Origin of the sequence: Mycolicibacterium brisbanense (assembly GCF_001570425.1) — a bacterium.
In the GTDB taxonomy this organism is placed as follows: domain Bacteria; phylum Actinomycetota; class Actinomycetes; order Mycobacteriales; family Mycobacteriaceae; genus Mycobacterium; species Mycobacterium brisbanense.
The window spans coordinates 1-57,671 of the sequence record NZ_BCSX01000064.1; the positions used below are offsets into that span (position 1 = coordinate 1).

General features: G+C 66.4%; 50 protein-coding genes and 1 pseudogene (1 of these 51 running past the window's edge). 26 read left to right on the forward strand and 25 right to left on the reverse strand.

The genetic code is table 11. The features are described 5' to 3' along the window. The first annotated feature begins 179 nt into the window (after positions 1-179). The 3 genes from RMCB_RS34270 to RMCB_RS34280 all read left to right on the forward strand — a co-directional run bounded on the left by RMCB_RS34270 (position 180) and on the right by RMCB_RS34280 (position 3,220). A complete protein-coding gene (locus RMCB_RS34270) occupies positions 180-767 on the forward strand; it encodes a TetR/AcrR family transcriptional regulator (RefSeq protein WP_029371143.1) in 588 nt (195 codons plus the stop codon). Positions 768-1,044: 277 nt separating this feature from the next. Further along, on the forward strand, positions 1,045-1,455 hold the full coding sequence (locus RMCB_RS34275; RefSeq protein WP_234792354.1) for a cupin domain-containing protein: 411 nt from the start codon (positions 1,045-1,047) through the stop codon (positions 1,453-1,455). 274 nt (positions 1,456-1,729) lie between these two features. Continuing rightward, on the forward strand, positions 1,730-3,220 hold the full coding sequence (locus tag RMCB_RS34280; RefSeq protein WP_062832309.1) for an APC family permease: 1,491 nt from the start codon (positions 1,730-1,732) through the stop codon (positions 3,218-3,220). A 102-nt stretch (positions 3,221-3,322) separates the two neighbouring features. Here RMCB_RS34280 and RMCB_RS34285 read toward each other — a convergent pair whose 3' ends face one another. Then, positions 3,323-3,985 (reverse strand): TetR/AcrR family transcriptional regulator, encoded by a 663-nt coding sequence (locus RMCB_RS34285; RefSeq protein ID WP_062832310.1) that lies wholly within the window; start codon positions 3,983-3,985, stop codon positions 3,323-3,325. Between the two features lie 22 nt (positions 3,986-4,007). After that, positions 4,008-4,145, reverse strand: a complete 138-nt coding sequence (locus RMCB_RS36210; RefSeq protein WP_165606367.1) for a hypothetical protein — start codon at positions 4,143-4,145, stop codon at positions 4,008-4,010. 192 nt (positions 4,146-4,337) lie between these two features. Here RMCB_RS36210 and RMCB_RS34290 point away from each other — a divergent pair, with 192 nt between their 5' ends. Continuing rightward, the gene (locus RMCB_RS34290; protein ID WP_062832311.1) at positions 4,338-5,141 is read left to right on the forward strand and encodes a crotonase/enoyl-CoA hydratase family protein; all 804 of its coding nucleotides are present in this window, start codon (positions 4,338-4,340) and stop codon (positions 5,139-5,141) included. Positions 5,142-5,227: 86 nt separating this feature from the next. Here RMCB_RS34290 and RMCB_RS34295 read toward each other — a convergent pair whose 3' ends face one another. The 3 genes from RMCB_RS34295 to RMCB_RS34305 all read right to left on the reverse strand — a co-directional run bounded on the left by RMCB_RS34295 (position 5,228) and on the right by RMCB_RS34305 (position 7,863). After that, entirely contained in the window at positions 5,228-5,449 is a 222-nt protein-coding gene (locus tag RMCB_RS34295) for a hypothetical protein (RefSeq protein WP_062832312.1), read from the reverse strand. A 110-nt stretch (positions 5,450-5,559) separates the two neighbouring features. Further along, a complete protein-coding gene (locus RMCB_RS34300; RefSeq protein ID WP_029371699.1) occupies positions 5,560-7,044 on the reverse strand; it encodes an aldehyde dehydrogenase in 1,485 nt (494 codons plus the stop codon). Positions 7,045-7,101: 57 nt separating this feature from the next. Beyond that, a complete protein-coding gene (locus tag RMCB_RS34305) occupies positions 7,102-7,863 on the reverse strand; it encodes a class I SAM-dependent methyltransferase (RefSeq protein WP_062832313.1) in 762 nt (253 codons plus the stop codon). 33 nt (positions 7,864-7,896) lie between these two features. Here RMCB_RS34305 and RMCB_RS34310 point away from each other — a divergent pair, with 33 nt between their 5' ends. Continuing rightward, the gene (locus tag RMCB_RS34310; protein WP_062832314.1) at positions 7,897-9,084 is read left to right on the forward strand and encodes a glycosyltransferase family 4 protein; all 1,188 of its coding nucleotides are present in this window, start codon (positions 7,897-7,899) and stop codon (positions 9,082-9,084) included. Positions 9,085-9,289: 205 nt separating this feature from the next. On the opposite strand, the gene RMCB_RS34315 is transcribed toward RMCB_RS34310, so the two are convergent. The 3 genes from RMCB_RS34315 to RMCB_RS34325 all read right to left on the reverse strand — a co-directional run bounded on the left by RMCB_RS34315 (position 9,290) and on the right by RMCB_RS34325 (position 13,063). Continuing rightward, entirely contained in the window at positions 9,290-9,631 is a 342-nt protein-coding gene (locus RMCB_RS34315; RefSeq protein ID WP_062832315.1) for a hypothetical protein, read from the reverse strand. 556 nt (positions 9,632-10,187) lie between these two features. After that, a complete protein-coding gene (locus RMCB_RS34320) occupies positions 10,188-11,819 on the reverse strand; it encodes an MmpA family trehalose lipid delivery protein (RefSeq protein ID WP_109784530.1) in 1,632 nt (543 codons plus the stop codon). A 47-nt stretch (positions 11,820-11,866) separates the two neighbouring features. After that, positions 11,867-13,063 (reverse strand): cell envelope lipid trafficking protein PgfA, encoded by a 1,197-nt coding sequence (locus RMCB_RS34325; protein WP_029371693.1) that lies wholly within the window; start codon positions 13,061-13,063, stop codon positions 11,867-11,869. 226 nt (positions 13,064-13,289) lie between these two features. Between RMCB_RS34325 and RMCB_RS34330 the strand changes: the two genes are divergently transcribed. After that, complete coding sequence (locus tag RMCB_RS34330) at positions 13,290-14,417, forward strand: acyltransferase family protein (RefSeq protein WP_062832459.1); 1,128 nt, start codon at positions 13,290-13,292, stop codon at positions 14,415-14,417. Positions 14,418-14,438: 21 nt separating this feature from the next. Here the strand turns inward: RMCB_RS34330 and RMCB_RS36880 are convergent, their stop codons facing one another. Beyond that, positions 14,439-15,161, reverse strand: coding sequence for a FadR/GntR family transcriptional regulator (locus RMCB_RS36880; RefSeq protein ID WP_305802560.1), 723 nt, complete (start codon positions 15,159-15,161; stop codon positions 14,439-14,441). 165 nt (positions 15,162-15,326) lie between these two features. On the opposite strand from RMCB_RS36880, the gene tcuA reads away from it, so the two are divergent. The 5 genes from tcuA to RMCB_RS34360 all read left to right on the forward strand — a co-directional run bounded on the left by tcuA (position 15,327) and on the right by RMCB_RS34360 (position 22,129). Continuing rightward, a complete protein-coding gene (gene tcuA / locus RMCB_RS34340) occupies positions 15,327-16,823 on the forward strand; it encodes an FAD-dependent tricarballylate dehydrogenase TcuA (protein WP_062832318.1) in 1,497 nt (498 codons plus the stop codon). A 250-nt stretch (positions 16,824-17,073) separates the two neighbouring features. Next, the gene (locus RMCB_RS34345; protein WP_029371689.1) at positions 17,074-18,411 is read left to right on the forward strand and encodes an MFS transporter; all 1,338 of its coding nucleotides are present in this window, start codon (positions 17,074-17,076) and stop codon (positions 18,409-18,411) included. Positions 18,412-18,636: 225 nt separating this feature from the next. Then, positions 18,637-18,960: a hypothetical protein gene (locus RMCB_RS34350; protein ID WP_062832319.1), complete on the forward strand. Its 324-nt coding sequence runs from the start codon at positions 18,637-18,639 to the stop codon at positions 18,958-18,960. After that, positions 18,957-20,630, forward strand: coding sequence for a GMC family oxidoreductase (locus RMCB_RS34355; protein WP_201028393.1), 1,674 nt, complete (start codon positions 18,957-18,959; stop codon positions 20,628-20,630). The genes RMCB_RS34350 and RMCB_RS34355 overlap by 4 nt, the downstream gene beginning before the upstream one ends. Next, positions 20,627-22,129: an aldehyde dehydrogenase gene (locus RMCB_RS34360; RefSeq protein ID WP_062832320.1), complete on the forward strand. Its 1,503-nt coding sequence runs from the start codon at positions 20,627-20,629 to the stop codon at positions 22,127-22,129. Before RMCB_RS34355 ends, RMCB_RS34360 begins: the two co-directional genes overlap by 4 nt. 108 nt (positions 22,130-22,237) lie before the next feature. Here the strand turns inward: RMCB_RS34360 and RMCB_RS34365 are convergent, their stop codons facing one another. Next, entirely contained in the window at positions 22,238-22,558 is a 321-nt protein-coding gene (locus tag RMCB_RS34365) for a GNAT family N-acetyltransferase (protein ID WP_062832461.1), read from the reverse strand. Between the two features lie 40 nt (positions 22,559-22,598). Between RMCB_RS34365 and RMCB_RS34370 the strand changes: the two genes are divergently transcribed. The 3 genes and pseudogenes from RMCB_RS34370 to RMCB_RS34380 all read left to right on the forward strand — a co-directional run bounded on the left by RMCB_RS34370 (position 22,599) and on the right by RMCB_RS34380 (position 25,853). Next, a complete protein-coding gene (locus RMCB_RS34370; RefSeq protein ID WP_062832321.1) occupies positions 22,599-24,185 on the forward strand; it encodes an MFS transporter in 1,587 nt (528 codons plus the stop codon). A gap of 54 nt (positions 24,186-24,239) precedes the next feature. Next, positions 24,240-24,942 (forward strand): annotated as a pseudogene (locus RMCB_RS34375) (TetR/AcrR family transcriptional regulator). Beyond that, complete coding sequence (locus RMCB_RS34380) at positions 24,915-25,853, forward strand: R2-like ligand-binding oxidase (RefSeq protein WP_029371679.1); 939 nt, start codon at positions 24,915-24,917, stop codon at positions 25,851-25,853. Before RMCB_RS34375 ends, RMCB_RS34380 begins: the two are co-directional and overlap by 28 nt. Here RMCB_RS34380 and RMCB_RS34385 read toward each other — a convergent pair. Genes RMCB_RS34385 through RMCB_RS34400 form a run of 4 tightly spaced genes read right to left on the reverse strand, consistent with a single transcriptional unit; the run spans position 25,787 to position 33,163 of the window. Then, positions 25,787-30,103, reverse strand: a complete 4,317-nt coding sequence (locus RMCB_RS34385; protein WP_407662178.1) for an alpha-(1->3)-arabinofuranosyltransferase domain-containing protein — start codon at positions 30,101-30,103, stop codon at positions 25,787-25,789. The two genes, RMCB_RS34380 and RMCB_RS34385, sit on opposite strands and share 67 nt — an antisense overlap. An 18-nt stretch (positions 30,104-30,121) precedes the next feature. Continuing rightward, positions 30,122-30,295, reverse strand: coding sequence for a DUF2613 domain-containing protein (locus RMCB_RS34390; protein ID WP_064941712.1), 174 nt, complete (start codon positions 30,293-30,295; stop codon positions 30,122-30,124). Positions 30,296-30,341: 46 nt separating this feature from the next. Beyond that, positions 30,342-32,111, reverse strand: a complete 1,770-nt coding sequence (locus RMCB_RS34395) for a SulP family inorganic anion transporter (RefSeq protein ID WP_062832324.1) — start codon at positions 32,109-32,111, stop codon at positions 30,342-30,344. After that, a complete protein-coding gene (locus tag RMCB_RS34400; protein WP_062832325.1) occupies positions 32,111-33,163 on the reverse strand; it encodes a sulfate ABC transporter substrate-binding protein in 1,053 nt (350 codons plus the stop codon). The genes RMCB_RS34395 and RMCB_RS34400 overlap by 1 nt, the downstream gene beginning before the upstream one ends. Before the next feature lie 179 nt (positions 33,164-33,342). On the opposite strand from RMCB_RS34400, the gene RMCB_RS34405 reads away from it, so the two are divergent. Then, on the forward strand, positions 33,343-34,479 hold the full coding sequence (locus RMCB_RS34405) for a glycoside hydrolase family 3 N-terminal domain-containing protein (RefSeq protein WP_062832326.1): 1,137 nt from the start codon (positions 33,343-33,345) through the stop codon (positions 34,477-34,479). Between the two features lie 2 nt (positions 34,480-34,481). On the opposite strand, the gene RMCB_RS34410 is transcribed toward RMCB_RS34405, so the two are convergent. The 5 genes from RMCB_RS34410 to RMCB_RS34430 are packed head-to-tail and all read right to left on the reverse strand — an operon-like array spanning position 34,482 to position 41,235. Beyond that, positions 34,482-35,933, reverse strand: coding sequence for an aminotransferase class I/II-fold pyridoxal phosphate-dependent enzyme (locus RMCB_RS34410; RefSeq protein ID WP_062832327.1), 1,452 nt, complete (start codon positions 35,931-35,933; stop codon positions 34,482-34,484). Beyond that, a complete protein-coding gene (locus tag RMCB_RS34415; protein WP_062832328.1) occupies positions 35,930-37,114 on the reverse strand; it encodes an amidohydrolase family protein in 1,185 nt (394 codons plus the stop codon). The genes RMCB_RS34410 and RMCB_RS34415 overlap by 4 nt, the downstream gene beginning before the upstream one ends. Next, the gene (locus RMCB_RS34420) at positions 37,101-38,396 is read right to left on the reverse strand and encodes an aspartate aminotransferase family protein (RefSeq protein WP_062832329.1); all 1,296 of its coding nucleotides are present in this window, start codon (positions 38,394-38,396) and stop codon (positions 37,101-37,103) included. The genes RMCB_RS34415 and RMCB_RS34420 overlap by 14 nt, the downstream gene beginning before the upstream one ends. Next, a complete protein-coding gene (locus RMCB_RS34425) occupies positions 38,393-39,889 on the reverse strand; it encodes an APC family permease (RefSeq protein ID WP_029371669.1) in 1,497 nt (498 codons plus the stop codon). The genes RMCB_RS34420 and RMCB_RS34425 overlap by 4 nt, the downstream gene beginning before the upstream one ends. Positions 39,890-39,927: 38 nt before the next feature. Then, positions 39,928-41,235: a type I glutamate--ammonia ligase gene (locus RMCB_RS34430; protein WP_062832330.1), complete on the reverse strand. Its 1,308-nt coding sequence runs from the start codon at positions 41,233-41,235 to the stop codon at positions 39,928-39,930. 117 nt (positions 41,236-41,352) lie between these two features. On the opposite strand from RMCB_RS34430, the gene RMCB_RS34435 reads away from it, so the two are divergent. Genes RMCB_RS34435 through RMCB_RS34445 form a run of 3 tightly spaced genes read left to right on the forward strand, consistent with a single transcriptional unit; the run spans position 41,353 to position 43,677 of the window. Beyond that, positions 41,353-42,150, forward strand: coding sequence for a class II glutamine amidotransferase (locus tag RMCB_RS34435; protein WP_062832331.1), 798 nt, complete (start codon positions 41,353-41,355; stop codon positions 42,148-42,150). 5 nt (positions 42,151-42,155) lie between these two features. Continuing rightward, entirely contained in the window at positions 42,156-43,040 is an 885-nt protein-coding gene (locus RMCB_RS34440) for a MurR/RpiR family transcriptional regulator (protein ID WP_029371663.1), read from the forward strand. Between the two features lie 16 nt (positions 43,041-43,056). Beyond that, positions 43,057-43,677, forward strand: a complete 621-nt coding sequence (locus RMCB_RS34445) for a TetR/AcrR family transcriptional regulator (RefSeq protein ID WP_062832332.1) — start codon at positions 43,057-43,059, stop codon at positions 43,675-43,677. Positions 43,678-44,244: 567 nt separating this feature from the next. Here the strand turns inward: RMCB_RS34445 and RMCB_RS34450 are convergent. Next, positions 44,245-45,333 carry a methyltransferase gene (locus RMCB_RS34450; protein ID WP_062832333.1) on the reverse strand — a complete coding sequence of 363 codons (1,089 nt, stop codon included), beginning with the start codon at positions 45,331-45,333 and terminating at the stop codon, positions 44,245-44,247. A 62-nt stretch (positions 45,334-45,395) separates the two neighbouring features. Between RMCB_RS34450 and RMCB_RS34455 the strand changes: the two genes are divergently transcribed. The 4 genes from RMCB_RS34455 to RMCB_RS34470 all read left to right on the forward strand — a co-directional run bounded on the left by RMCB_RS34455 (position 45,396) and on the right by RMCB_RS34470 (position 48,515). Next, the gene (locus RMCB_RS34455) at positions 45,396-45,833 is read left to right on the forward strand and encodes a hypothetical protein (RefSeq protein ID WP_029371660.1); all 438 of its coding nucleotides are present in this window, start codon (positions 45,396-45,398) and stop codon (positions 45,831-45,833) included. A 205-nt stretch (positions 45,834-46,038) separates the two neighbouring features. Further along, a complete protein-coding gene (locus RMCB_RS34460; protein WP_062832334.1) occupies positions 46,039-46,902 on the forward strand; it encodes a type VII secretion target in 864 nt (287 codons plus the stop codon). Between the two features lie 381 nt (positions 46,903-47,283). Then, the gene (locus RMCB_RS34465) at positions 47,284-48,297 is read left to right on the forward strand and encodes an ESX-1 system-associated protein (RefSeq protein ID WP_234792356.1); all 1,014 of its coding nucleotides are present in this window, start codon (positions 47,284-47,286) and stop codon (positions 48,295-48,297) included. Between the two features lie 2 nt (positions 48,298-48,299). Then, a complete protein-coding gene (locus tag RMCB_RS34470) occupies positions 48,300-48,515 on the forward strand; it encodes a hypothetical protein (protein WP_072278600.1) in 216 nt (71 codons plus the stop codon). 44 nt (positions 48,516-48,559) lie between these two features. On the opposite strand, the gene RMCB_RS34475 is transcribed toward RMCB_RS34470, so the two are convergent. Beyond that, positions 48,560-49,384, reverse strand: coding sequence for a MaoC/PaaZ C-terminal domain-containing protein (locus RMCB_RS34475; protein ID WP_062832336.1), 825 nt, complete (start codon positions 49,382-49,384; stop codon positions 48,560-48,562). Positions 49,385-49,388: 4 nt separating this feature from the next. Continuing rightward, a complete protein-coding gene (locus RMCB_RS34480; protein WP_062832337.1) occupies positions 49,389-50,768 on the reverse strand; it encodes a 3-oxoacyl-ACP reductase in 1,380 nt (459 codons plus the stop codon). A gap of 38 nt (positions 50,769-50,806) precedes the next feature. Here RMCB_RS34480 and RMCB_RS34485 point away from each other — a divergent pair, with 38 nt between their 5' ends. The 4 genes from RMCB_RS34485 (at position 50,807) to RMCB_RS34500 (ending at position 55,418) form a co-directional block, all read left to right on the forward strand. Beyond that, positions 50,807-52,144 (forward strand): acetyl-CoA C-acetyltransferase, encoded by a 1,338-nt coding sequence (locus RMCB_RS34485; RefSeq protein ID WP_407662177.1) that lies wholly within the window; start codon positions 50,807-50,809, stop codon positions 52,142-52,144. A gap of 356 nt (positions 52,145-52,500) precedes the next feature. Further along, complete coding sequence (locus tag RMCB_RS34490) at positions 52,501-53,412, forward strand: TIGR03564 family F420-dependent LLM class oxidoreductase (protein WP_062832338.1); 912 nt, start codon at positions 52,501-52,503, stop codon at positions 53,410-53,412. Between the two features lie 84 nt (positions 53,413-53,496). Continuing rightward, entirely contained in the window at positions 53,497-54,774 is a 1,278-nt protein-coding gene (locus RMCB_RS34495) for a sensor histidine kinase (RefSeq protein WP_062832339.1), read from the forward strand. Further along, entirely contained in the window at positions 54,771-55,418 is a 648-nt protein-coding gene (locus tag RMCB_RS34500) for a LuxR C-terminal-related transcriptional regulator (protein ID WP_062832340.1), read from the forward strand. The genes RMCB_RS34495 and RMCB_RS34500 overlap by 4 nt, the downstream gene beginning before the upstream one ends. A gap of 24 nt (positions 55,419-55,442) precedes the next feature. Here RMCB_RS34500 and RMCB_RS34505 read toward each other — a convergent pair whose 3' ends face one another. From RMCB_RS34505 to RMCB_RS34515, 3 genes are all read right to left on the reverse strand, one after another. Beyond that, on the reverse strand, positions 55,443-56,903 hold the full coding sequence (locus RMCB_RS34505) for an APC family permease (protein WP_062832341.1): 1,461 nt from the start codon (positions 56,901-56,903) through the stop codon (positions 55,443-55,445). A gap of 85 nt (positions 56,904-56,988) precedes the next feature. After that, positions 56,989-57,375 (reverse strand): hypothetical protein, encoded by a 387-nt coding sequence (locus RMCB_RS34510; RefSeq protein WP_062832342.1) that lies wholly within the window; start codon positions 57,373-57,375, stop codon positions 56,989-56,991. 21 nt (positions 57,376-57,396) lie between these two features. Continuing rightward, positions 57,397-57,671, reverse strand: partial view of an aldehyde dehydrogenase family protein gene (locus tag RMCB_RS34515; protein ID WP_062832343.1) — the 3' end only. It continues 1,090 nt past the right edge of the window; only the last 275 of its 1,365 coding nucleotides appear in the window; the start codon falls outside the window, past its right edge; it ends in the stop codon at positions 57,397-57,399.

A 57,671-nucleotide genomic window follows, 5' to 3' on the forward strand; every position in this document is an offset into this window, starting at 1 on the left:
CCGGCGCCGGACCCTCCCTGATCCACCACACCGAAGTCCTACACACCCAACCCCAACCCACCCACAGCTGACCGATGCCCCAGTCTCCTGCAATCGCAAGATGGGAACTTCTCAGCCCAAGCAATAATCTTGGGGAGGCTTCTCAGATGGACCGAAACCAGGAGACTGGAGGGTTGGCTATGCGGGTGTCCGCAGACGAACGACGAGGACAGCTGATTTCAGCGACCCTGGAACTAATGAGGCGTAAAGGCGTTCAGTCAGTAACCATGCGGGCTATCGCCAAGGAGGCCAACGCTCCGTTGGCCACCGCCCATTATTGCTTCGACGACAAGAGCGAACTCATGGACGCGGCCGCCGAAGCATGGTTGAAGAACTTGAACCTATTCTCCCACGAGATTTCGGTTCACCTGGGACTTCGTAAGGCCGTGGAACAAGTGGCCGAAGAGTACTGGCGTTCATTGACCGAAGAACCCGCAAGCCTCCTCGCTGAGATCGAACTCATTCTGTGGGCAACCCGTAACGCAGCGGTAAGTCCGCTGGCGGCGAAGATTTACCCCGCCTATGTGGTGGAGTTGGGGAATATCTTCTCTGCCGCGGCCAAGAACAACGGTGATCAGTGCCAGATGGACATGACCACGCTTGTCCGGTCATTCCTGATGATCTACGACGGAGCGGCCATCCAGTACATGACCGATCCGACGGCAACTGATTTCCGGTCCATGTTTTTCACGATGGTGGATGCGCTTTTGATCAAGGCCGGCGTCTAAACACAACGGCCACAACGGCATCCACCCGACAGGGTGACTTGAACACTTTGCACTGACCACAGTGCGAGGGATGAGTTGGTGATGGGCGTGGTTCTTCGTTGACCTTGCCCGCCCCGTCAATCTCGAGCCTCATTCGCGGTTGGCAAGAAGTGGATCGGTGTGTCCCACCACGGGCTCGACTTTTGAACAGCCGGAAATCCGGTATGAGAAGTGTTCTCCTCGAGAATTCACGAATAAGTGTCCGCATTGCGGATTGCGCTGAAGAAACGGTTATGAAATGACGAAATTCAGTCCCCAGCCGTCGACGCTGACGACGGGGAATGCCATCGATTCCTGGCCCGCCAAACCCATGGAAGCCTTGAAGGTCGAATGGCCCCGCATGCGCTGCAGGTTCATCAACGCCGACCCGGTCGGCGCCTGGAACGATTTCATCCTCTCCGAGTGGGAACTGGAGAGCTGCGGCTGGGAAGACTTCCACCCCCACACCGAGACCGCGTTCGTCATCGAAGGTGAGCTCCACATCGAATGCGATGGCGAGTCGGTCATCCTGGGGCCCGGCGATTCGGCTCGCGTGAACGCCGGACGCACCGGCCGGTATTCGGCGCCCGTGTACGCCCGGATGCTCGCCACCTACGGGCCCAACCCGGACGGTATGGAATCCCACTCCTTCCGGTACTTCGAAATCTGAGTTCGGTGTCCCCGCATAGCCGCGCCAGCCCAGGCTCCTGACGATCTCAACAGGCGCCGGCGTGAGCTGGCACAGGGAGAGACATCAGGAATGTCCTCCCGCCTCCAACTGAAAATGGCCAACCCGATATCCGCCCGTCTCGTGCACCTCTACGGCGGTCATGGGTGCCGCGAAGCAAGCATCCGCTGCCGGCCCGATTCATCCTGCTGCAGGTCAGCCCTTCCACCAGCCAGCAGAACTGTTCGAAGTTTCACCGCTACCAAAGGAAAATCTCATGAGTCAAGATACTTTGGATGGAGTTGATCACCTGAAAAGGTCGATCGACTGGAAGCAGGGCCTGGCCATCGCGCTGGGTGTGCCCCTGCTGATCCTGCCGTCCTTGGGCTACCTGCCCAGCTACGTCGCGGCAGCCGCAATCCTCATCTGGGGTCTGTCGATCCTTCAGACCTTCTTTCAGAACACCGCCTACGCCGAACTGGCCACCACATTCCCCGAAGCCTCCGGCCTGCCCGGCTTCGTGCAGCACGTGTTCCGCACCGAGAACTACAAGGGCAAATACGACAAGGGCAAACTGCTCGGCGGCTCGTGCGCGTGGTTTTACGCCCTCGCCTGGAGCTCCGTACTGTCGATCTTCTCCATCCTGGTCGGCGGCTACCTCGAGGCGCTGTTCCCGTCGCTGGCCAACCACCTCACCTCATATCAGCTGGGCCTGCTCTCGGGCGTTGTCATCTTCACCCTGCTGTCCGTGGTGAACTGGTTCGGCCTCAGGGACGGCGCCATCCTCGGCTACATCCTCGCCGCAGTTTCCCTGATCCCTCTGGCCGTCCTGACCATCGCACCCTTCGCCACCGGCCACGTCGACATGGCCAACATCACCGGCAGCTGGGCACCGGCCGACTGGTCGTGGAACTCACATCACATCCTGATCCTGTTCGGCCTCTTCGCTATCGCGCTGTGGAGCACCGGCGGGTGGGAAACGGCCGCCATCTACGCCCCCGAATACAAGAACCCCGGCAGGGACGTCCCCAAGGCGCTGTACACCTGCGGCGTCATCTGCTTCTTCTCGTTCGTCCTGGTTCAAGCCGTGGTCATCGGCGTCCTCGGCGTCGATGGTGTTCAGGCCGAACCGATCTCACCCCTCGTCCCCGTCGCCCATGCCGTTTTCGGTGACGCCGGCACCACCATCACCATCATCATGCTGATCGCGGCGATGATCCTCATCATCCAAACCGCGTACCTGGGTTCCGCTCGCGCCCTGCACTCCATGGCAGAGGAGGGCAACCTGCCCCGAGTGCTCGGCCACACGAATCGGCGGGGAACCCCGTTCATCGCCATGTTCGCCGCCGCGGCATTCAACCTGGCGCTGCTCTTCATCGGATCTATCCCGGCAATCCTGGCGGCGTCCGCCATCGGCTACACCGCCGCCAACGGCATCGGCCTGTTCGCCTACGTCAAGGCCAAGACCAATCCCGCCTTCGCCAACCTGGAACGGCCCTTCAAGGCGCCCAAGGGCTGGAAGTGGGTCGCCCTCGCCTTCGGTCTGTTCAACCTGCCGCTGTGTGTGATCGGTGTGGTCTACCTCAACAGTCTCGAAATCGGCTGGACCTCAACGCTACTCGGCTTCGTGGTGCTGGCGTCCTTCATCCCGATCTGGCTGTACACGCAGCACGAGGTGAGGTCTCGCGCCGAGAAAGAACGGAGATCTGCCACGAACGCAGCAGACGATGTCATCGCCACCCAACAGGTGGACCGAAGCGTGATCTGAGTGGCGCGGTAACCGGAGAAGCGAAGACCCTGCAGTTCATCAACTGCAGGGTCTTTGCGTGGATCTTTTGCGGCCCAGAGGGTTTCGCGTACCCGCGGCAGTTCAGCTGGGCGGGGCCACCTTTGGTGCCTTGGCTGTCGGCAAGCCGTTACGCCGGACGAATTCACGTGACTTGATGAGGAATTCGAGTTGCTCAGCCACATCGCGCAGCGGCTCGGCGGTGCGCGACGAGCGGCACAGCACCACGGCGCCTTCGAGTGCGGCGATACACATGACTGCCAGCGATGCGGCGTCGGGTCGGTCGAAGCCGTCGGCGGCAAAGGCTCGGGTCAGCGCGGCGCGCCAGCGGCCGAAGATCTCGCCTGCTGCTTCGGTGAGTTGCGGTTCGTCGTCGAGCGGGCCGATCGCCGCGGCGACCACCGGGCAGCCCGCCGTGAAGTCGCTGTCGGCGAGCAGTCGCTCCCAGAACTCCACGAACGTGCGGACCAGCGGCAGGCCCCCGCCCTCGGCGTCCCGGTCGATGACGGTTCCGATGGTGTTGCCCGCCAGTTGCAACGCCTCGGCGAGGATCTGGTTCCGGCCATCGGGGAAATGGTGATACACCGAACCGCGCGGAGCGCCGCTGCGGGACAACACCTCGTCGATGGTCACGCCTGCCGCGCCGCGTTCCCGAAGCACCTCGACGGCGCTGACAAGCATGCGGGTGCGGGTGGAGCCGCGCTTGGTGCGGGGCACCTGGGCGAGCGGAGCGACGGGATCGGGCATCTCGGCGAGCGAAGTTACGGGATCAGGCAACACGTTCCTGGACAAGTTGTGTCGGCCGCCGCAGCAGGCCGCGTGGGCTGACGTGCAGCGTCGGGGCGTGCGGTGTGCGGATCTGGTGGGTGAACCGGTGACCGGCGATGTTGACTTCTACGACCCACATCGTGCACCACCCTTCTATGTTGTCGAGCATATTCAGACATAACCGGCGCTGAGTAACGATCGGCTAACCAGTGTGCTGGTACCTAGCAGAATAGCAGGTTAACAGCTTCCCAATGTGTTTGCTGGCTTGATTGTGATCATTCTGAAATTATGATGCCTTGCATAATTGGACGTTGTGGAGTTGACTCCGTCCATGACCGGTACCAGTGCGTTGACCCTCGAGACGGTGACCTTGGAGCGGGACGGGCATGTCCTGCTGATGGGGCTGAACCGGCCGGAGAAGCGCAATGCCTTCAACGTCACGATGCTCACGGATTTATCCCGGGCCTACGGACTGCTCGAGGCCGACGACGAGCTGAGGGCCGGGGTCTTGTTTGCCCACGGCGATCACTTCACGGCGGGTCTCGACCTCGTCAACGTCGCACCGCACATCGCGGGCGGCAGTCTGCCTGCTCCGGACGACGGACGTGACCCGTGGCGGCTCGACGGCGACTGGACGAAGCCGGTCGTGGCCGCGGCTCAGGGGCGGTGTCTGACACTCGGCATCGAACTGCTGCTGGCGGCCGACATTCGGATCGCCGCTGCGGACACCCGGTTCGCCCAGATCGAGGTGCTGCGCGGCATCTACCCGTTCGGCGGCGCCACCTTGCGATTGCCGCGCCAGACGGGCTGGGGCAACGCGATGCGGTGGTTGCTGACCGGTGACGAGTTCGACGCTGCCGAGGCCTATCGGATCGGGCTGGTGCAGGAGGTCGGAGAGAACGCCGCGGCGGCGATCGCGCGGGCTCGCGAGATTGCCCATACCATCGCCGACCGGGCCGCGCCGCTGGGTGTGCGAGCCACTCTGGCCTCGGCCCATACCGCCGCCAATGAGGGCGATGCCGCGGCCATCGCGCGGTTGCGCCCGGATGTCGCGAAACTGTTCGGCACCGCCGACGCCGCGGAGGGTGTGCAGTCGTTCATCGAGCGCCGCGCGGCGTCATTCACGGGTCGCTAGGTTTGCCGAACAGACGTGAAGGTCCCCTTTTTCGGCAAAAAAGGGGACCTTCACGTCTGCTCGCGCGGGAACTCGCGCGGGGGAAATCAGCCGGCGTTCTCCAGCGCCACCAGAGCGGCCGCGACGGCGAAGAACTTGTTGGCGCCCAGCTGGCGCACGGTCTTGATGTTGAATGCTTCCTCGAGGTGCTTGGCGTCGGCGTCGGTCACGCCGGCCAGCGCCGCGGGCGACGCATCCAGGATTTCCTTGAGGCTCTTCTCCTCGTAAGCCTTGTCGAGCGATTTGGCCAGATCAACCGAGACTGCCATCGGGCTTCTCCCTAGGGTCGTTTGCTACGGGTGGTCGAACGGGCGCCACCGTAACTGGACAACCTGGGCATCGCCTGCCAGTTTCCTGGCAGGGTCACCGCTGCGGAGACCTACTCGGGTGTGTAACCGAACGGCAGCAGCACGCTCTTGGCCTGGCAGTAGGCCTCGATACCCTCCGGGCCGTTCTCCCGGCCGATGCCCGAGTTCTTGTATCCGCCGAACGGCGCGCCCGGGTCGAACGCGTACATGTTCACGCCGTAGGTGCCGGTGCGGATCTTGCTCGCGATCTCCATCGCCTTCGGGATGTTGGTGGTGTACACGCTGCCGGCCAGCCCGTAGACCGAGTCGTTGGCGATGCGGATGGCGTCTTCCTCGGTGTCGAACGGGATCACCACCAGCACCGGACCGAAAATCTCCTCTTGCGCGATGGTCATCGCGTTGTCGACGTCGGCGAACACCGTCGGCTGCACGAACCAGCCCGAATCCAGACCTTCGGGGCGGCCGCCGCCCGTCACGATGCGCGCGCCTTCCTCCACGCCCTTGCGGATGTAGCCCTCGACCCGGTCGCGTTGCTTCTCGCTGATCAGCGGGCCGATCATGGCTGCCGGATCGTCGGGGAGGCCGACCTTCATGGCCGCGACGCCTGCGGACACCTTCTCGACGACCTCGTCGTAGCGGGACCGCGGCGCCAGGATGCGGGTCTGTCCGACGCAGGCCTGGCCGCAGTTCATCAGGCCGGAGAAGATCAGCATCGGCAGCGTGGAATCGAGGTCGGCGTCTTCCAGGATGATCGCCGCGGATTTGCCACCGAGCTCCAGCGTGCACGGCTTGAGCCGTTCGGCGGCGACCTTGCCGATCTCCTTGCCGACCGCACTCGATCCGGTGAACGTGAACTTGTCGATCTCGGGGTTGGCGATCAGCGCACGCCCGGTGTCCGGACCGCCCGGGACGACCGACAGCACGCCTTCGGGTAGTCCGGCCTCGGCGAACGCTCGGACCATCGCGAACACCGACAGCGGCGTCTCGGCAGCCGGCTTGAGGACGACCGTGCAACCGGCCAGCAGCGCCGGGCCGAGCTTGTTCGCGGCCAGGAAGAACGGCACGTTCCAGGCCGCGACCGCAGCGACGACGCCGATGGGCTCGCGTGTCACCAAGGTCTGGCCATAGATGCCGTCGCGGATCTCGCTCCAGCTGAACTTGTCGACGGCGGAGGTGGCGTAGTAGTTGAACGACGACATCGCCGCGCCGTACTGCATCATGTCGACGATGCTGGCGGGCTGACCGGTTTCGGCGGCCAGCAGGAACTTCAGTTCGTCGGCGCGCTCTTCCATGATCTTGACCGCGCGTGCCAGGACAGCGGCCCGCTCGGCAGGTTTCATGCCGGGCCACGGGCCGTCGTCGAACGCGGCGCGGGCAGCGGCACACGCGGCGTCCACATCGGCCTGGGTGGCCAGCGGCACCTTGCCGACCAGCTCACCGGTGGCGGGGGAGTGCACCTCGATCACCTCGGCCGTGGCCGGCTCGACCCACTGGCCGCCGATGAACAGCTTGTCCCACTCGGTCTGAAACGCGGTCGCGGATGAGCTCTGTGTCATGGAGGTCACATTACCCAGTTTCGGGAAAAACGAGAACCTGTTCCAATCGGTGGATTTTCACGGCTGCAGGACGAGCACCAGATTGCTCACCAGAAACTCGCGCAACCGCGGCACCGACGTCATCCACCAAGCCCATCGCGGGTGGTAGCGGGGAAATGCGGCCACCAGCGCTCCTGTGCTGGCCGCCCACTGCAGCCCGTCGGCGGCGGACACCGCGAACAACGACGACCCGTAGTCGTTCTTGGGTCGATGGCCGTGTTTGCGGGTGTACCTCTCCGCGGCACGCGCCCCGCCGAGATAGTGCGTCAGCCCCATTTCGTGCCCACCGAACGGACCCAGCCACACCGTGTAGGACAGCACCACCAGCCCGCCCGGCCGGGTGATCCTCAGCATTTCGTTGCCCAACAGCCACGGGTGCGGCACGTGCTCGGCCACATTGGAGGACAGGCAGATGTCCACGCTGCCGTCGGCGAAGGGCAGTGCCATCCCGGACGCCCGCACGAACATCCCGCCGTCGGCGTCCCCCGCGGGGCCGGCATGCATTTCGCGGGGATCGGGTTCGACCCCGACGTAGCGCATGCCCGCGCTGTCGAACGCGGAGGCGAAGTAACCGGGCCCACCGCCCACGTCGACCACGGTCCGTCCCGCCGCGAGCTCACCGGTGCAACCGGTCCACAGGTCAGTGACCATCGCGACGGTGTCCTCGGCCAGTGCGCCGTAGAACCGGGCGGGGTCGCTCTGCTCGAAGCGGAATTCGCTCAGCAGTTGCACCGAGCGGCGCAGTCTGGCTCGGCGGGCAAAGAGTGCGGTGGGCTGCACCCGCCCAAACTACTCACCGGTACGCTCGACACGATGTCTGACCGTCCCGTCCAGCCGAAGGTTGGTGCTCCTCGCGTACGCGCTGTCCTGCTGCTGTGCTGGCGGGATACCGGGCATCCGCAGGGCGGCGGCAGCGAGGCTTACGTGCAGCGCATCGGCGCATATCTGGCCGCCCGCGGCGTCGACGTCACCTTGCGTACGGCCCGCTATCCGGGAGCGCCGCGCGACGAGATGGTCGACGGCGTGCGGATCAACCGCGCCGGCGGCCCCTACACGGTGTACATCTGGGCGGGTCTGGCGATGGTGCTGGCCCGTATCGGTCTCGGTCCGCTGCGGCGGGTCCGGCCCGATGTCGTCGTCGACACCCAGAACGGCCTGCCGTTCCTGGCCCGCCTGGCGTTCGGCCGCCGGGTGGCGGTGCTGGTGCACCACTGCCACCGCGAGCTGTGGCCGGTCGCGGGGCCGGTGATGGGCCGGATCGGGTGGTTCGTCGAATCGCGGCTGTCGCCGCGGCTGCACCGCCGCAATCAGTACGTCACGGTGTCGCTGCCCTCGGCGCGCGACCTCAACGAACTCGGTGTGGATTCCGGCCGAATTGCCGTGGTACGCAACGGTCTTGACGAGGCGCCTGCGCAGAGTCTGGAATTGCCGCGGTCGGCCACCCCGCGCGTGGTGGTGTTGTCGCGGCTGGTGCCGCACAAGCAGATCGAGGATGCGCTGGAGGCTGTCGCGACCCTGCGGGCCGATATCCCCGGCCTGCACCTGGACATCCTGGGTGGCGGCTGGTGGCAGCAGCGACTGGTCGAGCATGCCGAGTTGCTGGGCATCACCGACGCCGTGACATTCCACGGCCATGTCGACGACATGACCAAACACCGTGTGCTGCAACAGAGTTGGGTGCACGTATTGCCGTCCCGCAAGGAAGGCTGGGGGCTCGCGGTGACCGAAGCCGCCCAGCACGGCGTGCCGACCATCGGCTACCGCGCCTCGGGTGGGCTGACCGACTCGATCGTCGACGGAGTGACCGGATTGCTGGTCGAGGATCGGGACGGCCTGGTCGCCGGGCTCGGCCAACTGCTCGCCGACGGTGTCCTGCGAGTCCAGTTGGGCAGCAAGGCACAGGCCCGCAGCGACGAATTCTCCTGGGCGCAGAGCGCCGACGCGATGCGCACGGTCCTGGAGTCGGTCCGCGACGGGCGCTACATCAGCGGCCTGGTGTAACGGGTGGCACCCATCGAATGAATCACCACCTTGCCGATCGGGTGCGCGGCATCACTTGTGGGAATGCGCTGCTGATCACTCTTAGGGCAAAGATAAGCCCGATCGTGTTTAGTTGAGGCTCGCCCCCGCAATCGCGGCGGGCTGGAACCTCTTCCCGGCCGGTTGATGCTGTGTCATTGATACGGATTCTCGTGGTCCCCAACGATCATCCGGCGGTCTCATGGCCGCTTTCCTGTCCCTGGTTGCGACGATGCTGTGCCGTCGCCAACCGGAGCAACTCGGAATAGCCCGCTTCAAAATCCTTGCGTGCGTTGGCGTCGAATCGGCTCGCGAGGTAATCGTTCAGGTCGTTAGTGATGATTGCAACGAGTTGATCCTGCGACGGATCACGTAGGTCCAGCATCAGGACGTTGTTGTCGCGCAATTCGACGATCTCGGCCTTCTGGTCACCGTCTGGCAGGCGATCCTCGAGCAAGTCGAACATGATCCGCGTCATCGACGAATTCCAGGACCAGTCGCCATCCACGAACCGCACAAAACCGCTCACTACTCGCCTCCTACTATGACAACGTTGGGATTCCGCAGGCCCGCCCAACTCAAGATTTGCGCGCGGACCGGCATGAGTTTCCTCCGGAGTTCGTCGGATGAGCTCGCCCAGGCGTATTTGGAGCCGGGGACATGCATCGCGACCGCTTGTCGGCCGCAGACCGTATCGTGAGCGGCTGGCTACCCTGTTAGCTCCTCGGACTGTGCCCTGGCATTGTGCTGATTTTGGATTGATGCTGCCTTGAGAGGGAGCTGAAGTGTTTTCGAGGTTCATCGCTCCCGCCTCAGAATCACGCCGCGCCAGTACTTGTCGATCTGGATCGAGTGCAGCTGCTTGTCCTGGGGCCAGCCTTGATCGGCTCCAGATGGATTTCCGTGTGTGTCGCCTCTGCGAACTTGCCGAACATCTCACGGACCTTCATGGCGACGGGCTATCTAGGCGGGAGAACTCCAGCATGAAGTCCTTACCGATGCCAAGTCTCGCCAATTTCGACATTGCTAAGTCTATTCGCGCGCAATTAGTTAGCTGAGGGTCAATTTATCCAACTGCGAGGTCGTCATGACGTAATTCGTCGGCGTCGACGCGCACTGCGCACGGTCCGCGCCGCCAGCCCCACGCCCGTGACGATCAGCAACCCCAACCACACAAGGTGCGCGGCGATCAGCAGACCACGATGCGTCGCTGCGGGCGACGAGCCGCCGATCCGCTGAACCACGATGTCGCCGTCGGTTTCGCGCACCACCCAGCCCACCCCCGCGTCGGCCAACTGCTGCGGCGACGCACCCGAGAGCAACATGTCCTGCACGGCACGGGCGCGCGCGCCTTCGCCGGGCACGATGCGCCCGCCGATCGATAGATCACCCGTGGTGAGAACCTCCGCGCGCAGCCAGCGGGGCAGCGGGTCGAGCACTGGGGCGGGCCCCGACCACGAGAACTGCCGCATCACATCCGGCGGCAGCACCGCCACCGGGCGCGGGTCGGCGTTGATCTGGGCGGCCGCGGCGGCCCAACCGGCCGGATAGTGCACGGCCCGCATCTGGCCGCCCACGCCCCACGCCAGATCGGGCAGCACGGCGATCAACGCCACGCAGCACACCGCGGCCGTCGCCGTCGCAGGCAGCAGTCGGCGCAGCGTCACCGGTGCGGCCGCGGCCGCCAGCGTGTAGCCGGGCATGGCCAGGGCCACCCACTTCTGCCCGTCGCGCAGCACGCCCAGGCCAGGAATGGTCCGCACCGCGCTCTCGACGAACGCCAGCCCGGGCCCGGTGGCCAGCAACGCCGGGCCGACGACCGCGACGGCCGCCAGGACCAGCAACGGCAGCGTCATGCGTCGGGCAGGTATGCGTAAGACGACCGGCAGCCCGGCCACCACCACGCCGAGGAGTACGACGGTGGCCAGAACCGCGAACAGCGAGGCCCGGGAGGCCGGTGTGGCCGCACTGTTCCAGATGCCGCCGAGCCCGGCCAGGCTGCCGAGCGTGCCGAGCCCCGGTTCGGCCCGTGCCGCGAACGCGTGAATTCCGGCCGACGAGTCCGCCGCCGACGCGTCGACGGCATCGCCGACCAGCGCGGCCGTCAACCACGGCATCGCGGCCAGCATCGCGGCGGCCACGCTGAGTCCCGCAACCCGCAGGCGGGCCCACCCGTCTCCGGGCACTGCGACACACGTCAGCGCCACCAGCAGGGCCAGCAGCAGACCCGTCGGAGTCAGCCCCGCGACAGCGATCCAAAACGCCAGCGCCAGCGCTGCCCGTCCGCGGGTGCCAGTTGGTCCTCCTCGCGTGTGGGCACACGTGCGCAACCGCACCACCGCCGTCGCCACCCACGGCAGACAGCCGTAACCGACCAGCAGACTCCAGTGGCCCTGCAACAACCGCTCGGCGACGTAGGGATTCCATACGGCCAGCGTGGCTGCGATGAACTGCCCGGGCAGGCCCGGGGACAGCACCTCGGCGGCCAGCCGCGCCGCGCCCCAGCCGGCCAGCCACAGGCCGCCCAGCAGCAGCACCTTGACCACCACGCCGCCATTGAGCACCGCCGAGGTCACCGCGATTAAGAAGTCCTGCGGGAGCGCGCGCGGGGCCGCCTCGGACAGGCCCAGCGCGGCGTCGGTCAGATACGAACGCGGTGTCGAGACCGCGTCGCGCAGCAGCAGGTAGCCGGGGCCCAGCACCGGCGCCGTCACCATCAGCGACAGCACCAGCGCATAGGCCGGCACCCAGAACCGGGAGGAAATCAGACTGGTCGGTCCGGTGGCAGGTCAGACGGGCGCTGTGCGGGCAGCTTCTCGGTCTTGGCTTCCGCTCCAGGTACTTGGATGCCCTGAGTGTCGAAGAAGCCGTGGTCGGCGGTGTCGAGGCCCGGGTCGATCAGCGTCGATTCGGCGCGCAGTGCGAACCAGGCCAGCAGCCCGCCGCCGATCAGGGTGACCAGGCCCAGCGCGGTGAACGTGATGGGCAGAACACGCGACCACAGCGACACCCGGTCGCGTTCGTCGCGGGCAGAAGCCACCTGCGATTCGATGGTGCTCTCGCTGGAGGTCACCTTGTAATCGACGTAGGTGACCTCGGGCTTCAGCGGATCGCGGGCGTAGTACTGGTAGCCGTGGTCGGTGGCCTTGACGATGGTGCCCGAGACCGGATCCACCCAGAACGTGCGCTGAGCCGCGTAGTAGCGGTTCATCGTGATTTCTTCGTCCGGCTCGCCCGGCACACCCCACACCGAGGCTCGCGCCTTGACGGTGCTGTCGACGTCGTCCTCGTAGAGCGACGCGTACTTCACCGGCTCGACCAGCTTGCCGTCGGCGTCGTAGCCGACGTTCTGCGTGAACCGGTAGGTGGTTAGCCCGTTGACGTCTTCTTCACCGTCGTAGTTCGCGTCGAATGGCTTCTGCGCGATCGGGTCGAACATCTGGTAGGTCTTTTTTTCCGTGTCGAACGGGAACCGGTAGGTCAAACCCTCGTGCGGCAGCGCCACGCTGGTGGGCGGCTTCTGGTCTTCCATGCCGCGGGGTTTCTGCACCGAGCCGCCGGGGTTGTTGTCCGACGACACCGCCAGCGCCGTGCTGCGGTTCATGGTGACGGTGTCGACCATGGCCAACAACAGGCCGGTGTCCTGCTGGCGATCGGTCCGCCGCAGGGACGTGCCCACCTGCAGGGTCACCACCTCGGCGTTGGCCGGAGATTCCACGCTCATCTGCTGTTGCATCGCAACCGGCACGTTCCGGTCCACCGAGAACTTCTCGGCCGACAGCGACGCCGGGTCGAACGCGGTTCCGGTGCCCTCGCTGACCAGCGTGGTGTCCAGGTTGAGCGGGATCTTGGCGATCTTGCCCTTGGTGTAGGTCGTCAGCAGCAGGGCGGCGATCAACAGGGCGGCACCCAGCCCCATCAATCCGCATGCTGCGATACGCAGCGCCACAGCGCGGTTCAAACCGGGCCTCCTTTGGTGTGGGCCAACTTGTCCTCAGGGCAAACCCGTTCGACCCTAACAGCACTATTTAAGGCCATTACTTACGACAAGGGCATCCTGTGGTGGCACTTCGGCCCGTTTGGTGTGTTTGCGTCCTCCCGGCACACTGGTCGTCGTGGTGACCCGGCATTCGGACCCGAACTCCGAGGTCGGCGGGACAAGGAGCTTCCTGCCGGCGGTGGAGGGCATGCGTGCCTGCGCCGCCATGGGCGTCGTGCTCACCCACGTCGCGTTCCAGACCGGCCACACCGGCGGTGGCTTCTTCGGGCGCATCTTCGGCAGGTTCGACCTGGCCGTGGCGGTGTTCTTCGCGCTGTCGGGCTTTCTGCTGTGGCGCGGTCACGCTGCCGCCGCCCGCGGATTGCGGCCGCGGCCGCCGACGGGGCATTACCTGCGCTCCCGCGTGGCGCGCATCATGCCGGGGTACGTGGTGGCGGTCGTGGTGATCCTGCTGTTGCTTCCGGAGGCGAAGGCCGACTTCACGGTGTGGCTGGCCAACCTCACGCTCACGCAGATCTACGTTCCGCTGACCCTGACCGCCGGGCTGACCCAGATGTGGAGCCTGTCGGTCGAGGTCACCTTCTATCTGGCGCTGCCGTTCCTGGCGCTGCTGGCGCGCCAGCTTCCGGTGCGGGCCCGCATCGGGGTGATCACCGCGGTGGCCGTGCTCAGCCTGGCCTGGGTGTGGATCCCGTTCGACGGCAGCACCGGGCAGAACCCGTGGAACTGGCCGCCCGCGTTCTTCTCGTGGTTCGCGGGCGGGATGGTGCTGGCCGAGCTGACGGTCACGCCGTTCGGCCGGGCGCACCGCCTGGGCCGCAACCCGCTGCTGATGGGGTTGGTCGCGCTGGTGGCGTTCGCGATCGGGGCATCGCCCATGGCCGGGATGGACGGGCTGCGCCCGGGGTCGGTCACGCAGGTCACGCTGAAGACGGCGATGGGTGCGGTGCTTGCCGCCGCACTGCTGGCGCCGCTGGTCCTCGACCGGCCCGACACCCCGCACCGCATCCTCGGCAGCCGGGTGATGGTGACCCTGGGCCGCTGGTCCTACGGTTTGTTCGTGTGGCACCTGGCCGCGCTGGCGATGGTGTTCCCGATGATCGGGGAATTCCTGTTCAACGGTGGCATGCCTGCGGTCCTGGTGCTGACGCTGGTGTTCGGTTTCGCCATGGCTGCGGTCAGTTACGCCGTGGTGGAGTCACCGTGCCGAGAGGCGTTCCGGCGCTGGGAGTACCGCCATCAGCGTCCGGTCCCGCCGCTGGACAGCTCGATCACCGACGAACCCGAACCCGAGCCGCAGCCCGCGCTGCGCTGAGATGTCGTCGGGCGGCCGTGCCTACTCGTTGACGAGGTAGGGGTTCGGCGTCGCGGCCCAGATTCGTTCTGCTGCGCGGCTGTCCTTGTCCTGCAACGCTTTCAAAAGCTTGTTGTGCAGGGTGAGCGCATGGTGGGAGATTCCGTCGGTGACATCCGGCTGCTCGCGCAGCTGGGTCCTGACGGCACCGCGCAATTCGCTGTAGAGGTCGACCAGCAGCACGTTCTTGGTGGCCGTGGCGATCTGCATGTGGAATGCGTAGTCGGCTTCGACGAATGCTTCCGGGTCATCGTGCTGCGCTGCGATCTCGCATGCCTGCGCAGCCTCCCGCAGCTGTAGAAGGTCTTCCTCGGAGCGGTTCCGCGCGGCCAGGCCGGCGACCGACATCTCGAACGCGCGCCGGACATCGAACAGCTCGGCAATGCTGGCGCGCCTGATCTTGTCCGTCAGCGTGTCGCCCGCACCAGGCGTCGCCGAGACGTAGGTGCCGTCGCCGACCTGCACGCGGAGTACACCGCTGTGGACGAGCGCACGCACGGCTTCGCGCACTGTCGACCGTCCCACCCCGAAGCGTTCCATCAGCACCGGTTCCGGGGGCAGCCTGTCACCCACCTTCAACTCGCCGTTGGTGATTGCGGTCTGGAGCTCGCTGATGATCTGGTCGGCCAGGCGCAGCCGGCTCACCCGGTTGACGGTGGGAAGGACCGAATCGGCCTTGCCGCCGCCTGATTTGGCGCGAGACACCACTGACGGACCCTCCATGGATTGGGGTGATGGTCTGACGTTTCGTTGTGGACGATACAACACCGCCCGCCGCACCGCGGATCTGTAGGGCGGGGATTGACAACGGACCGTTGCCGCGTCAATGATCAGACGTCTGCTGATCTGATGGATATGGAGGTAGCGAGGATGGCAAAGCGAGTCATCGTTGTCGGAGCGGGCAACGCAGCGTTGGTGGCGGCGTTGGCCGCGTCGGACGCCGGCGCGGATGTCACCGTGCTGGAGAAGGCGCCCCGGGACCAACGCGGGGGCAACACGCGGTACACGGCAGGCCTGGTGAGGTTTGCCTTTGAAGAATTGTCCACCGTGGACGAGCTTTTGGGTAACGACGCGGCAACCAGTGGTGCGGTGACGGTCGAGCCCTACACGGCGGAGACGTTCACGAACGCGATCATGCAGACATCGAGGGGCGAGGCCGATCCGGATCTCACCGAGTGGCTGGTCTCGGAAAGCCAGGATGTCCTGCGCTGGATGAAGGGCCACGGCATCGACTTCGAGTTCGCGCAGTATCTGACGACGGCCGAGGGCGGCAAGACCGTCTACCGCAACGGGTTGGTGCTGCAGTCCGCGGGCGGCGGTGAAGGCCTCACCGCGATGGAGTTCGCGGCCGTCGAGCGGGCGGGCTGCGAAATCCGTTACGGCACCGCGGCAATCGATCTGATCAGGGACGACATCGGTGGTGTGGTCGGGGTGCGGATCCGAAACGATTCGGGATACACCGAAGACCTCTACGGCGAGGTGATCCTGGGTTGCGGTGGGTTCGAGGCCAACCCCGAGATGCGGACCAGGTATCTGGGCCCGGAGTGGAACCTCGTGAAAGTGCGTGGTGTTCCGTACAACACGGGCGAACTGCTCGACGCAGCCCTGCGCGTTGGTGCCGCCACATACGGGCACTGGGCCGACTGCCACGCCGCGCCGATCGATGTGAACTCGCCCAAGCAGGGGACACTCGAAACGGGTGAACGGACGAACCGGACGAGCTTTCTGTTCGGCATCGCCGTCAATGAACAGGCTGAGCGGTTCATCGACGAGGGACGGGACTGGGCGCCGCAGAACTACGTCGCGGTCGGCAAGGCAGTTCTCAAGCAGCCCAACGCCATTGGCTACCAGTTGTTCGACGACAAGGTCGCCGAACTTCTCGACCCGCGCTACGGCGACGCAACGGTGTACCAGGCCGACAGCCTGCCGGAGCTCGCCCGTCAGGCCGGGCTCGACCCGGAGAAGTTCGCGCGGACAGTCCGTGAGTACAACGCGGCCGTCGATGATCTCGTCGTCTTCGACAGCACGGTCAGGGACGGTAAGGCGACGCGCGGGATCGATCCGCCGAAGAGCAACTGGGCACAGCGAATTGATACGCCGCCGTTCCGGTTGTACCCGTTCACGGGCGGCATCACGTTCACGTTCGGTGGTCTGCGGATCGATCGTGGCGCGCGGGTCCTCGACGCGGGGACGGGGACGCCGATACCGGGCTTGTACGCCATCGGCGAGATGACCGGAGGGTTCTTCTACCACAGTTACCCTGCGGGTTCGGGCCTGGTCTGTGGCTCGGTCACCGGGCGGGCAGCGGGCGTTGCGGCAGCTGCCGCGGCGCTGCGTGGTGCGACGCCCGCGGCGGCACTCTCCTAGCGGGGCTGCCCCACACCCCTCCTCCAGGGGCAGCGACATCTCCACGCAGGGCGTCCGCGTGGAGGCGGAGCCTTGCCGTCGATTCGGTACTGGCGGCGGCAAGGCTCCGTGCTGTCTGCGAAAAGCTCATGAACACAACGGAATTCGTCGAAATCGAAAGCCTCGAACCGATTGACAGACATCAGACCATCTGATGATATTCCTCTCGTCCGGCCCCAGTGGCACACATCACAGAAGGAGCGCACAGGTCATGGACGAAACGCTCGTGAGTCAAGGCATCACCAGGAAGACACCGATGCACGCCGCACTGGCCAGCCTCGCCGGCACGGTCGTCGAGTGGTATGACTTCTTCATCTACTCGACCGCCGCCGCATTGGTGTTCGGTCACCTGTTCTTCCCGAAAGCCAGCCCCACCGCCGGGCTGATGGCATCGTTCGCGACCTTCGCGGTGGGCTATTTCGCCCGGCCACTCGGCGGCGTGATCTTCGGCCATTTCGGAGACCGCATCGGACGCAAGCGCACCCTGGTCGTCACGTTGTCGATGATGGGTGGCGCGACATTTCTGATCGGCGTGCTACCGACCTACGGCTCGATCGGGGTTTGGGCACCCGCCCTGTTGGTCGTACTCCGGTTCATCCAAGGTCTCGGGCTCGGGGGCGAATGGGGCGGAGCGGTATTGCTGGCCGTCGAGCACGCCCCGTCGGGAAAGCGCGGACTCAACGGCAGCTTTCCTCAGATCGGGGCGCCCGTAGGGCTTTTGCTGGCCACCGGAACCTTCGCGGTGCTCGGCGGACTGCCTGACGACCAGTTCATCGCATGGGGATGGCGGGTGCCCTTCCTCTTGAGCGTCGTGCTGATCGCCGTCGGATTGTTGATCAGGACCAGAATCGCCGAGACCCCATCCTTTCAGCGCGTCAAAGACGAGGATCAGGTGGCGCGCAGGCCCATCGTGGAGGTACTGCGCACCCAGAAGCGGGAAGTGCTGCAGGCACTGGGCATGCGGTGGGCCGAGAACATCTCGTTCTACGTCTTTGCGACCCTGCTGATCAGCTATGCGACAAAAGAAGTGGGCTTCTCTCGCACCACGGCGCTCATTGCCGTCACCGTCGCAGGCGCTTTCGGTATCGTCGCTCTCCCGTTCTTCGCTGCGCTGTCCGACCGGGTCGGTAGGCGCAGTGTCTACATGGCCGGGGCCATCGGCGTTGCAGCCGTGATATTTCCGTTCTTCTGGCTTGTGCAGACCGGACACCCCGCGATGCTGTGCGTCGCCGCTGTGCTGATGGCCACGCCGTGGGCAGCCATGTACGGGCCGCAGGCCGGATTCTTCGCCGAGATGTTCAGCGCCCGGCACCGCTACAGCGGCATGTCGCTCGGGAGCCAGTTGGCTTCGACATTCGCAGGTGGTCCGACGCCGTTGATCGCCACGGCACTCATGGCAGCAGCCGGCGGATCGCCGTGGCCTGTCTGCGTTTACGTCATCGCCACGGCGGCCGTCACATTGTTCGCGGCCGCATCGACCCGGGAAACCTATCGGGACGACAACGGATTCAGTGGTGTCAGATCGACCGTTCAGGCGCGGAACACCTAGTGGTACGCCATCATTCGCACATGTCCACAGGCAATGCCAGGAGCCTCCGGCACGCCTGCCGACGAGATAGTGAGGAGCACTCTGCAGATGATCAATGACAGCCGATTGGACAGAACGGTGGCTGACGAACTGATGTCACTTGCCGACGTTCTGATACCCGAGCAGGCGCCATGAGACCGGCCCTCGTCCACCGGGCTCGCCGACTACTTCGTCGACGCGGTCAGAGTGCAGCAGGACCAACTCGACCTGGGCGCCTTGCGGGCGACGTGGCTGGACAGCCCGCGCGACGAGCCGCTCGAGGCGGCGCGAGCGATCGAACAACGGATGCCTGCGGCGTTCACCCTGTTTCGGCAGATCTGTTACCTGGGCTATTACGCCCAGCCCGAGGTGGTGCGGGTGTTACAGAGCGAACTGGATTGCGACTATCACAGCCCGCCGCAACCGCAGGGCTACGTCATGGATCTCGACGAAGCCATCCCGCCTCCGAAAGTGGGGCACTACACCCCCACCAACCATGTCCGAAACATTCGTCTGGAGACCGTGTCATGATGCTGGTTACCTCGCCGAAGACCCCGACCGACGACGTCGACGTCGTCATCGTCGGATCGGGAATGGCCGGCGGTGCGCTGGCCAAGCGGCTGAGCGACGGTGGTCTGCGCGTCGTGTGTCTCGAGCAGGGACGCCCGCTGCATCCGGCGGAACTCCGACACTTCTCCGACACGTGGGAATGGGACAAGCAGCGCGAGTGGAACGTCCACCCGAATGTGCGCCGGCTGCCGCAGGATTACCCGATCGGTGGTGAGCCGCACAGCATCCGCAACAGGAACGATGTGGGCGGCAGCCTCAACCACTGGTCGGCGCACTGGCCACGATTCAAGCCGGTGGATTTCCGGAAGGGCACCGAGCACGGCCTGGCGCCCGACTGGCCCATCACCTACGAGGACCTGGAACCGTACTACGACATCAACGACAGGGAGATGGGGATCTCGGGCCGCCCCGGCGACCCCGCCTATCCGCCGCGTACCACGCACACCACGCCACCGATACCGCTCGGCACCTTCGGCCGGACGATGGCCCGTGGATTCGAGAAGCTCGGCTGGCATTGGTGGTGGATGGACAACGCCATCATCACCAAGCCGCTGGACGGCCGGTTGCCGTGCAACCATTGCGGCCAGTGCATTCTGGGCTGTCCACGATCGTCCATCTCCACTTCGGCGACCGGGTATCTCCCACGGGCGCTGGCCAACGGTGCACAGCTACGCACGGGATGCCGCGTCGAGCAGGTCATCGTCGACGGCGATACCGCGCGGGGTGTCATCTACGTCGATATCGAGACGGGCCAACGGTATCGGCAAGACGCCAAGGCGGTCATCGTCGCCGGTAACGGCATCGGCACACCGAGGCTGCTGCTGGTGTCCGCCAACTCCAGTCATCCAGATGGATTGGCCAACAGCAGTGGACAATTGGGGCGCAACCTGATGTACCACCCGCAAGCCTTCGTCGAGGGGATCTTCGAGGAATCCCTCGACGGGTACAAAGGGGCGCGGGGTGCTCCGCTGTTCAGCCAGCAGTTCTACGAAACCGATCCCAGTAGGGGTTTCGTCAATGGTTTCACCGCGCTGGTGGTCCGCGCTCCGGGCGCAGGCGTTGCGGCGAACGGGTATTGGACCCGCGAGCCGGTCCCGTGGGGTCCGGATCATCACAAGGAGTTCGCGCGGCTTTTCGGCCATCACGCCTGGATCATCGTCATGGCCGAGGAACTACCGTCACCGACCAACCGCGTGATCCTCGATCCCGAACTCACCGACTCCACCGGCATGCCCGCACCCAAAGTCGAGTACCGGGTACATCCGAACGATCGCAAGCTGGTCGAGTTCGGCATCGCCAGAAGCCGCGAAGTCATGACGGCGGCAGGTGCCTACGATGTCACCGATTCCGGGTTACTCGACCCGCCACCCGGATATCACCTACTGGGAACCGCCAGAATGGGCACGGATCCGGCTGATTCGGTGACAAACCGTTGGCACCAAGCGTGGGACATCCCCAACTTGTTCATCTGCGACGGCAGCTCGATGCCCACCAGCGCGGGCGTCAACCCCACCCCGACCATCGGGGCCATGGCGGTGCGCCTCGCCGATTTCCTGGTCCGGGAAGGCAACGTCCTTCTCGGCAGCGACAGACCCCGATTGGCCGACGAGAGAATGGAATCCGTTCGATGACGACACTATCCACACCACCAACCGTCGAGACACTCAAGATGCTGATCGGAGGCCGCTGGGTCGAGGCGCAGGACGGGCGCCGCGCGGACAGCATCAATCCGTTCACCGGAAACGTCTGGGCCACTGCGCCTTTCGCGGGCATTGATGATGTCGACGCCGCGGTCCGCGCTGCCAGATCGGCATTCGAGGGTCCGTGGGGGTCCATCACCGGCGCCGAACGGGTCAAGCTCCTGCTGCGGTTCGCAGATCTGCTCGAGGAGCGCGCCGAGGAGCTCGCAGTCACCGAATCCACCGACAACGGCAAGCTGATTCGAGAGATGGGCGCTCAGATGAAGGCCCTACCCGGCTACTACCGGTATTTCGCCGGCTACGCAGACAAGATCCACGGCGAGACCATTCCGACCGAGAAGCCCAACTTCTTCACCTATACGACGCGAGAACCGCTCGGCGTCGTCGGCGCGATCCTGCCCTGGAACTCTCCGCTGCTGCTGCTCACCTGGAAGCTCGCTCCCGCGTTGGCGGCGGGATGCACGGTGGTCGCCAAGGCCGCCGATCAGACCCCGGCGTCGGTGCTCAAATTCGGTGCGTTGTTCGAAGAAGCAGGTTTCCCGCCCGGAGTCTTCAATGTGGTGACGGGCGATGGCCCGACCACCGGCGCCGCGCTCGTCAGCAACCCGGGTGTCGACCGGATCTGTTTCACCGGGTCGAACGCCACCGGAATCCAGGTGATGAAGAACGCGGCCGACAACATCACCAGGGTGACGCTGGAGCTCGGCGGAAAATCACCCAACATCGTTTTCGCGGATGCGGACCTCGACGCGGTCACCAACGGTGTGCTCGCCGGGATCTTCGCCGCCACCGGCCAAACCTGTGTCGCAGGGTCGAGGCTGCTCGTGCAACGCGAGATCTACGATCAGCTGGCGGAACGACTCGTCCGGCGCGCCAACGACATCCGCCTCGGCGATCCTCTCGATCCCGCCAGCGAGATGGGCCCGGTGGCGTTTCAAGCCCAGCTGGACAAGATCCTGGAGTACATCCGGATCGGGCAGGCCGAGGGTGCGGTGCTCGCCACCGGCGGTGACCGTCCGACGGCACCGGAACTGGGCAATGGCCTCTTCGTCAGCCCGACGATCTTCACCGGTGTGGACAACGCGATGAGGATCGCCCAGGAGGAGATCTTCGGCCCGGTGTTGTGCATGATCCCGTTCGAAACCGAAGATGACGCAGTGCGGATCGCCAATGCCACACCGTTCGGCCTCGGCGCCGGAGTATGGACCCTCAACGTGCAGCGCGCGCACCGCATGGCCCGGGCACTGCGGGCGGGCACCGTGTGGGTGAACGCCTATCGCACCCTGTCCTGGGCGGCGCCCTTCGGCGGGTTCAAAGGCAGCGGGATCGGCCGCGAACTGGGGCTGGAATCGCTGCACGAATTCACCGAGACCAAGTCGGTGTGGATCGAGACGTCCGGCGCATCCCAGGATCCGTTCCGGATGGGCTGACGACGGATGGGCTGACGACGGATGGGTTGACGACAGACCGCGAGCGTGAATCCTCTGCGAAAAACGGGCGAAATCTTCGCAGAGACTTCACGTTCGGCGATGCGGACCTCAGCCCTGGTGGGCTTTCACGACGGCGATGGCGTCGGGAGTGACCGGGTCGAGGATGTCGTCGAAGTCGTGGTGGGTCTTGACGTACTTGGCGACGTACGGGCAGACCGGGACGATGCGCTTGCCCGCCGCGCGGGCATCGGTCAACGCCGCGGACACCAACTCGCCTGCCAGGCCGCGCCCGCCGAATTTGTCGTCGATCTCGGTGTGGTAGAAGATGCGCTGGTCGCCGGAGTCGACATAGGCCGCGAGGCCTGCGTGCTCGCCGTCGACGGTGATCTCGTAGTGGTGCGCTGCGGGAATGTTGCGAACTTCAGCCATGTCTTCACTATGCCGCAGTGGCGCTGGCACGATCATGTAGATGGCCGTGCCAGCAACGTCGACGTGGGCGCCGCTGGCGTCGCCGATCTACCGGGCACTGTGGATCGCCCAGTTCGTCTCCAATCTGGGCACGTGGATGCAGACCGTGGGCGCTCAGTGGATGCTGGTCGGGGATCCCCGGGCTCCGGTCCTGGTGCCGTTGGTGCAGACCGCGACGACGCTGCCGGTGATGCTGCTGGCACTGCCGTCGGGGGTGCTCGCCGATCTGGTCGACCGGCGTCGACTCCTCGTCGCGACCCAGGGGGCGATGGCGGCGGGGGTGGCGGCGCTCGCGACCCTGACCGGGGCCGGCCTGGCCACTCCGACCGTGCTGCTGACCCTGTTGTTCCTGATCGGGTGCGGGCAGGCGCTGACCGCCCCGGCGTGGCAGGCGATCCAGCCGGATCTCGTTCCCCGCGAACAGATTCCGGCCGCTGCCGCGCTGGGCAGCATGAGCATGAACGGGGCGAGGGCCATCGGCCCGGCCGTCGCGGGCGCGCTGGTGTCCCTGTCCGGCCCTACGCTGGTGTTCGCGCTCAATGCGGTGTCGTTCGTCGGCATCGTCGTGGTGTTGCTGCTCTGGCGTCGGCCCGCCACCGAGCGGTTGATGCCTGCCGAACGACCACTGGCTGCGTTGAGCGCGGGCGGCCGGTTCATCCGCAGCTCACCGATCATCCGGCGGATCCTGCTGCGCGCGGTGTTGTTCATCGCGCCCGGCAGTGCGCTGTGGGGTCTGCTCGCTGTCGTCGCTCAGCGTCAACTCGGCTTGTCGTCATCGGGGTACGGGCTGCTGCTCGGCGCACTCGGGGTGGGGGCGGTGCTCGGCGCCTTTGTGCTGGGCCGGCTGCAGTCGACGTTCGGTCTGAACAAGCTGCTGATCATCGCGGCGCTCGGATTCGCCGGGGCCACCGCGGTTTTGGCACTGGTCCACAATTTCGGTGCCGTCCTGGCGGCACTCGTCATCGGTGGCACGTCCTGGCTGCTGGCCCTGTCGACGCTGAACGCCTCGATGCAGTTGAGCCTGCCCGCGTGGGTGCGTGCTCGCGGGCTGTCGGTGTACCAGCTGACGTTCATGGGCGGTCAGGCCATCGGTTCGCTGGTGTGGGGTCTGGTCGCGGGCGTCACCACCAGCGTCACGGCCCTCTTGATCAGCGCGGGGCTGTTGGTGTTCTGCGCGGTGTCGGCGTGGTGGTGGCCGCTGCATGCGCGCACCGGAGATCTCGACCTCACCCCGTCGGCGCACTGGCCGGAGCCGGCGCTGGTGTTCGAACCGGATCCGCCCGACGGGCCGGTGCTGGTGCTCATCTACTACCGGGTCGAACCCGACGACGAGACCGGGTTTTTCGCCGCGATGACCGTCCTCGGCCGGTCCCGGCAGCGCACCGGGGCCGCGCAGTGGCAGGTGTTCCGCAGCGGCGAGGAGCACAGCACCTTCGTCGAGGCGTTCGTGGTGCGGTCGTGGGATGAGCACATCCGTCAGCACCGCACCCGGCAGACGGGGCAGGACCTACTTATCGAGCAGGCCGTCGCGCGCTGGGTACAGGGGGAGCCGGTGTCGCAACACCTGATCGCGGTGAGGACATCTTGACTGTGAGGGGCATCACAGTAATATGACCAGTGGTCATCAAGCCTTGGAGGGTAGATGCCAACGGTCACCTGGGCCCGCGTGGATCCCGCTCGTCGAGCGGCGGTGATAGCAGCCGCCGAAGCGGAGTTCGGCGCCCACGGCTACTCCCGGGGCAGCCTCAATGTCATCGCGCGGCGCGCGGGTGTGGCGAAAGGCAGCCTGTTCCAATACTTTGCGGACAAGCGCGACCTGTACGCCTTCATCGCCGACGTCGCCAGCCAACGCGTGCGGTCCCATATGGAGGGCCGCATCCGCGAGCTCGATCCGAGCCGCCCGTTTTTCGAATTCCTGCCCGACCTGCTCGACGACTGGGTCGCCTATTTCGCCGACCATCCCAGGGAGCGTGCGCTGCATGCGGCCGCGAGCTTCGAGGTCGATGCGGACGCGCGGGTGAGCGTGCGCGCGGTGGTCCACCGGCACTATCTCGACGTGCTGCGGCCCCTCGTGCACGATGCACGGACCCGCGGCTACCTGCGGGCCGACTGCGACGTCGAAGCCTTGCTGTCGCTGATGCTGATGATCTTCCCGCACCTGGCACTCGCGCCGTATGTGCGTGGAATGGACCCCGTTCTCGGGCTGGACGAGCCCAGCCCCGAGCAGCCGGCGTTGGCCGTGCGAAGACTCGTCGCGGTGTTGGCGGCCGCGTTCTCGCCGACACCCCAAGCAGCCCAACAGATCTGAGGAGGTCAGATGTCACACACACATTTCGGCTCGTTGAGCAAGGGTGGTCTGAACTGGGACAGCGTGCCGTTGCGGTTGTTCGCAGGCGGAAATGCGAAGTTCTGGAATCCGGCCGACATCGACTTCTCCCGGGACCGCGCGGACTGGGAGGCGCTGTCGGACCGAGAGCGGGAGTACGCCACCCGGTTGTGCGCCGAGTTCATCGCCGGTGAGGAAGCCGTCACCAAGGACATCCAGCCGTTCATGAGCGCCATGCGGGCCGAGGGCCGGCTGGGTGACGAAATGTACTTGACGCAGTTCGCGTTTGAGGAAGCCAAGCACACCCAGGTGTTCCGCATGTGGCTGGACGCCGTGGGTGTCACCGAAGACCTGCACAAGTACTTCGACGACGTGCCGGCGTATCGGCAGATCTTCTACGAAGAGCTTCCCGCATCCCTCGAAGCCCTCTACACCGATCCGTCGCCGGCCGCCCAGGTGCGGGCATCGGTGACCTACAACCACATCGTCGAAGGCATGCTGGCGCTCACGGGATACTATGCGTGGCACAAGATTTGCGTCGACCGGGGCATCCTGCCGGGTATGCAGGAGTTGGTCCGGCGGATCGGCGACGACGAGCGCCGCCACATGGCGTGGGGAACGTTCACGTGCCGCAGACATGTCGCCGCCGACGACGCCAACTGGGCCGTGTTCGAAGCCAGGATGAACGAACTCATCCCGCTGGCACTGCGACTCACGGAGGAGGGGTTCGCCCTCTACGCACCCGACATTCCCTTCGGTCTGGTCGAGGACGAGTTCCTGCAGTACTCCACCGACAAGGGCATGCGCCGGTTCGGCACGATCAGCAGCGCGCGGGGACGCCCGCTCGAAGAGATCGACCTCGACTACTCACCGCTGACGTTGGAGGACACCTTCGCCGACGAGGATGCCGCGGCGCTCACGTCGGCCTGAGCCTGCACGCGGGCGGTACGCGGCCGGAATGCCACGGTCGACGCGGCGACGGCGGCCACCGAGATCAGCGCGAGCAGTTGCACCCACGGGGAATGCCCGACATACCCGTCGACCGAGCGCCAGGGGTGCTGCGACAAGGCGGCCCCGGCGAGTATCAAGCCGCCGGCCGACAAGCCGAGGGTGATTCGGTCGCACCAGGTTTCACGGTTGCGCAGCACATAGCGCACAGCCAGGGCAGCGGCGACGACGAGCACTCCCGGCACCCCGGAGATGGCCGCGCCGACCGCGAGCACACCCACGCTCGTCAGCGCCGGACCCGGCCGCCACGGCCGGCTCGGCGCGGACTCGGTCGGTGCGCGCCGTGCCGGCAGCAGCGCCAGCAGGGCCAGCAGCGGCAGCAGCGCGAGCCCACCGATCAGCCCGGCGCGGTAGGGCCGGTTGGAGTCGAAGGACAGGGTCAGAGTGCCGGTGGTTCCGGCCGGAACCACCCAGCCCTGCTGCCAGCCGTTGACGGTCACCGGTTCGAGGCGAGCCCCCGCCGCGTCGCGGGCGATCCAGCCGGGGTTGATGCTCTCGGGCACCACCAGGATCCGCTTGGTCGACGCGGGCGCCACCCGTACTTTGCGACGATCCGGTCCCCACTCCGGCGTGTCGGCGAGACTTGTTGTCGCCGTGGGTAACTGATCCTTGGGAGTGGACAGCGCGATGCCGTCGACGACGAACGCGGCCCCCGGGCTGACGAGCAACTCCTGCTGGCCGGCAGGCAGCGATACCGGGTCGGTGCGGCACGGCTGCGCCGGGATCGGGTCCCCGTCGAGCAACGCGGCGACGGTGGTGCGCACCGAGGTCTGGATGAACTGCCCTGCCACACCGATGATCGGGCCCTGCCCACACGGCAGTGAGACGACGCGGGCACGGTTGGCTGCGGCATCGGCGGCGCCGATCGGGCGGCCGTGGGTGTCGAACACCGAGATATCGGCCAGCCCAGGCGGTTTGAGCTGATCGAAACCGAGAGACGTGCGGTCGATGATGTCGTTCCAGCTCAGCAGGGAGACGGTGATGGTGTCCGTCACCCGCGGTTTGAGCTTGAGCGTCTGCGGTTCAAACGTGCCCGGCATTTGATGCACCTGCGGGCCGTCGCCCAGGTCGATGGACACCAGCGTCGGGTGCGCCGGCGGCTCGGCCTCGCCGGGGTTGATCCGCAGCGCGCCCACCTCGGTCGGGGCGGGCAGCTTGAGGGTCAGCGTCGGCGGCGACTTGAACTGAACCACCCGTTGCGGAGCCGTCCACGATGTGCGGGGGTCGCCGTCGGTGGCCGCGAACGACGAACCGAGTACGTCGATCGGGTCGGCGTCGCCGAACGCCCGGGTGGTGCCCGGTTGTGCAACCAGATCGGCCAGTTTGGGTCCTTGGCGGGCCCGCACCCACACCGTCGGGTGTACCTCCGTGGGCTCGGGAACCGTCAGCGTGCGGCTTAGGTTCACCGGCTCCTCGGAGGCCAGCGCCATCGCCGCCGCGCATCGCACGCCGACGGGGCTTTCCGCGCAGCCGGGCCGGCCCAACAGCTCGGTGCCCAGATCCCATTGCGCCACAGGCGAACCCGCGGGTGGACCGGGTACCTCGACGGTGTGGCGCAGGTTGATGGGATGGGCGTAGCCCGATGCGTCGTACTGGGTGACGGCCAGGTCGGTGATGCCGAACTGCACGCCGGGAGATCCGTCGTCGGTGGCCACCGCGGTGACCCGGACCCACGGGGACTCCCCGACCGGCAGCGGGATGGTCAGCGGCTTGCCCGCGGTCTCGAATCGCAGCGTGCTGGTGCCCGTCGCGGTGGCCACCTCGATGCGGCGGACCTGCGCGCCCACGGCGGTGGCGCTCGGGGTGATGGTCAGGGTGGCGTTGGTGATCGGATGGTCGAAGTCGATCTGCAGCCACTGGCCGACGGCGGCCTGCAGGGCGTTGGACACCCATGCGGTCGACGGGTCGGCGTCGATCGCGGCGGCGGGTCCCGTCGCGGGCGCAACGTTGGGCAGCGCCGTCGAATCCGCCGCCGAGCTCGACACCGTCACGCGTCCGCCGTCCCAGCGGCCGTATACCGGGTCGGCACCGCGGGACGGGTAATCCGGCACTCGGTTGTAGGTGTGCCGCTGATCGTCGGGCGTGCGGATCGCCGAGGCATGGTCGTCGACCCGGCCGTAGTCGATCTCGCGGGCCTGCGGGGTGTCGGTCACGACTACGCCGTGGCCGCCGACGGTCACGGGTAGCCCGGCGCGCTGCGCGTCGGCGGTCAGCAGCATCGGACCCAGCGGCGGCAGCCCGGACAGGCGGCGGCGTTCGTCGAGACGCAGCAGCGCCTCGGGTGCGCCGTCCACGCGGGCCATCGTGTCGGGATCGACCAGATACGGTTTGCCCGCCGACGCGGCGCCGTCGACCCGGTAGATCTGCACCGCCGGATAGCGCGGCCGCAGGCCGCTGTCGGCGATGAACCCCTCCAACGTGCCGGGCCCGACCGGCTCGCCGAACTCGGCGACCTTCGACAAACCGGGCGAGCCGTCTATCGAACGGTGCACCAGCACCGGGCGGGCCGACCGCGAGGTGTCCGGGTCCAGATCGTTGCGCACCACGACATACGAAATGCCTTGCCGGGCAAGGGTATCGGCCAGCCCGGCGGAGGGGCGGCCCGCGGCGAACAACCGCTGCACCGAATCGAGGGCCCTGATCGTCTCCGGCGGGGTCAGCGGGATGGAGTCACGCACCCCCCACGGGCTGCTGCCCAGTACCTGCAGCGGTTCGTCGTGGCTGGTGCCCCACACCTGGGTGGCGAACGGGGCACCCGGTGCCACCAGCACCCGGCCGCGCTCGGTGTTGTGCTCGTCGAGCCAGTCGGCGGCATCGTGCCAGTACTGCGGGATCGCGCTGAACGTGCCCGGCGGTGCGATGCGGCCGGTCCAGGCGATCGCCGTGCCCGCAGCCAGCGCGGCCAGCACCACGATGCTCACCGCGACTCGCCGGTCTCGCTCCGGATGGGCGTACGCGCTCACCCACACCGGGCGCGGGACAGTGCCCGGCAACGGAACTCGGCCCAGCAGGTGCGCCAGGCCCAGCGCCAGCGGCAGCCGGATCACCGGTTCGAGTTTGTGCAGGTTGCGCAGCGGGGTGCCGCTGCCGTCGAGGAAGGCCTGCACCTGATGTGCGATGGGCGAGCCCAGGCCGCCGGAGTAGCCGAGGCCGAGCAGGACGATGCCGATCAGCAGCATGGTGATCAGCCGGCCGCGGGCAGGCATCGAACGCAACGCCAGCCCGGCCAGGCCCGCCGCGGCCACCAGTGTGGTCGCCAGCACCGCGACCGTGCTGGTCACCAGCGACGCGGCGGCGGTCGCGTTGGGCGCGACGAACGGCGTCCAGCTGTCGGTGCCGCGCAGCATCTCGGTCAGCGAGGTCCACTGCGTGGTGACGCCGGAGGATTCGATGAAGTCGAGGAACGGCGGACTGATCCGGCCCAACATCACCAACGCGATCACCCACCAGGTGACAGCCAGTGCCGTGCAGCCGAACCACCATGCGGTGAACCGCAGCCACACCTTGTTCGGCCGGTGACAGGCCCACCAGATCAGCGCGGCCAGGCATCCGGTGAGGGTCGCGACGGCGTTCACCGCGCCCATCAGGGCAACCGCTCCGGCGGAGCGGGCCGCCAACAGCCTGATGTTGCGCTGTCCGCTCTGACCGACTCCCGCCCCTCCGGTCCCGCCCAACGCCAGGATCACCGGCAACAAAACCCACGGCGCCAGCATCATCGGCAGCGTCTCCGACGAGATCGCACCCAGCGTGGTCAGCACCCGCGGGCACAGCGCGAACGCGATGGCGCCGAGCACGCGCGAGCTGGTGCTGCCGATACCGAGGACCTCGGCGACCCGCAGCAGGCCCCAGAATCCGACGACCAGCAACAGTGCCCACCACAACCGCTGGGTGATCCAGCCGGGGATGCCGAGTTCATGGCCGATGAGAAAGAAGGTGCCGTGCGGGAACAGATAGCCGTACGCCTGGTTCTGCGCCTGCCCGAACGGCAGGTCGCTGTTCCACAGGTTGAACGCGCGGGTCAGGAACCGCAGCGGGTTGGCGGTCAGGTCGAGCTTGGTGTCAGGGGAGATCTGCCCGGGTGACTGCGCGAAGGTCAAGACCAGCGCGGCCGCGGCGACCAGCCATAACCAGCGCCGGGACAGCGGCGCGGCGGGACTACGTTCGGCGTGCAGGAGCGGTGCGACCGAGTTTTAAGTACGGTCGCCGTACTCGACCCGGTTGAGCACCGATGACGCCGGATCGCCCGCCTGCAGCGGAGGCTTCGTGTCCTGTTGCACCATCAACGTCACACCGAAGACGGCGGCCGCGCCCAGCAAAAGACCGACAACGACGCTGGCGGCAGATGGGACGACGAACCGATTCACCCGGCCAACCTAGCACGCGCGGGCCTCGACACTCGATCGCGTGACGTCACACTAGGTAGTACAGCTTCGGATCGGCGCTGGCATCTCCCTCGGCTGCTTCGGCGGTGATGCGGGCCTGCGCGTATCGCACGGCCCGCAGCGTCGCGGAGAACTCGACCTCCTCCTCGGGGAACACCTGCTCGGCCGGGAACCAGCTGAACAGTCCGACGTTGGTCAGTGCGGTCAGGGTGTCGGGCCGTACGCCGGCCAGCAGGACGGTCGCGCCGTGGTCTTCGCGCAGGAAGTGTTCGAGCCGCTCGATGCACACGGCGTCGGGGTGGCGCACCCGCTTGAGCCGCAGCACCACGAACTTGACCTCACCGGCCCGGATACGTTCGCGCAGGGCGTCGAAGTAGCGGTCGAGCTCAGGGGCGGCCCCGAAAAACAGTTCGCCTTCGAGGTCGTAGATCACGATCGCCGGGTCGACAGGGTCGTCGGGAACCCGCTCGCGGACCACCCGCTCGGGCGTCACAGTCAGCTCGGCGGCCTTGAGCTTGGCCGCTCGCGGCACGAACAGCAGGATCGACAGCGCGATCCCGAGCAGCACCGCCTTGTCGAGGTCGACGAGCACACCGGTCAGCGCCGTCACGATCACCAGGCCCGCGTCGTAACGTGACGTCTTCACCGTGGTGATCAGCCGCCGAAAGTCGACCAGCCGGGCCGCGGTGACCAGCAGCAACCCGGCCAGCGCAGCCTGCGGGATGTAGTGCAGCAACGGAGCGAACAGCAGCAGGGCCACCGCCACGGCCGCGGCGGCGAGGATGCCGGAGAACCGGGTGGCCGCACCCGCCTGATGGTTGATCGCCGAGCGGGACAGCGACCCCGAGCCGGGCAGGCTCTGGAAGAACCCGCCGGTGAGGTTGGCCAGCCCCTCGGCCAGGATCTGGCGGTTGTAGTCGATCTTCTGCTGGGTCTGATGCGCGATGGCCTTGGCGATCGACAGCGCCTCGATCAGGCCGATGAACGCGATCGCCAGCGCGCCCTGCGACAACTGACCGAGCGAGTGCAGGTCGACGGTCGGGATGTGGAATCCGGGCAAGCTCTGCGGCACCTTGGCCGCCAGGTTCACCGCGGTCTTTCCGTCGGTGCCCGGTGTCGACCACCCGGCCAGGAAGGAGATCACCCCGGCCACGATCAGCACGGTCAGCAGATCGATCTGCGGCAGGCGGTAGCGCTTGACCAGCCGGCGCAGCAGCACCGCGATCACCACCGCCGAGACACTGAGGAACACGGCCTTCAGGTTGATCTTGTCGCCGTGGAACACCGTGAGATACACGTTGGTCAAGATCGGGGTGTGGGCGTCGCCCTTGCTCTTCACACCCAGCGCGTTGCCGATCTGGCCGAGGGCGAGGATCAGCGCGGCCGCCGCCATGAACCCGATGATCACCGACTCGGAGATGTAGCGCGTCAGGTCACCCAGCTTGAGCACGGCGATGAGGATCTGGATGGCACCGACGAGGATGCCCAGCAGGAACAGCGCCTCGAAGAGCACCGTGCGGTTCTCCGGGTCGATGAACGCCAGCGAGCTGAACACCAGCAGTGAGATCGCACTGGTCGGTCCGTTGATCAGGTGCGAGGACGAGCCGAAGACCGAGGCGACCGCGGTGACCACGATCGCCGAATACACGCCGTACTTGGGGTCGACCCCGGCGATCAGCGCATAGGCGATGCCCTGTGGCAGCGCGACGGCGGCCACGGTGAGACCGGCGATGAGGTCGCGACGGCCCGTCAGGGCGAGCGAAGAAACGGCGGGAATCCGGGGCCGGGTGTAGCTCATCAGGACGCTGCCTTTGCCGGAGTTGCGATGTTGTCGTAGATCCCGTTGTCGCCGTAGAACTTCTGCCGGGCGTCGTTCCAGTCCTTGGCGATCGCGGTGATCGGGAACAACGTGATGGCAGGCAGCGTGTCGGCATGCTTTGCCAGCACGTCGGGCAGCACCGGGCGATACCCGTACTGCGCGAACAACTCCTGGGCGGGCGGCGTGAACAGATATTGCAGATAGGCCCTTGAACTTGCGAGCGTGCCGGCCTCCTTGTCGTTGGCGTCCACCCACGCCACAGCGGGTTCGGCCTTGATGCTCACCGGCGGGTACACGACCTCGAATTCGTCCTTGTTGGCCGCGACTTCGCGCAGTGCCTCGTTCTCCCACGTCAGGTGCACGTCGCCGATCTTCTGGTCGGCGAAGCTGGTGGCCGACGTGCGGGCGCCGGCGTCGAACACCGCTACGTGGCGGTACAGCTGGCGCAGGTAGTCCTGGGCCTGTTCCGGGGTGCCGTTGCGGGTGGTCACCGAACCCCACGCGGCCAGGAAGCTCAGCTGACCATTGCCGGATGTCTTTGGATTCGGGGTCACCACCGAGACGCCGTCGTGCACCAGATCGGGCCAGTCGTGGATGCCCTTCGGGTTGCCCTTGTGCACGACGAACACCACCGTCGACGTGTACGGCACCGAGTTGTTGGGCAGGCGCTTCTGCCAGTCGTCGGCGATCAACCCGCGCTTGCGCAGGGAGTCGACATCGCTGACGAGCGCCAGGGAGACCACGTTGGCCGGTTCGGTGCCCTCGATGACGCTGCGGGCCTGCCTGCCCGAGCCGCCGTGAGATTGCTTGATGTCGAGTGTGATCCCACTCTGTGCGCGGTACTGCGCGACGAACGCCTTGTCGAGCGCGGCGTAGACCTCACGCGTCGGGTCGTAGGAGACGTTGAGTATCTGGTTGGACGTGTGGTCGGGCAGGTTTTTGACCGTCACCAACACCGCGGCCAGCACGACCGCGGCCACACCGAGGATGCGCAGCCACGGTCGCGTCCGCGGCGCTGACGTGTCTGCCATGGGCAACCCCTTCGTCCGGCGTTTGCTGTGGATGCTGATAGCGGACAGACACTAGTGATTAACCAGCCGGAAGGCAGTAGCGAAAATCTGACTGATTATTAACTCGCCGGGTGCGGCGGGCAGGCTGGGCCGAGACCGAGGTCCGTTCGCGGCCGCCGCTGTGACTACTCTCAGAACACATGCCCCGCGTTCTGAGTGTGCTTGTCGCGCTGTCCGGACTGTTGCTGGCGTGTTCGCCGTCCACCCAGTCGCCGTCGGATCACCAACAGCTGAGCAGCAGCAAATCGCTGCCCAAAGCGCCCGTGGCGCAGAGCTGCGACCTGACCGCGCTGCCCACGCGGGACAAGCTGGCTCAGTTGCTCACCGTCGGCGTGACCGACGGCGACGACGCGCGCAAGGTTGTGACCGAGCAGCACGTCGGCGGAATCATGATCGGCAGCTGGACCGACCTGTCCATGTTGTCCGACGGCTCGCTCAAGGACATCGCCGCCGCGGCGGGCCCGTTGCCGCTGGCGGTCAGCGTCGACGAGGAAGGTGGCCGGGTGTCGCGGCTGGCATCGCTCATCGGTAAGCAGCCGTCGCCGCGGGTGCTGGCGCAGACCAACACTGCCGACGAGGTGTACGGCATCGCGCTGGAGCGCGGCAAGAAGATGCACGATCTCGGCATCACCGTGGACTTCGCCCCTGTCGTCGACGTCACCGACGCCCCGGACGACACGGTCATCGGGGACCGGTCCTTCGGTGCCGACCCGGCCAAGGTCACCGAATACGCCGGGGCCTACGCTCGCGGCCTGCGCGACGCCGGAATCCTGCCGGTACTCAAGCACTTTCCCGGCCACGGCCACGGATCCGGCGACTCGCACACCAATTCGGTGACCACGCCTCCGCTGGCCGACCTGCAGACCAACGATCTGGTGCCCTACCGCACGCTGACCACCGCGGCGCCGGTCGCCGTCATGGTCGGGCACCTGGAGGTTCCCGGCCTCACCGGCACGGACCCGGCCAGCCTCAGCGCGCCGGCCTACGAGCTGCTGCGGTCCGGCAATTACGGCGGGCCGCCGTTCAACGGGCTGGTCTACACCGATGACCTGTCCAGCATGGCCGCGATCAACGAACGCTACGGCGTGTCCACGGCGGTGCTCAAGGCCCTGCAGGCCGGCGCTGACAACGCACTGTGGATCACCACCAAAGAGGTGCCCGCGGTGCTCGACGGACTCGAAAAGGCTGTGGCGGCAGGCGAACTGTCGATGGATGGCATCAACGCATCGCTGCAGCGGAACTCCGCCATCAAGGGCCCGGTGCGCTGCGGGGGCTGATCTCAGCGAACGACCTTGACAGCCCCGAGCTTCGGATCGGATGCGCTGATCGGGTTACCCGCGTCGCGCAGTGCGCGTAGCAAGTCGATGACCTCGGCGGTGAGGCGTTCACCCGGCATCACCAGGGGGATGCCCGGCGGATAGGGCGTGATCGCCTCTGCCGCAATCAGTCCGGTGGCTTCGGTCAGCGCCACCGTGTCGGTTTGCGCGAAGAACGCCTCACGCGGAGTCAGCACCGTGGGACCTCGCAGTGCGAGGAGATCCGTGGTCAACGTGTCACCGGCGCTGACGGTGTCAGCACGTCCGGCCCAGTCGGCAACCTCGGCGAAACCGGCGACGAGCCGATCCATGTCGGCATCGGTGTTGCCGATGGTCGAGATGCACAGAACGTGGCCGGGTCCGCTCAGCTCAGGCTGCACGCCGTGCACATCGTTGAGACGGGCGACGATGTCGTGTGCGTCGGCGGCCAATCCTGTTGTGCCGATGAGCAGTTTGGTCTGGTCGAGCTGATGGAAGCCGGTGCGGACGCCGGTCGCGTCCTCGGGGCGCAGCACGCGCAGGCCCGGTATCGCTGCCAGCCGGGCGGCCGTGTGCCGAGCCCGGTCCAGTGCGCGGTCCAGCAGTTCGCGGCCGTCGGTCATCATCTGCCTGCGGGCCAGATCGATCGAGGCCATGATGGCGAAATGCGGGCTGGTGGTCTGGATGAGTTGCAGGGCCCGGCGCACCGTCGCCGGATCGATCGCGTCCGGATCTATGTGCAGGACCGCGGCCTGGCTGAGGCCCGACAGCACCTTGTGCACCGACTGCACGGTGGCTGCCGCACCGGATTGTTCAGCGGGCACCGGCAATTCGGGGTGGAATGAGAAATGCGGGGAGTGCGCGCCGTCGACCAGCAGCCGGGCGCCGAACCTGCGGCACAACTCGGAGAGCGCGCTGATGTCGGCCGTGGTCCCGTAGTACGTGGGGTGCAGCATCCACAGCGCCGACGCCCCGCTCGCGGTGAGGGCGCGTTCGACCACATCGGCGTCCAGGCCGTGCGCGATACCGAACTGGGTGTCCCAGCGAGGCTCGAGCCACACCGGCAGCGCACCGACCTGTACCAGGCCGGCCAGGACGGACTTGTGTGCGTTGCGCTGCACCAGAACCGGCTCACCGGGACGCAGCGCCGACAATGCCACCGCGATGTTGCCGCTGGTCGAGCCCTGCACCAGGATGAAGCTCTGCCCGACGCCCCACGCGTCGGCCACCAGCTGCTCGGCGGCCAGGATGGGTCCCTCCGGGCAGTGCAACGTGTCGGTGTCGGGCAGGTTGTTGAGGTCAAGGGCCGCAATGTTTTCCCGGAACCACGGGTCGAGCGTGCGCCCACCTTTGTGGCCCGGGCTGTACAGCGGCACCTGCTCCCGGTCGACGAAGCCTCGGATCGCCTCGAACAACGGCGCGGCGGCGTGATTCACAGCGCGTACACCCGGGTGGCGTTGTGCACCCCGATCATGTCGACGATCCTGATCGCATCGGCCTCGGCGCAGTCGCCCGACCGAACCCATTGGCCCAGAATCAGTCCCATGGCGCGACGCCACAGCACCGAGCCCAGCAGGTGCAGTTCGGGCGGGCCGAACGCGTCGGAGGAGAACAGTTGCTTGGCGAACGGGGCGGTCTCCATGGCCTCGGCGACCAGACCGGTCGACCGCGCGCCGAGATAGTTGATGCCAAGGCCCACATCGAAATTCACGTGGTCGAAGGCTTGTGCCAGATAACCGGACTGCCGGTGGAAGGGATAGCAGTGCAGCAGCAGCACCGGAACCGGTGTCATGGATCGCAGCAGCGGCAGCAGCAGCATCGGATCGGTGCGATGCAGATCCAGGTCCCGGTCGCCGAAACCGACGTGCACCTGGATGGGCAGGCCGTGCGCGGCGGCCTCGTGCACGCCGAAGGCGATCAACACCGGGCTGTCCACGCGTCGCGACGGCCGGGCCGCCAGTGCCCGGGCATGCTCGATCACCTGGGCATCGTCGGGCCGCGACCAGTCGATGTCGAACCCGGTGCGGTAGGCAGCAATCGTCTTGGTACCCACGGTGTCCGGTGCGTCCGCGGCTTCCTGCAGCGCGGCCCGGAAGGCGGCGGGGAATTCCTGCGCGGCGATGCCGGATTCGAGGAGATCCTCGGCAAGGCGTTCCAGTCGCAGGATCGACGACGACGGACTGCCGCTGAGTTCGGTGAGCCGTTCAGGGGTTGCGATGAGGTCGCCCTGGAAGCCGGTGTCCACGATCCAGCGATCGATACCGGCCAGGGGCAGCATGTGCTCAGCCAGCTCGTCGGGGGTGAATTCGCAGCGCCGCTTCCAGTATTCGTCGGCGTCCGCGTGGGCCGGCAGACCCAGCGCCGGAGCGCACCAGCGCCGGATGGACAGACCCAGCGGCGAATCGAACTGCGTCATGAAATCCGGGATGGGATCGGTGGATCCCTCATTGATCGACGCCTCGAATCCGGCTCGGTCGACCGGTTTGTTGAAGCTGCCGTGTACATGGTGGTCGATCAACCGGACCGTGAGCAGGTGTTCGGCGAGCGCGTCGGGCACCTCCGACTCGACTCCGTCGAACACGTTGATCATCGAGTGGGACAGTTCACCATCCGGCATAGCGTGCGACCTCCTGTGCGTCGACTTTCCCTGCGGCCGCGTCGGCAATGGCTGCGCCGATGATCTCGGCGGCACGCACCGCCTCGGCCTCCGTGAGCACCAGCGGCGGCGTGATCTCCAGTACGTTGCCGCCGACGTAGTACACCACCGCGCCCAGTTCCCACGCGCGGTAGACCACCTGCGCGGCGAGCCGCGCGTCACGTTCCCCGGTGGCCGGGTCCACCAGTTCCAGACCGATGGCGAGCCCGCGTCCACGGACCTCGCCGATGGTGTCCGATTCCAGCGCCCGGAGCGCATCCTGCAGTACCGCACCGACTTTCGCGGCGCGTTCGGGTAGTTGCTCGCCGACGATGGTGGCCAGCACCGCACGGCCCGCGGCGGTGCAGACCGGATTTCCGGCGGTCGTCAGCAGCGCCGCGGCCGGCGGATTGTCCAGCAGTTCGGCGGGGCCGACCGCCGCGGACAGCGGCAGGCCCCCACCGAGCACCTTGCCGAAGGTCACGATGTCGGGCACCACGCCGTCGTGTTCGAACGCGTGCAGCGTGCCCGGCCTGCCGAGCCCCATCTTGACCTCGTCGCAGATCATCGGCACGCCGTGGCGGCGGCACACCTCGTGCAGCCGGGCCAGGAAGCCGTCCGGTGGCACCACGAGGCCGCCGTCGGAGAGGATGGGCTCGACGATCAGGCAGGCGATGGAGCCGCCGGCCAGATGTTGTTCGGCGAGGTCGAGGCAGGCCGTGACGTCGGCGTCCACGCCGGCCGGGCTCGGCCGAAACGGGTTGGGGTACGGCAGGAATACCACGTCGGGGTCCGGTGCGGCACCAGCGTCGACATGCACCCCGGACACGCCCATGGCGACCCCGACACCGCCGTGGTAGCTGTGCTCGAACGCGATCACGGTGTGCCGCCCGGTGGCGTGCCGGCACGCGCGCAGCGCGACGTCGTTGGCGTCCGAACCGGCATGTCCCAGATAGACCCGCCGTTCACCGCTGCCGGGAACCAGTGACAACAGGTCCTCGGCCAGGCCCACCGAGTCAGGGTGCACGGCGGACAGTCCGCCCGCTCCGGGCGCGGTCCGCACTGCCCGGCTGACCGCGTCGGCGATCGCCGGATGCCCGTGTCCCAGACCGCTGGCGGTCCAGGTCGCCGACAGGTCCAGGAGCTCACGGCCGTCGGGAGTCACCAGGGTGCTGCCGTGGCCGGCGACCACCTCCAGCGGGAAGAACCTCAGCTTCTCGATGCCTGCGATGACTGCTTCGTCGCGTTCGTAGAGCGTGCTCACTTGGCCTCCGCCTGTACCGGGGGTGTGAGATCCAGTTCCCGCGTCAAAGATTCGCCCACCCGTTTGGCGATGCCGGACGCGGCCAGCGCGATCACCAGGCCGACGGCACACCAGTACAGGCCCAAAAGTGGTGCAGCCAACCAGGTTTCGGCGTCCTTGACGTTGAACCACAGCACCACCAGGATCACCACGGCACCCAGTAGCGGTAGCGCGAGGCCCGGCGCCTTGCCATGACCGCCGTGCACGGCGACGAACTTGGGTGCCCCGACGAACCACGCGGCGGCCACCTCCACCAGCAGGTAGCACACCATCAGACACACCGAACCGGCAACGGCGAACAGGAAATACGTGTCGATGGCCGCGTTACCCGTGCCCATCACCGGCCAGCCCGTCGCACCGCAGATCAGGTCCACCACCAGCGCCAGCCCGACCACGAGCCAGGTGGCCCGGCGCGGGCCCCCGGTGGCTTCGTGGATATGCGCGAGGGCCTTGGGCCCGAAGCCGTCCCGGCCGAAGGCGTAGAGCATCCGGCCCGACGTCGCGGCGGTCGCCATGTGGCACCCGAACGCCGCGACGGTCGCGGTGAAGATGATGATCAGCGAGAACCACTGGCCGATGTAGCGACTACCCAAGTCGCCCAAGGTGTTACCGGAACTCTGGAACGCCGCGAGGCCTGCCTCGTCGGTGCCGAACCCGATGACCTGAGCGAACATCACCACCACGAAGAGCACTCCGGTGAGGATCAGGGTGCCGGCCAGGGCCCGCGGAATGTTGCGGCCCGGGTTGTCGGTCTCCTCACCCATCGAAGCGCAGGCCTCGAAACCCGCCCAGGACAGGAAGGCCGCCACCACGCCACTGAGCACCGCGGACGCGGACACGCCGCCGGAGAACGAGAACACGCTGAGATCGAATCCCGTGGAAGAGGCACCGCCGCGGGCGAATATCGCGATGACGAGCACGATCATCGCCACGATGCCGACGCCTTCGATGCCGAGCAGGATCTTGGCCAACAGTCTGATGTCGCGACCGGCCAGGGCGAAGGAGATGACGGCGCCGACCACCACGACGGCCATCCACGGCAGCTGATACGGGTGGTCGTTGCCCGGTTGTAGTTGTGCGACGAACGCATTCGTGAAGGCTGCGGTCAAAGCCAGTGTGCCGATGGAGAATCCGACATAGGCGCCGAGCATCGCGAAGCCGGAGAAGAACCCGGCCCGCGGGCCGACGGTGCCACCCACCAGTGCGTAGGCGGAGCCGGCGTGATTGAGGTGACGGGTCAGGCGCACGAAGCTGTAGCCGACCAGGGACACGCCGATCAGGCCGATGAGGAACACCAGTGGGATGGCCTTGCCCACGGTGGCGATGAGGCCTTGGCCGTTGCCGGACATGGCAAGGGTTGGACCGACTGTCGCGACCGACAGTGCCAGCGCCACCCAGAACGGCAGGCGCCGGTGCGGTAGTTGATCGGTGTCGTTGGTGGCGCTGGTGGTCATCGATGTCTCCCTTCGGATTTTGTGCTCCTGGCGTGCGGTCAACAGCTCCAGGCCAGGCGCAGCGCCTGGCAGATCTCGGTCGGCGGCCGATCGCCGTAGGTGACGAGCTCGTGATTGCGCACGGCCACTACGCCTTCGATGACCGCAGGCGTCAGCATCTCGGCGGCGACAGCAGAGGTCTGCAGAGTCTTGAGCACGATGCGCTGGTCGGTCGGCAGCGGTTGGAGGGCGGTCTGTGCCGGGTCGTCGCTGACCTCGGCCGGTAGTTGCAGGCCGAGTTCGATACCGCGCAGTGCGCTGCGCAGGAAGGCTGTCGCCGCCAGATAGGGGTTGGCGCTCGGGTCGATCAGCTTCAGCTCGACGTTGGCGCCGTGGGGATTTCCCGGTGTCGCGGCGATGAACCTCACCGCCGCCTCGCGGTTCTCCAAACCCCAGCATTTGGCGGCGCCCGCCCAGTTGCCCGGCTTGAGCCGTGCTGCCGACAGCACCGAACCCGCATACACGCCAAGGAGATCCGGCAGGGTGTCGAGTACTCCCGCGATCGCGGATTGGCCCGCGGGCCGCATCCCGTGCGGGCCGTCGCCGCCGGACAGCAGGGGGCCGTCGCCGTCGGCGAGCGACAGGTGCAGGTGCGCGCCGTTGCCCGCCTCTCCGGCGAACGGGACAGGGGAGAACGAGATCTTCAGGCCGTGTCGGGCCGCGACCCGGCCGATCACGATTCGCGCCAGGATGACGGCGTCGGCGGCGGCGACCGGTGTCGTCGGTGCCAACGCCACCTCGAATTGGTCGTGGCCGTACTCGGTGTGGAGCTGGTCGATGACCAAGCCCGAGCGGTCGGCGGTCGTCATGAGGTCGACCATGAACGGGGAGCGGTCCAGGGAGGTGCGCATGCCGTAGGGCGACCACGTCTCGGCGGATGCGTGCTGGGTGTCCTGCGCCAGCATCGTGCACTCCAACTCGGCACCGATCTGCGCCGTCAGGCCCTGCGCGGCCGCCGCCTGTTCCGCGCGGGCCAGCAGCGTGCGCGTGCACAACGGAGCCGGTTGGCCGTACTGGTCGTACAGGCTCGCGGGCGCCCAGGCCACACCGTCTTCCACCACCTGCAGATCGGTCGGATCGATGCGGATCCGCAGGTCACCGACCACACCGATCTCCGGTGTGAACGCGATGCCGCTGTCGACGCAGAACACGCTCCACGAAGGTGAGACGCCCATGCCGGCGGACTGGAACGAGGAGAGGCGTCGCAGCGGCACGTACTTCGCGCGCGTCACCCCCGCCAGGTCGGTCAGCGATCCGGCCACGATCTCCACGCCGTCAGCGCGTAGGTCGTCGATCTGCGGGGTCATGGCTTCCTCCTGGCTTCCAGAGTCTGCGAGGACGGTATGTCATAAATGTTTCATATTCTTTAAGATGAGCGCTAGAGGTTCGATTCATTAAATTTTTTGTCTCAGAGGGGTGGAGTCATGTGTCGCTTGCTTGGGGTCGTGTCGACTGCACCGATCTCCGTCTCCGACGCCGTCGGCGCGCATGTGTTGAAGGACTTCGTCGCGCTGACCAAGGTGCACGGTGACGGTTGGGGTATCGCGCACGTCGACGAGCCCGGCGGTGCTCCCCACGTCGAGGTCTCGGCGGGCAGTGCGCTCGACGATCCCGCCTTCAGCGCGGCGGTGGAGGGCCGGCGTCTGACGGCCGGCATGGTGCATCTGCGCTGGGCCACCAACGGCCTGGCGGTGCAACCGCAGAACTCGCACCCGTTCGTCGTCGGCGGGATTGCCATGGCGCACAACGGATCCATCAAACCCACCGGCCCTCTCGACGAGCTTGTCGAGCCGGGTATCGCGGCCTCGCTGCGCGGCACAACGGATAGCGAGCGGTACTTCGGGGTGATCCGTCAGCATCGCCGGACGGCACCGGATCTGCAGGAGGCGGTGCGCCGTGCGGTGGCGCAGCTGCGCGCGCTGTATCCCGAGGCGAGTCTCAATGCGCTGGTGCTCGGTGAAGGCCAGTTGATCGCGGTGCACGCGCACGCCCGCAGCCAACTGCCCGCCGAGGACATCGAGGAGATCACCGCGGCCGATCTGCCGACCGAGCATCTCGAGGACTACTTCGCGTTGCGGTGGGCCCGGACCGGCGACGGCGCCGTGGTGGTGGGGTCGACGGGCTTCGGCGATCTGGATTGGCACCCGTTGCCGCCGGAGAGCGTCACCGCCATCTCGATGGCCGACCTGTCGATGAATTCGGTGCCCGTCATGGCAGATTGAGAACCGTGTCAGAGGACGCTGCAGAGACAGCGGCAAATGTCTCGATGACCGTGGAGGCCAGGGCCACCGCGGCGCTGCCCACGCTCAGCAAGGCTGAGCGCAGAGTGGGGCGGGCGTTGCTCGGCGACTATCCGAGCGCCGGGTTGGCCAGCGCAGCCCGCCTCGCCGAACGCGCCGAGGTGAGCCCGCCGACCGTGCTGCGGTTCGCCCAGTCCCTCGGGTACGACGGGTTCGCCGATCTGCAGGTCGCGCTGCGCGCTGAGCTCTCCGCACGGTCGAACGGCCCGATCACCCGGCTGCCCGACGCCCCGGCGGCAGGCAGCCTGCTGGACCGGTTGCTACAGCAGGGGCGTGCGCAGAACGAGCGGGCCGAGCAGACGCTGGCGCTGCTGGCCGAACCCGCGCTGGAAGCCGCGGTGGCGCTGCTCGCGGATGCCGGCCGCACGGTGTACATGCACGGCGGCCGCTTCTCGCACCTGCTTGCACTGCATCTGGCTGCCCACCTCGAACAGCTGCGGCCAGGTATCCGGGTGCTGGGCGATCCGACGGGCGGCGACCTGGGCGCCCTGCTCGAACTGTCCCGCCACGACGTGGTGGTGCTGTTCGACTACCACCGATACCAGCGCAGCGCCGCTGAGCTGGCACAACGCGTGCACCGCGCCGGCGCGACCGTCCTGCTCATCACCGATGACCTGAGCTGCCCGGTGGCGCCGGACGCCGAGGTCGTGCTGGCAGCGTCGAGCACTGTGGGTAGCACCTACCAGAGCATGGCGGCCGGATTTCTGCTGACCGAACTGCTCATACCGTTGGTCATGGACGCCATCGGGGAGCCCGCGCGGACCCGGATGGCGCTGTGGGAGGAACAACGGCGCGCTGAGCTTCTGCCCTGACAGTTACCCTGATCGGATGGCAGGTGGAACCAAACGGCTGCCGCGTGCCGTCCGAGAACAGCAGATGCTCGACGCCGCGGTCCAGATCTTCTCGGTCAATGGCTATCACGAGACGTCCATGGACGCGATCGCCGCGCAGGCCGAGATTTCCAAGCCGATGCTGTACCTCTACTACGGCTCCAAAGAAGAGCTGTTCGGGGCGTGCCTGAACCGGGAGCTGACCCGGTTTGTCGACGTGGTGCGCGGGCAGATCGATTTCAGCCAGAGCCCGAAAGACCTGTTGCGCAACGCCGTCCTGGCGTTCCTGACCTACATCGACGCCAACCGGGCGTCCTGGATGGTGCTCTACACGCAGGCCACCAGCTCGCAAGCGTTTGCGCACACGGTTCGCGAGGGCCGTGAGCGCATCATCGATCTCGTGGCCCGGCTCCTCAGCACCGGCACGCGTAACCCTGAGCCCGACAGCGACTTCGAGATGATGGCCGTCGCGCTGGTGGGTGCCGGTGAGGCCATCGCCACCCGGGTCAGCTCCGGCGACGCCGACGTCAACGAGGCCGCCGAGCTGATGATCAACCTGTTCTGGCGAGGCCTGAAAGGCAAACCGTCAGAGACCGGCTCTCAATCGGCTGTCGGTTAGCGCTCACGCCATTGGCTCTGCGGTGACGGCGTGGCGCACTCGCCCGTTTGCGACATGTGCGCAGAGTCAACAGGAGGCTAGCGGTCCTGGGTATTGGCTCTGCGGTGACGGCGCTCCGCACTCGCACGTTTGCGACATGCACGCAGAGTCAACAGGAGGCTGGCCGTCGTGGGCATTGGCTCTGCGGTGACGGCGCTCCGCACTCGCACGTTTGCGGCATGCACGCAGAGTCAACCGGAGGCGGGCCGTCGTGGGCATTGGCTCTGCGGTGGCGGCGCTCGCCACTCGCGCTTTTGCGACATATGCGCAGAGTCAACAGGAGGCCGGCCATGGTGGGCACTGACTCTGCGGTGACGGCGTGGCGCACTCACTCGTCCGCGACGTACGCGCAGAGTCAACAGGAGGCTGGTCGTCGTGGGCATTGGCTCTGCGGTGACGGCGCTCCGCACTCGCCCGTCCGCGACCTACACGCAGAGTCAACAGGAGGCTGGCCGTCGTGGGCACTGGCTCTGCGGTGACGGCGCGGTGCTCTCGCTCGTCCGCGACATACACGCAGACTCGATCAGCTCAGACCGCGAGGCCCTTCACCAGGCTGAACGGTGACGCCGTCGGAACCACCTCGGTGAGCCGGAAACCCGCCTGCTGGTATAGCTTTCGGTACTCATCTTCGGTGCGCTCGCGGGCGGCGATGCCGATCAGCATCTCCATGTCGATCCACTTGGCGAGGAATTCCCGATCATGTTCGGGGATAACAGCTTCCACGAGCAGCAGCGTGGCGCCCGAAGTCGCAGCGGCGCGGACATTCCGCAGGATCGCCACGGCTTGCTCGTCGGGCCAATCATGGATGATGTTCTTCATGATGTAGAGATCGGCACCGGCCGGCGCCTTGTCGAAGAACGAGCCGGGCACGATCTCCACCCGGCCGACAGTTCCGTACTTGGCCAACAGTTTTGGTGCACCCTCGACGACTTGGGGCAGGTCGTAGAGGATGCCCCGGGCTGACGGTGCGGCTTCGAGGATCGCCGAGAGCAGCCGTCCATGGCCGCCGCCCACGTCGGCGATCGTGGCGAACGGGGTGAAATCGAACGCCGCCACCACGGGGGCGATCGCGAGTTCTGAGACGCTGGTCATCGCGTCGTTGAAGATCTCGCCGAGCTCGGGATCGGAATTCAAGTAGTCGAACGCCGCCATGCCGCGCATCTTCGGGATGACGGCCTCGCCGGTCCGCACGGCCTCACCGAGCTGGCTCCAGTGTTCGCGGTGTTGCGGGGAGCCGACGAATCGCGCCATTCCGGCGATCGAGACCGGAGCGTCGGTGCGCAGCGGGTCGGCCAGAGCGTTGAGGGCGTAGCGCCCATCACGGGTGCGCCGGAAGATGCCCTCGCTGGCCAGCGCCCGCATAAGCCGGTTGAGAGTGTCAGGGTTGGCGTCGACCCGGCGGGCCAGCTCATCGGGCCGGAGCGGGCCGTCGGCCAGCGCGTCGGCAACGCCCAGTTGCACCGCAGCGGTGATGCCCTGGGCCACCCACGCGCCGAGGATCCTCTCCAGCAGTACGGCAGGTGGCGGAGCCGACCGCTGGTGCAGTCGGCGCAGGTGATGGCGGATGCGATCGACGGTACGGACCACCCCTACCGGGGGCACCTTGGCGGAAGTCACCGCCAGACTCTAGACAAATTTTGCCGCGTTCGGTGCGTTCGTAGCTATGCCAGGGTTGGCGTGTGCTGAAGAAACTGTCTTTGCTCCCGATCTTGCTGTGCGTTGCCGCCCTGATGACCGCGCCGTGGGCGTCGGCAGATCCGGTTTCGGCGGTACCCGACGGGCCTGCCATCGCAGCGTCAGCCGTCGCCGACGTGACCAACCAACTGGGCAAACCCGCCAAGCTCAACGTCTCCACGCTCAACGAGTCGCAGGGCTGGGCTTTCGTCTGGGCCAAGATCACCGATCCCAGCGGCAGGCCCATCAGCTACGACAACACTCCCTTCGCCGATGCTGCCGCCGAGGGCGGGAAGTCGAAGAGCTACGCCGGCCTGTTCCACTCCGACGGCGGTGTCTGGAAGCTGGCCACCAGCAGTGTCGGCCCGACCGATGTCGCGTGGACATCCTGGAGCAGCGAATACTCCGCTCCGGCATCGATTTTCAACCTGTCAGGGTCGTAGCGGAATTTGCTTGGGCCCCTCGCTCCTAGGTGGGTTTGTGCACGTCAACGGTGCCAAATTCATGCACTGACTGCGCTGTGTGTTCGGGTAGCATTCGCCTAGCGACGTATCGAGGGGGTTGTGTTGATCGTGGGTGCGCCTTACCTGTCACCAGGGTCTTCCCTTGATTTCGTGCGCTGGACGCTGAGACAGGGTTGGTGACCACGTGACCGAAACCTTGCGGGTGGACACCGCACTGGTGAGTGCCGCGGGCAGCAAGCTGGCGGGGATTGCTGGCGAGCTGCCGTCCGCGCCGGCAGTGACGAAACCGACCGGTTCCGATGCGCTGTCGGCGGCGATCGCAGCCAAGATGCCGACGGTCGTCGATCCGGTCGTGGCCAAACTGCCGCAGGTCAAGCAAGCCCTGTCGAAATACGCCGACAACGTGACGAGCGCCGCCAGCAAGTACGAGACGACCGACGAGCAGGCCGCTCAGACCGTTCGCAAGGCGTTTGGCCTCGTTGACGATGCGGCCGGTCAGGGCGGCGGTGGTTCCCCGGCAGCCCCTGGTGGCGGAGGAGGATCTTCGCCTGGCGGGGGCGGTGGCAGCCAGAAACCCGGCGGCGGCAAGCACCATCGCGGAGGCAAGGGCGACGGCAGGGCAACGCCCAGCTCGACGCCCGATGCGGCTGGTGCGAACCCGGCCGCGGCGGCTGCGGCTGCCGGTGGCGATCCGTCCGGCATGGGTCAGATGGGCCAGATGATGCAAATGCCGATGCAGATGGCGCAGCAGGCCGCCCAGGTGCCGACGCAGATGATGGGCGCGCTCGGCCAGATTCCGCAGACGGTGCTGCAAGGTGTGCAGGGCATCGTGGAAGCCGCTAAACAAGGCGCGGACAAGCCAGGCGAGGACAACGCCGACAAGGACAAGCAGGCCGAGGGTCAGAAGCAGAAAGATCCTGCGGCCGAACACAAGTCCGATGGAACGCCGGCCGGTCAGTCCAAGCCCTCCGAGCATCCGCCCGCGGTCCACATCCGCCCCAGGCCGCGGGGCCCTCGCCGAGTTCCGGTGCTGAGCGGGCGCCCGTGACGCCGAGTGCGCCGCGCCATGCTCGACCGGAGCCGAGTCCGGAGATTTCTTTGTGATTGTTGGTGCTGTTCGGACTGTAGGGGTCGCTCGATGACATTGCCGCCACCGCCGGGTAATTCGCCGCAACCGCCGTATGGCGGCGGTGGCGGTGATCCGTTCGGACCGCCGCAGGTTGGACCGGGTGGGTCTTATCCCGGCCCGCCGCCGGGCGGTTCGGGTGGCAACTACTCTGGCCCGCCGCAACAATCCGGGCCCCCGCAGCATCACGCGCCGTCATGGCAGCCGCCGCAACAACAACCGCCGCAGGGCCCGCCACAGCCACATTGGGCTGCTGGTCCTGCCGGGCCTCCCGCTCAGCCACCGAAAAAGGGCGGCAACGGAATGAAGTGGGCGCTCGGCGGCGTCACCTTGATCGCCGTCATCGCAATCACTGCCGCGGTGTCCATCGCACTTACCAAGGGCAGCGGAGGGGGCGGCAACGGCACACCGAGCGCCTCCGCGTCGCCCTCTGCTTCTGCTTCGGGGACTTCGAGTAATAGCGATTTTGCGAGCGCCAACGACACGGGGCCGGTCAACATCATCAAAGAGGATCCGACGTGTGCAGCGTGGGGCCCAATCAATACGACATTTACAGATGTCCAAGATAAGACAGATTGGGGAAGCCGCGATCCTGCGATTCCATCCGAAGCGTGGAGCGTAGAGCAGCGCGCTACTTATGAGAAGATCGGTCAAGCAATGAAAGCGGCGGCCGATCAGACGGTCCCGCTAGCTAAGGTTACGCCACATAGGGTTGTACGTGAGCTGTACGAGCAGTACATCGCTTACGCAAGGGCTTATAGCCAGGCAATTTCGGAATATAAACCCGCAGACAACAATCTTGCTAACGTCGCTATTGGAACCTCTGGAGCGATCACATTCATTTGTGCGGCAATATCCTATAACTCTGCACAGGCTCGCGCGCCCTTTGTTGATTCCCCTAAAGGGAATGGCGGATCTGTTGCTGCGCCGACTGCCTCCAACGATGTGGAGAAGTTCCTGTCACAGTCTGATGCAACATGTCCCGAATGGGGTCCACTGCTAACTCAATTTGGCACGGACACTTCTGCCTGGCTGCACCTTAACCCGCAGAAGCCGGCCAGGGAGTGGTCGGCTGATGAGAAAGGCGTCATAGATGCGGTGATTCCCGTTATGAAGAAGTTCGCGGACGATATTGGTAAGCTCGGACAGAGCAGCCCGAACCCAACAGTTCGGGATTTCTCTGCACTCGCGGCGCAGTACTGGAAAGCGTACGCCTACGCGTTGCAAACGTACACACCGGCTGATTACTACCTAAGTATGGTTGCCAATCGTTCGACATCCATAACTCCCGATGCTTGCAAGGCAATCGGGGCGTAGCAATGGGTATCGCGAAGCCGTCAGATCCGCACGGCATGGCTTCTCCTCCGGAGTGGCCGGAAATAGTTGAAGATACTTTGCGCGCCGAATTGCTACCGAAAGGCGGCTATCTCGCCAGCGATCAGCTGGATGTGGCCTTCACGACGACGAAGTTGAGGTCGAAAGTATTTCTGGCAGCGGATATCCCGGTTGTTGTCATCAGCGCCATCGGTGAGTAGCAAATGCCCCCGCCGCGAAAGCGACGGGGGCTCACTGCAAGACGTCAGAGCGCGGAGACTGTACCCGTCAAGTGCGGATAGCCCTTCGACAGGTTGCGCAGCGTCAGCTCCCAGCCGTCGGTGTCTCGTGACACGTACAGCCCCGCGTTGGCGGGCAGGACCACAGGCTTGGCGAACCGCACCGAGTACTTCACAGCGTCGGGCAGCTGACCTTCGATGTTCGCCAGAACGGCTGCTGCGCTGAACATTCCGTGCGCGATGACCGTGGGAAAGCCGAACAGCTTGGCCGCGATGGCGTTGGTGTGGATCGGGTTGTGATCCCCGCCGACATCGGCGTAATGGCGGATCTGCCCCGGCGTGATGCGCAGTATGGCATTCGGCGGCCCGAGCTTCGGCTGCTTCTGAGGCGGCGGTTTCGGTTCGTCGGACAGGCTGGTGCGCTGCTGGTGCAGGAACGTCGTCACCTGATGCCAGGCCAGATCATTGCCGACCTTGAGGTCGGTGACGATGTCGACCAGCAGCCCCTTGCGATGCTCCCGCAGGTTCTCCGCATGCACGGCGGCGCTGACGGTGTCGGTGACCGAGATCGGCCGGTACTGGGTGATGTGGTTCTCGGTGTGCACCGAACCCATTGCGGCGAACGGGAAATCGAATCCCGTCACCAGCGACATCACGGTGGGAAAGGTCAGTGCGAACGGGTAGGTCAGCGGCAGCGTATCGCCGAACCGCAGACCGGTCACCTGTGCGTACTCCGCGACGTTGGCGGGGTCGATGGTCAGGTCGTCGACGGTGATGGTGCGGGTGGGCAGGGAGTCGGAACGCGGGACGAAGGGGAGCGCCCCCACCACCGCGCGCAGCATGTTGTTCATGCCGTCACGCTCCCAGCATGGCCTGGCCGCATACCCGAATCGTATTGCCGGTCACGGCATTCGACGCGGGGTTGGCGAAGTAGGCGATCAGCTCGGCGACGTCCACGGGCTGGCCACCCTGGAACAGCGAGTTGAGCCGTCGGCCCACCTCGCGGGTCGCCAGCGGAATGGCCTCGGTCATCTTGGTCTCGATGAAGCCGGGCGCCACCGCGTTGATGGTGATGCCTTTCTCGGCCAGCACCGGTGCGAGCGCATCGGTCAGCCCGATCATGCCTGCCTTGGTGGTGGCGTAATTGGTCTGGCCGCGGTTGCCGGAGATACCGGCCATCGAGGAAAGCCCGATCACCCGACCACCCTCACCGAGCGCCCCGGCCGCCACCAGGCCCTCGGTCAGGCGTTGCGGCGCAAGCAGATTCACGGCGATCACCGCGTCCCAGCGGCCCTCGTCCATGTTGGCGAGCAGCTTGTCGCGGGTGATGCCTGCGTTGTTGACCAGGACGTCGACCTTGCCGCCGTGATGCTCGGTGACGTGCGCGACGATCCTGTCGACGGCGTCGTCTGCGGTGACGTCGAGCGTCAGCGCCGTCCCGCCGACCTTCTCGGCCACCTTCTGCAGGTCCTCTGCGGCGCCCTCGACGTCGACTGCCACCACGGCAGCGCCGTCACGCGCAAACACCTCGGCGATCGTCGCGCCGATACCGCGAGCCGCACCCGTCACAACGGCGACCTTGCCGTCGAGCGGCTTGTCCCAGTCGGCGGGTGCGGTCGAATCGGCGGCACCCACCCGGAACACCTGCCCGTCGACGTACGCGGACTTCGCCGAGAGGATGAAGCGCAGGGTCGATTCGAGGCCGGTGGCGCCGGGCTTGGCGTCGGCGGCCAGATACACCAAGGCGACCGTGGCGCCGCGACGCAGCTCCTTGCCGAGAGACCGGGTGAAGCCCTCCAGCGCCCGCTGGGCGATCTGTGCGTGCACGCCGCCGGCCTGCTCGGGCGTGGTGCCGACGACGACAACGCGTGCGCACGGCGCCAGGTTGCGCAGCACGGGTGTGAAGAACTTGTACAGCTCCTTGAGGCCCGCGGCGTCGGTGATATCGGTGGCGTCGAGCACGACCCCGCCGAACGAGTCGGCCCAGCGACCACCGATGTTGTTGGACACGACGTCGTAGTCCTCGGCGAGCGCGGCGCGCATCGGTTCGACCACGCGGCCACCGTCGGCGGAGCCGGCGCTCGCACCTGTGCCGCCGATCAGCAGCGACCCGGGCAGTGGTGGGTCGCCGGCGCGGTAGCGGCGCAGGGGCTCGGGCTGGGGCACGCCCAGCTGCTTGGCCAGGAAGGATCCCGGCCCGGAGTTCACAATCTGAGAGAGCAGGTCGGTAGCCATACCTACGAACTTACTCCAGAGTAAGAACAGTGGGTAATATGGCCCGGGACAACCCGACAGTGGAGGGCAAACAGATGGCCAACAACACGACCCGGCGACGCGTTGCCGTATTGGGTGGCAACAGGATTCCGTTCGCGCGGTCCGACGGCGCTTACGCGAACGCCTCCAACCAGGACATGTTCACCGCGGCTCTGGACGGGCTGATCGACCGCTTCGGCCTGGCAGGCGAGCGGCTCGGAGCGGTGATCGGCGGTGCGGTGCTCAAGCACAGCCGTGATTTCAACCTCATGCGTGAGTGCGTGCTCGGCAGCGCGCTTTCGCCGTACACCCCGGCGTTCGACGTGCAGCAAGCCTGCGGCACCGGCCTGCAGGCGACCATCGCCGCCGCCAACAGCATCGCGCTCGGTCAGTACGAATCGGCGGCTGCCGGCGGCGTGGACACCGCGTCGGATGCCCCGATCGCTTTCGGCGATGACCTGCGCCGCGTGCTGCTCGGGCTGCGTCGCGCCAAGTCCAACGTCGACCGGCTCAAGCTGGTCGGCAAGCTGCCGGCATCGGTGGGCGTCGAGATCCCGGTGAACAGCGAGCCGCGCACCGGCAAGTCGATGGGCGAGCACGCCGCGATCACCGCCAAGGAGATGGGCATCAAGCGCGTCGACCAGGACGAACTGGCCGCCGCCAGCCACCGCAACATGGCCGCCGCCTACGACCGCGGCTTCTTCGACGACCTGGTCACACCGTTCCTCGGGCTGTACCGCGACAACAATCTGCGCGCCGACTCGAGCGCGGAGAAACTCGCCAAGCTCAAGCCGGTGTTCGGGGTGAAGCTCGGCGACGCCACCATGACCGCAGGTAACTCGACACCGCTGACCGACGGCGCCTCGGTGGCGCTGCTGTCCAGCGAGGAATGGGCCCAGGCGCATGGACACGAGCCGCTGGCCTACTTCGTCGACGGCGAGATGGCGGCTGTGGACTACGTCAACGGTCCCGACGGTCTGCTGATGGCTCCGACCTACGCCGTGCCGCGCCTGCTCGCCCGCAACGGTCTGACGCTGCAGGATTTCGACTTCTACGAGATTCACGAGGCGTTCGCGTCGGTGGTGCTGGCCACCCTGACGGCGTGGGATTCCGAGGAGTACTGCAAGGGCCGCCTGGGTCTCGATGCCGCATTGGGCACCATCGACCGGTCCAAGCTCAACGTCAACGGCTCGTCGCTGGCCGCCGGGCACCCGTTCGCGGCCACCGGCGGGCGCATCGTCGCCCAACTGGCCAAACAGCTGGCCGAGAAGAAGAAGCAGACCGGCCAGCCGGTGCGCGGCCTGATCTCGATCTGCGCGGCCGGCGGACAGGGCGTTGCAGCAATCTTGGAGGCCTGAACCGTCCTGACCAGGCACGATGCTCACGGCGAAAACATTCGAAAAGTTTGTTTTCTGGGTGTGTAACGGCCCGCCCTGGGACATCGATACACGGGTAGCTCCGTGTTGCCGTCTGACCCCCCGACCCGACGGCAACACGGGGCCACCTTCAAACTTCTCTTGAATTCCGGTCGAATTTTCCTCTGGTCTGAGGGGTACTCGAGGCGTAGGCTCGACCGTACGACGGGTTCGGGAGTGACTGATCCGAAGAGTCGGTCGAAGGGGTGAAAGACCGGCGGCGCGAGACCGATTGAGACGCCCCCTAGTGTCCTCCCGAACCCGCCCTTTTTTGTCTCCGCCCGCATAGCGTTGAGACCATGCAAACCAGCATTATCGGATCCCTCAGTGACACCCGTGGCCGCTCACCGATCGACGCCACCGTAGAAAATCTGGCGCAGCTGCGCGACGAGGGTTTCCGAAGGGTGTGGATGACCCAGATGCCCTACGAGCCTGATCTTCTGACCGTGCTCGCTGTGGCGTTCCGCGAGGTGAGCGACATCGAAGTCGGCACCGGCGTGATCCCCATCCAGAACCAGCATCCGATGCTGCTGGCCCAACGTGCTCTCACACTGAACCTGATCGGCGGCGGCCGGTTCATCCTCGGCCTCGGCATGACCCATCAGGCGGTCACGGAAGGCATGTGGGGCATCCCGTGGGACAAGCCGGTCCGACGCTTGCGTGAATACCTCGACGGTCTGCAACCGCTGCTCGCCGGTGAGGCGGCCGACGCGCCAGGGGAGACGGTCACCACCCGCGGTTCACTGCAGATTCTCGGCGCGACCGCACCCGACATCTACATCGCCGCCTTGGGGCCGCAGCTGCTGAAGCTGGCCGGGCGTCGTACTGCGGGCACGGTCACCTGGATGACGGGTCCGACCACGCTCGCCCAGCATGTGTCGCCGACGCTGCGCGAGGCCGCGCAGGGCCGTCCGGTGCGCGTCGTCGCCGCGCTGCCGGTCAGCGTCACCGACGACGTCGCGGGCGCCCGCGCGCAGGCGGCCAAACAGTTCGCGATGTACGGGCACCTGCCCTCCTACCGCGCCATGCTCGACCGCGAGGGATACGCGGGCCCAGAGGATGCTGCGATCATCGGCAACGAGGCCGAGGTCGCCGAACGGATCGAGGCGCTCGCCGGCGCCGGGGTCGACGAGTACGTCGGTGTGGTGTTCGACGCGTCGCCCGAGACCAGGGCTCGCACCCGCGCGTTGCTGCGCTCGATCGACAGCTGAGGGTGTGGCCAGCCCCACCACATATTGGCTGGACTGCACCATCGCCGGATGCGACAGTGTCCGGCAACCATGGGGAACGTGACTATGACCGCGACGGCACCGGCCGTTGCCGATGACTGGCGACGAGTCCTGCGCACCCCGCTGCGAGCCTGGGCCTGGCGTGCCTACCTGTACTTCCTGCTGATCAGTCTTCTGGCGGTGGTGGGCGTGGCGTACCTGTTCGCGACGGGTTTCGCGTCTGGAGTTCTGCTGGTCACTCTGGTCGGCGTTCCGTTGCTGGCCGTCGTCGTGCTGACGGGACGCCGGTGGAACGCGTTGTACCGCGCGTTGGCCCGCATGGTCGGGGCCAACATCGACGCACCCAAGCCCTTCGCCCGGCCGGCGGGGCTGCCACAGACCGTGGCAGCGGCGCTGACCGATGCCGTCGGCTGGCGCAGCCTGGGCTTCCTCGCACTGCAGAGCATCGTGATGACCCCGGTGGGCTACCTGGTTTTGGTCGGCGTCGTGATGGCGGTGAGCCTGGTGGCTTCTCCGGTGATCTGGGCCGTCACAGGCGAAGCGGTCGTGAGTTTCGGGGAGCCCGTCGAATCGCTCGGTGTGTACCTGCTGTTGGCGCTGGGCGGGCTGATTGCACTGTATCTGCTGGGCTGGCTGATGCTCGGAATCGTGCGTGCCCATGTCTGGCTGGCCGGTGCGCTGCTGGCCGCGCCGACCCGCGAGCGCAGGGTCGCCGAACTCGAAAGGGCGCGTGCGGATGTCGTCGACGACGCGGCCGCCACCCTGCGCCGTGTCGAGCGGGATCTACACGACGGCACCCAAGCTCGACTGATCGCCGTCGCGATGACGCTGGCCCGTGCCGAGGAGCAGCTCGCCGATCAGAAGAAGACCGACCGGGCGCGCAAACTGGTATCCGACGCGCTGGCCAACACCAAGGACACGTTGACCGAGCTGCGCGAAATCGTCCGCGGAATACGGCCTCCCGCGTTGGATCTCGGCCTCGGGCCGGCCGTGCAGACCCTGGTGGCGCGCAACCCGATTCCCGTGGAATTGGTCGACGACATCGCGGTGCGCCCCTCTCTGGGGGTGGAGACCCTGGCGTATTTCTGCGTCGCCGAACTGCTGGCGAACGTATCGCGGCACTCCGGCGCCACCCAGGCCACGGTCTGGCTGCGCAGCGACGCCGAAGAGTTACGGATTGCCGTGGCGGACAATGGTTCCGGTGGAGTGCAACCCGGCAACGGGTCGGGTTTGACGGGCTTGGCCGAGCGGTTGCGCATGGTCGACGGGCGCCTGGACATCGACAGCCCGGCCGGCGGGCCCACCACCGTGACTGCCGTCGTGCCCTCGGGTGCCGAGCGATGACCCGGCTGGCCATCGCCGAGGACAACGCAATCCTGCGGGACGGGTTGACGCAACTGCTTGTCGAGCGTGGACACGACGTGGTGGCCAAGGTCGGCAATGCCGACGAGATGCGCAGCATCGCCGAGGCTTTCAGCCCCGAGGTGTTCGTGGTCGACATTCGGATGCCGCCGACGTTCACCGACGAGGGGTTGGTCGCCGCCGTCTCACTGCGCCGGTCGCACCCGCACATCGGAGTGCTGGTTTTCTCGCAGTGGGTGGAAACCCGTTATGCCGCTGAGCTTCTCGCGGGAAATCCGGCGGGCGTCGGCTATCTGCTCAAGGATCGGGTAGCCGATATTGCCGAGTTCGATGCGGCGGTACGGCGCGTCGCCGCAGGCGGCACCGCGCTCGACCCTGAGGTTGTCCGCCAACTGATGGGCAGCCGCCGCGGCGCCGACACCCTCGACCGGCTGACCGCGCGCGAACACGAAGTGCTCGCACTGATGGCCGAGGGCCATTCCAACAGCGCTCTGGCCGAGCATCTCTCGATATCCGAACGCGCAGTGGAAAAACACATCGGCAGCATCTTCACCAAACTGGACCTACCGCCGTCGGCGGCGCACCACCGCCGTGTGCTGGCGGTGGTGACCTACCTCAATTCCTGACCGCTTGCCAGTGAACGTCAGTCACTACTTGGGCGACCTCAGTATCGGTGCACGGTACCGATATTTGGCGACGAGGTACATCACCACACCCAGCGCTGACAGCACCGCGAGTGCCCCCCATTCGGCAGCGGTGAAATCTATGGCGCAGGCTATTGCTACCCACCCGAGCAGTGCCGCACCGACGAGCGGCAGCGCACCGCCGAGGAGCGCATCACCCCAGTTGGACAACACCCGGTCACGCAGGGCCCACGCAGCGGCGAGCGCGGTGAGCGCGTAGTAGCAGGCAAAAAGGAAGCCGACGGTGGCGATGAGGAGGTCGAGGGCGTGCGCGACGCTGGAGGCCAAGATGTACACCCAAGTGGCCGCGATGCCCAAGCCACCGATGAGCAGCGTGCTGGCCGCGGGCGTTTGGAATTTGCGGTGCACCTTGCCAAACACTGAAGGCAGTACCTTGTCGCGTCCCATTGCCAGCATGATGCGTGCCAGGCCTACGATGGTGGCCTGCGTTGCGGCCAAGACCGACGCCACCACCGCCAGCGCCATCGCCTTGGCCCAGTTGGTTCCGGTCAACTCCTCGGCGACGAACACTGCGGCATTGGTGGAGTGTTGCTCCATTGCCTCGGGCGGCGCGACGGTGGCAAAGGCGAAACATATCAGCGTGTACATGACACCCAAGACGATCACGGCGATGATAACCGCTTTTCCGGGGTTGGTCTCAGCGCGTTCGGTCTCCTCGCTCAGGTAGATCGAGGTATCCCACTGCGCGATCATGAAGATGACCAGCAGCATTGCAGCTAGGAAGCCGCCGGTCCCGCCCACACCCGAAGGGCTGAGCCACGCCCAGGTCGGATGAACCGAGCCGGGGCGGTCGTCGGCGAACAAGGCCCAGAATGCCAATGCCGAGAACAGCAGCAGTACAGCGTATTCGGCGATAGCCAAAGACAACTGCAGTCGTCCGGTGAGCTGTACACCGATGACGGCGAATGCGGTCAGGAACGCACCAAGCACCGTTGCGGCGATCACGGTCCCCCATTGACTGCTCGGATCGAATCCGAGCAGTGCGAGCACGGCGGGGCCGATGCTGACGAAGTTGATGATCAACGAAACAATGAAGGTCACCACGAGGATCCATCCGACCCCGAACCCCGCACGCGGACCGACCGCACGTCCCACCCACGCGTAGGGGCCGCCACAGTCCTGCTCCCACAGGTTCATCCGCTGGAACGCCACGGCGATGCAAAGCATCGCGAGCGAAGCCACGATGATCGACGGGATGAACCCGTAACTGCTGGCAACGATCAACGGCGCCAACGAGACCGCAACCACCTGACCCGGCGCCGCCCCAGCCATGCTGATGATCGTGCTTTCCCTGAGCCCGATTGCACTCTTCCGCAGAGTCGGGGCGTCCTCGGCGGGTCCGGGTGGGCGCGATGCAGCTGGGTTGTCGTGGCGCTCTTCCGGGGTGGAGGGCTGCGTGACCGACATGGACGTCTCCTTGGTCGAAGAGTCGTGATTGCTGGTTCGGAGATCAAATCGAGGATGGTGGGGTAGTCGGGCATCCTGCGGACTCTTATTGCTGCACTTGCTGTTTCCAGAACCACAAGCCGTGGCGCATGGTCCACTGCCCGTCGAGTGGTGAAAGCCCGAGGGTGGCGGGTGTGTTGTTGCCTGAACGGCGGGCACGAGCCGTCGACGAGGCAGGGCGGCAGCTCGTCGACGGAACAAGCTCTCGTGCGCGGGTGAGTAGATGCCGTTGGCGTTCGGTGAGCACCGTGCCGCTGTGGCGGGTCAGTTCAGTGACGAGCTCGACGAATCGAGCATTGAGGCGGTGGACGTCCATGCCGAACCGCGGCAAGATGTCTTCCTCGTCAGGTCCGCCGTACGGCGCCCAGTCGACCATGTAGCGAACTATGTCCCAATCGAATTCGTCGATCGGTAGCGTGCTTGCGTTTGCCATCGCCGGCTGACCGAACTGCGGCTACGGTGCCGTGGTGTTGAAGAAGACGTTCTTCACCTCGGTATACGCGTCAAGCGCGTCGGGCCCGAGTTCGCGTCCCATGCCGGACTGCTTGAACCCGCCGAACGGTGTGGCGATCCGCACGGAGGTATATGAGTTCACCGCCAGCGCCCCCGCGGCCACCCCGCGGGCAACGCGCAACGACCGCGCGGCGTTCGAGGTCCAGATCGAGCCTGCAAGACCGTAAATGGTGTCGTTGGCCCGGGTGACCGCCTCATCCTCGCTGTCAAAAGTGA

Excerpts from the sequence above, each read along its gene's own strand:
- RMCB_RS34345 (WP_029371689.1), top strand. The coding sequence starts at position 17,074 with ATGGACGAAACGCTCGTGAGTCAAGGCATCACCAGGAAGACACCGATG.
- RMCB_RS34295 (WP_062832312.1), bottom strand. The coding sequence starts at position 5,449 with ATGGCAGTCTCGGTTGATCTGGCCAAATCGCTCGACAAGGCTTACGAG.
- RMCB_RS34365 (WP_062832461.1), bottom strand. The coding sequence starts at position 22,558 with ATGGCTGAAGTTCGCAACATTCCCGCAGCGCACCACTACGAGATCACC.
- RMCB_RS34475 (WP_062832336.1), bottom strand. The coding sequence starts at position 49,384 with ATGAACAACATGCTGCGCGCGGTGGTGGGGGCGCTCCCCTTCGTCCCG.
- RMCB_RS34400 (WP_062832325.1), bottom strand. The coding sequence starts at position 33,163 with ATGGCAGACACGTCAGCGCCGCGGACGCGACCGTGGCTGCGCATCCTC.
- RMCB_RS34405 (WP_062832326.1), top strand. The coding sequence starts at position 33,343 with ATGCCCCGCGTTCTGAGTGTGCTTGTCGCGCTGTCCGGACTGTTGCTG.
- RMCB_RS34275 (WP_234792354.1), top strand. The coding sequence starts at position 1,045 with ATGACGAAATTCAGTCCCCAGCCGTCGACGCTGACGACGGGGAATGCC.
- RMCB_RS34290 (WP_062832311.1), top strand. The coding sequence starts at position 4,338 with ATGACCGGTACCAGTGCGTTGACCCTCGAGACGGTGACCTTGGAGCGG.
- RMCB_RS34355 (WP_201028393.1), top strand. The coding sequence starts at position 18,957 with ATGATGCTGGTTACCTCGCCGAAGACCCCGACCGACGACGTCGACGTC.
- RMCB_RS36210 (WP_165606367.1), bottom strand. The coding sequence starts at position 4,145 with ATGTGGGTCGTAGAAGTCAACATCGCCGGTCACCGGTTCACCCACCAG.
- RMCB_RS34280 (WP_062832309.1), top strand. The coding sequence starts at position 1,730 with ATGAGTCAAGATACTTTGGATGGAGTTGATCACCTGAAAAGGTCGATC.
- RMCB_RS34430 (WP_062832330.1), bottom strand. The coding sequence starts at position 41,235 with ATGACCCCGCAGATCGACGACCTACGCGCTGACGGCGTGGAGATCGTG.
- RMCB_RS34415 (WP_062832328.1), bottom strand. The coding sequence starts at position 37,114 with ATGCCGGATGGTGAACTGTCCCACTCGATGATCAACGTGTTCGACGGA.
- RMCB_RS34445 (WP_062832332.1), top strand. The coding sequence starts at position 43,057 with ATGGCAGGTGGAACCAAACGGCTGCCGCGTGCCGTCCGAGAACAGCAG.
- RMCB_RS34490 (WP_062832338.1), top strand. The coding sequence starts at position 52,501 with ATGCAAACCAGCATTATCGGATCCCTCAGTGACACCCGTGGCCGCTCA.
- RMCB_RS34270 (WP_029371143.1), top strand. The coding sequence starts at position 180 with ATGCGGGTGTCCGCAGACGAACGACGAGGACAGCTGATTTCAGCGACC.
- RMCB_RS34495 (WP_062832339.1), top strand. The coding sequence starts at position 53,497 with ATGACCGCGACGGCACCGGCCGTTGCCGATGACTGGCGACGAGTCCTG.
- RMCB_RS34370 (WP_062832321.1), top strand. The coding sequence starts at position 22,599 with ATGGCCGTGCCAGCAACGTCGACGTGGGCGCCGCTGGCGTCGCCGATC.
- RMCB_RS34470 (WP_072278600.1), top strand. The coding sequence starts at position 48,300 with ATGGGTATCGCGAAGCCGTCAGATCCGCACGGCATGGCTTCTCCTCCG.
- RMCB_RS34300 (WP_029371699.1), bottom strand. The coding sequence starts at position 7,044 with ATGACACAGAGCTCATCCGCGACCGCGTTTCAGACCGAGTGGGACAAG.
- RMCB_RS34505 (WP_062832341.1), bottom strand. The coding sequence starts at position 56,903 with ATGTCGGTCACGCAGCCCTCCACCCCGGAAGAGCGCCACGACAACCCA.
- RMCB_RS34500 (WP_062832340.1), top strand. The coding sequence starts at position 54,771 with ATGACCCGGCTGGCCATCGCCGAGGACAACGCAATCCTGCGGGACGGG.
- RMCB_RS34435 (WP_062832331.1), top strand. The coding sequence starts at position 41,353 with ATGTGTCGCTTGCTTGGGGTCGTGTCGACTGCACCGATCTCCGTCTCC.
- RMCB_RS34310 (WP_062832314.1), top strand. The coding sequence starts at position 7,897 with ATGTCTGACCGTCCCGTCCAGCCGAAGGTTGGTGCTCCTCGCGTACGC.
- RMCB_RS34425 (WP_029371669.1), bottom strand. The coding sequence starts at position 39,889 with ATGACCACCAGCGCCACCAACGACACCGATCAACTACCGCACCGGCGC.
- RMCB_RS34395 (WP_062832324.1), bottom strand. The coding sequence starts at position 32,111 with ATGAGCTACACCCGGCCCCGGATTCCCGCCGTTTCTTCGCTCGCCCTG.
- RMCB_RS34360 (WP_062832320.1), top strand. The coding sequence starts at position 20,627 with ATGACGACACTATCCACACCACCAACCGTCGAGACACTCAAGATGCTG.
- RMCB_RS34510 (WP_062832342.1), bottom strand. The coding sequence starts at position 57,375 with ATGGCAAACGCAAGCACGCTACCGATCGACGAATTCGATTGGGACATA.
- RMCB_RS34330 (WP_062832459.1), top strand. The coding sequence starts at position 13,290 with ATGCGTGCCTGCGCCGCCATGGGCGTCGTGCTCACCCACGTCGCGTTC.
- RMCB_RS34465 (WP_234792356.1), top strand. The coding sequence starts at position 47,284 with ATGAAGTGGGCGCTCGGCGGCGTCACCTTGATCGCCGTCATCGCAATC.
- tcuA (WP_062832318.1), top strand. The coding sequence starts at position 15,327 with ATGGCAAAGCGAGTCATCGTTGTCGGAGCGGGCAACGCAGCGTTGGTG.
- RMCB_RS34380 (WP_029371679.1), top strand. The coding sequence starts at position 24,915 with ATGTCACACACACATTTCGGCTCGTTGAGCAAGGGTGGTCTGAACTGG.
- RMCB_RS34285 (WP_062832310.1), bottom strand. The coding sequence starts at position 3,985 with ATGCCCGATCCCGTCGCTCCGCTCGCCCAGGTGCCCCGCACCAAGCGC.
- RMCB_RS34320 (WP_109784530.1), bottom strand. The coding sequence starts at position 11,819 with ATGGTGACGGCGCCGGTGCTGGGCCCCGGCTACCTGCTGCTGCGCGAC.
- RMCB_RS34480 (WP_062832337.1), bottom strand. The coding sequence starts at position 50,768 with ATGGCTACCGACCTGCTCTCTCAGATTGTGAACTCCGGGCCGGGATCC.
- RMCB_RS34485 (WP_407662177.1), top strand. The coding sequence starts at position 50,807 with ATGGCCCGGGACAACCCGACAGTGGAGGGCAAACAGATGGCCAACAAC.